Below are 56,820 nucleotides of genomic sequence, written 5' to 3'. Positions count from 1 at the left end.
ACCCTGGAAGGCGAGCGCCTGTCGGCATTGCTCGACGATGCCCCGGTGTTGCGCAGCGAGGGCCGCATGTACCCGGTGGACGTGCGCTGGGGGCGGCCGTGGCAGCCGGGTGAGTTCATCGAGCCAAGAGTGGTCCAGACCTGCCTCGATGCCCTCGATGAACAGGCTGGCAGCCTGCTGGTGTTCCTGCCGGGGCAGGCCGAGATCCGCCGCGTGCATCAGCAGTTGGCCGAAGCCCTGGCAGGCCATGTAAATGTGCTGCTGTGCCCGCTGCATGGCGAGCTGGATCTCAATGCCCAGCGCGCCGCCATCGACCCTGCGCCCGCCGGCAAGCGCAAGGTCGTGCTGGCGACCAACATTGCCGAAACCAGCCTGACCATCGATGGCGTGCGCGTAGTCATCGACGCCGGCCTGGCGAGGGTGCCGCGTTTCGACCCCGGCAGCGGCATGACCCGCCTGGATACCCAGCGCATCTCCCGCGCCAGTGCCACCCAGCGGGCCGGACGAGCAGGGCGCCTGGAGCCGGGCGTGTGTTATCGGTTGTGGTCCGAAGACCAGCACGCCCAGTTGGCGGCCTACGGCAGCCCGGAAATCCTCCAGGCAGACCTCGCCAGCCTGGCCCTGCAACTGTCACGCTGGGGTGTCGAGCCGGCTCAATTGACCTGGCTGGACGAGCCGCCCAGCGCGGCGTATGCGCAGGCGCAGGACCTGTTGCTGCGCCTCGGCGCACGCCTGCCCGACGGCCGTCTCAGCCCTCATGGCCAAGCCATGGCGCAGCTGCCGGCGCACCCGCGCATCGCTCATCTGTTGTTGCGCGGCCATGCCTTGGGCCTCGGCGACATGGCCTGCGATGTCGCAGCATTGTTAGGTGAACGCGACATTTTGCGCGGTGCCGGTGCCGACCTGCACAGCCGCCTCGTGTTGCTGTCCGGCGAGCAGAAGGCCCAGCGCCAGAGCCACGGAGCCGTGCAACGCATACGGCAGTTGTCCCGGCAGTATCGGGGCTACTTGCGTGGCAGGCCGGCGACGCCGGTCGAGGACTCTGCGCACCCGCGCTGGCTGGGCTGCCTGCTGGCCCTGGCCTACCCGGATCGCGTGGCGCAGCAGCGTCGCGAAGGCGGCGCCGAGTACCGCCTTGCCAACGGCCGCGCTGCCTTGTTCGGCGAGGTGGACGGCTTGATGAAACAGGCCTGGCTCGTCATCGCCGACCTGGGCAGTCGTCAAGGGCAGCGTGAGGAACGCATCTACCTGGCTGCCGAGTTCGATCCCGGGTTGTTCGATACGGTGCTGGCCGAACAGGTCAGTCGCGTCGATCACCTGGAATGGGACGAACGTGAAGGTGTGTTGCGCGCCGAACGCCAGCGCAAGGTCGGTGAACTGATCCTCAGCCGCGAACCGCTGCCAGGGTTGGGCGCCGACGCCCGCGCCACCGCGCTGCTCGGGCTGGTGCGGCGCAAGGGCATGGAGCTGCTGCCCTGGACCCCGGAACTGCGCCAATGGCAGGCGCGGGTCGCGCTGCTGCGTGCGTTCGATACCCAGAACCCTTGGCCGGACGTCAGCGACGCGGCGTTGTTGCAGCAGCTGGAAAACTGGCTGCTGCCCTACCTGGGCAAGGTCACACGCCTCAGCCACTTCGGCCAGCTCGACCTGTCCTCCATCCTGCGCAACAGCTTGCCCTGGCCGCTGCCACAGAAACTCGACGAGCTGGCGCCAACCCACATCGCCGTGCCATCGGGGTCGTCGGTGCGCCTGGACTACAGCGAGCAACCGCCGATTCTGGCGGTGCGTTTGCAGGAGCTGTTCGGCCTGGCTGAAACCCCGCGCATCGCCGGTGGACGACAGGCGGTGAAGTTGCATCTGCTGTCACCGGCGCGGCGACCGGTGCAGGTGACCCAGGACCTTGCGAGTTTCTGGGCCAACACCTACGAGGAAGTGAAGAAGGATTTGAAGGGGCGGTATCCAAAGCATTATTGGCCGGATAACCCCCTGGTGGCCGAACCCACGGCCCGCATCAAACCCCGCAAGTAAAACCTCACCTACCACAGCGCAATGTCATACGTCAGATACAGCCGATTGCTGTCGCGCCCGCGCGCGGTGTCGGAGCGATAGACGTAGTTGCGCAGCTTCACCCCCAGGCCCTTCAAGGTGCCGGTCGGTACCACGTAGGCCAGTTCGATGTCGCGCTCCCACTCGTTCACGCCGGCAGGGCCCGACTTGCCGTCCGAGCCGCTGATGTAGCGGGTCATGAAGCTCAGGCCGGGCATCCCAAGCTGCTTGAAGTCGTAGCCGTAACTGGCGAGCCAGGTCTTTTCATCTTCTTCGATGAATTTGCCGATGCCGACGTTGCTGAACGAGTACACGGTAGCGCCGTTGATGTAGGGCAAGCCGCCGTCGCCGTGCAGCTGCTGGTAGCCGGCGGCAACGGTGTGGCCTGCCACCGCGAAGCTCAGCTGACCGCTGAACATGCCGTTGTCGATCTGTCCGGAATAGTGGTTGCCTTCGTCCCGGCTGAGGAAATACCGCAGGTCGCTGGTCAATGTGCCGGGGCCCAGCGGCAGGGTGTGCAGCAGGCCGAAGAAGTCCTGGCTGTAGAAGTCATCGAGCTGGCCGCGAAAGTAGCTGAGTCGCAGCTGCTTGTTCACCGTGTAGTCGGCGCCGGCATAGGTGAAGTCGCCACCTTCTCTGCCGGAATAGCCGTCGGGGATGATCGAACGGCTGTCGGTGGAGTCACGCAGCTTGAACTGATCGAGTTGGCCGGCGGTGAGCAGCCAGCCCTCGAAGTCCTTGCTGACGAGTTGAGTGCCTTGATAGGTCTGCGGCACCAGGCGTGCATCGTTGTAGACCAGTACCGGGGTCTTGGGCAGCAGGGTGCCATGCTTGACCACGGTTTGCGCGACGCGGGCCTTGGCGGTGAGGCCAAGGCTGGTCGACTCGTCGGCGGCGCGGCCATCGCTGTGCACGGGCAGCAGCCCTGTGCCGCTGCGGCCGCGACCGGAGTCGAGCTTGACGCCCAGCAGGCCCAGGGCATCGAAGCCCACGCCGACGGTGCCTGGGGTATAGCCGGATTGGAAGTCCAGCAGCACGCCCTGCGCCCATTCGGTTCGCTCGCTTTTGGCAGTGGCGGCGGCGCGTGCGCTCAGGCCGTTTTCATCGCGAAAGTTTTCGTTGAAGTACACGTTGCGAAGTTGCAGTTTCAAGGTGCTGTCTTCGATAAAACCTTGGGCCAGGGCCGAGCCTTGGAGCAATACGCTCAGGCACGGCAAGGCGAACCCGCCGATCAGGGTTGTACGCATCAGATGGACTCTCTTCTTGTTATGAATAGCGGGGGATCAGGTTCACGCGAACAAGGTGATTGCACCTGTCAGCAGTGCCAGGGCGGTCACTACCAGGGAGGTCAGCACCGCCCATTTGACGGTCGCCTTCTGAAAGTCGCCGATGTCGCGGTCGACCATGCCGACCAGCAATAACGTCGACGCCACCAGCGGGCTCATCAGGTGCACCGGTTGGCCAAGGATGGAAGCTCGGGCGATTTCCACGGGGGAGATGCCATAGGCGGCCGCAGCGTTGGCCAGGATGGGCACTACGCCGAAATAGTAGGCGTCGTTGGACAGCACGAAGGTCAACGGCATGCTGGTGACCGCAACCACCAGCGGAAACAGGTGACCCCAGGACGGCGGAATCATGTCGACCAGCGACTGTGCCAGGGCGTCGACCATCTTGGTGCCGCTGAAGATGCCCGCGAATACGCCCGCCGCGAAGACCAGCAGCACCACCGTCATGGCGTTGCCGGAGTGGGCGAGGATGCGTTCTTTCTGGATGTCGAGTTGCGGGTAGTTGATCATCAGTGCCAGCACGAAGCCGATCAGGAACAGCACCGCCGAGTGCGCCAGGCCCATGACCAGCGCCACCATGACGCCGATCACCAGCAACAGGTTGATCCAGACCAGCTTGGGCCGCTTGTACGGTTGATCGCCAAGGATCGCCTCGATATAGCACTCACCGCCGCCGCTTTGCAGCTGCACGCTGCCGATGCGCTTGCGCTCGGCCCTGCCGAGCAGGTACGCCGTGAACACCACCCAGGCGGCGCCCCCGGCCATGGTCGGCAGCAACGGAATGAAATACTCGCTCGCGTCGATGCCTAGCACGGCGATGGCTCGGGTGGCAGGGCCACCCCAGGGCGACATGCCGCTCATGATGCCCAGCGCCAGCATCGCCACGGTGGCCAGGACCATCGGGTTCATGCCGATGCGCTTGTACAGGGGCAACATGGCCGCGCAGGTGATCATGTAGGTGGTGGTGCCGTCGCCATCCAGCGCAACGGTCAGCGACAACAACGCGGTACCGATGGCGATCTTCACCGGGTCGCCATTGACCTTCTTGAGAATCTTGCGAATCAGCGGGTCGAACAGGCCGGAGTCGATCATCAGGCCGAAGAACAGGATGGCGAACAACAGCAGCGCGGCAGACGGCGCGACCACTTTCAGGCCATCGAGGATCATCTTGCCGGTGGATCCGCCGAACCCGCCAATGACGGCGAACACGATCGGCACCACGGTCAGTGCAACGATGGGCGACAAGCGTTTGGACATGATCAGGTAGGTGAACACGACCACCATGGCTAAGCCTAACAGCGCCAGCATATGAGTTATCTCTTGTAGTTATTTGAGGAGTTGCGCTGATGCAGAAGCAGGTCGATCAGGATGAAGCGGGTACTGCCTCAACCGGCCAGCCGGTGAGCATTGGGAACATGGACACTGCCTGAGAACAGCCTGCGCGCGGTTCTGACCACCGACGCCCGGACGATGCTGGCATTGTGCCCGACGTAGGACAGGCCGACTTCGATGGCGCCACTGGGGTGTTCGAGCTTCACAGTGGTCAGACGCTTCTCATGGCGCTGGCCGAGCATGCGTTCCAGCACCGTGCCGTCGGTGACACAGGCGGTCGCCAAGCCGATCGAACCGGTGATGGCCAGCGCCGTGTGGCAATTGTGCGGCATGAAGTAGCGCACCTGCAGCGTACCGCCGGCCTTGGCCGGGGCAACCAGAACAGGCTTGGGAATGACTTTGTCGGTGACGTCACCCAGCCCCATCAGTTGGCCGGCGCGCAGGCGAAGGGTTTCCAGTTTGTGCAGGAAGTCTTTGTCGGCGTCGAGTTCTGCCGGGCTTTCGCTGCCGGTCTTGCCCAACTGAGCCGCTTCGACCAGCATCATCGGCATGGCCATGTCGATGCAGGTGACGGGCACGTCGCCCAGCCAGTCCACCGTGGCACCGGTGGGAAACAGCTTGCCGGTCTTGCTGCCGGCGGCATCGAGAAAGGTCAGCCCCACCGGGGCGGCCGTACCGGGTACACCGTCGATCGCGGTATCGCCTTCGTAGGTGACCTTGCCGTCGGGCGTGCACACATCGGCGCAGACGAACGTACCGGTATTGAGGTTGCGAATGCGTACCTGGGTCACGCCCGACTGCGCCTGGACCAGGCCTTGGTCGATGGCGAACGGGCCGACTGCGCAGAGCATGTTGCCGCAGTTGGGCGCGGTGTCCACGCGTCGTTGCGAAACCATCACCTGGACGAACAGGTAGTCCACGTCTGCGTCCGGGTGATCGGAGCGCGACACGATGGCCACCTTGCTGGTCTGCGGGCTGCCGCCGCCAATGCCATCAATCTCGAGCTCATGCCCCGAGCCCATCGCGTCCAGCAGCATCTCGTCGCGCTCTTCGGATCTGACCGGTAAATCGGACGCCAGAAACACTGGCCCTTTGGAGGTCCCGCCACGCATCAGTACGCAAGGAATCAGTTGCATAAGTCACGACTCTGGTAATCAATGGACGTCATTGATGTATTGGAGTGAAGATTTACACAGCTTGAATTGCTAGATCCAATGCAAAGATCGTAGCGATTATTCCATCAAACGAAATAAACAAGCGGCTGGAGCGTTCCGGCAGGGGAGAGCGAAATTCATGCAATATGAGCTGGTCGACATTCGATCATTCGTGAAAATCGCCGAAGTGGGCAGCTTTCACGAGGCGGCGGATCAGCTGCACATTTCTCAGCCGGCACTGACCCGGCGTATCAAGAAGCTTGAAGAAGGTCTGGGCACATCACTGCTCGACCGGACCACTCGCCGAGTCAGCCTGACCAGCGTCGGGCGCGACTTCCTGCCCAAGGCACGGCGCCTGCTCGACGATTTCGAAGACTCCATTCTCAACATCAAGGAGTTGGCCGAGCGGCAGGTAGGGCAGGTGACGTTGGCGTGCATTCCCACGGCGGCGTTCTATTTCCTGCCTTCGGTCATTCGTATCTACAACCAGCAATACCCGCAGATTCGCATCAGGCTTCTGGACCTCAGTGCCAACGAGGGGCTGGAGGCCGTTCTGCGTGGCGAGGCGGATTTCGGTATCAACATGATGAGCGGCCAGCATCCGGACATCGAGTTCCATGCCCTGGTCAAGGAGCCGTTCGTGCTGGCTTGCCGGCGCGATCATGAGCTGGCGAGCCGCAAGTCGGTGAAGTGGACCGAACTGGCGGGCCATCAACTGATCGGGGTCGGCAGGCTGAGCGGCAATCGCATGCTGCTCGACAACGCCCTGGCAGGCTTGCCCTGGCGCTTGAAATGGTTCTACGAGGTGCAGCATCTGTCCACGTCGCTGGGCTTGGTGGAGGCCGGCTTGGGTATTTCAGTGATGCCCAGCCTGGCCATGCCGGCCGGGGAGCATCCCACCCTGGTGAGCGTACCGCTGATCGAACCGGTCGTGGACCGAACCCTGGGCCTGGTCACGCGACGGGGCAGCTCGCTGTCGCCCGCCGCCGAGAAGTTCGTCGCGATCTTGCTGGAGCAGTGGCCGCAATAAACACCTCGGCATGGGCAGCCCCGACAGAGCTAGAACTGGTACTTCACCAACAAACTCGCGGTGTCTTGGTCGGTAGTGAAAGAGCCGTCATCCTTGATGCCGTACTTGTCGGACCAATAGTCATATTCGACGCCGACGTACAAGTGCTTAGCTTCATAGCCCAGGCTTTTACCCAAGTCATACTTGATCTGCGGGTTGAAGTGCAGGTTGGCGTGGTAATCCGCCTGGCCATTGCCATGGCCGCTCTTGTTGTTCACCACCCAGTCGATGAAACCGTCGATCAACAGGTTCGAGTTGCCCAGCGGCAGGGTGTAGGACCAGGCCGGAGTGATCTGCCAGGCGCCTGACGGGACGCGGTTGCCATCGGGTTTGCGGTAGTAGAAGTTCAACTGGAAATAGTCGAAGCCGGGAATGGCCAGATCGAAGCCCGGACCTATCAGGTAAGCGTCTACGTCGTCATCGCCGAACTCGTAGGTGGTGGCCAGCAGTATGTCTTTCACCGGCCCGAACGACAGGTCCTGCCCCAGCAGCTTGCCGGCGCTGAAGCGCGGGCTGAACTCGCCATACAAACTGTAATTGCCGTTGCCGGACCGGGCGCCGTTGTACCAGCTGTTGTCGACGAAGGCGAACAGATCGCCCCACGTCCATGCGCTGGCATGTTCCAGTGTAATGGTTTGCTGGATGGCCGGATCGACGTTGTAATTCTTGCCATACAAATACGACACACTTTCGCCATGCCACAACAGTGGTCCTTGCGCATGAACGCTGCCTGCTCCCAGCAGACCCAACATGCACAGTGATGCTCCCCAAGCGTTTTTCATGTTTTACCCATCAATCAATGTTTTATTCAGAGCGCACCGGTATTGGTTGGACGCATGTCCAGGACCGGGCGCCGTATTGGTGGGCAGACCACGCAGTTCGATAGCTGAACCTGCACAACGCGCAGGGGTGTAGCGCAATGGCGTCTTGAAAACCGAAACCGGTTGTACGACGCTTCTTGTTCAATCGCGGTCAATCGCGAACGGTCCCCAGGCCTGGCGCACGGGGACCATTTCCAAGCGGTTGATATTGATGTGGGCGGGCAGTGTGGCGACGTGGAAAATCTGCTCGGCGATATCGTCTGCCGTCAGTGGGGTCGTGCCTTGATACACCTGGCCTGCAGCCTTCTCGTCGCCCTGGGTGCGCACCAGGGTGAACTCGGTTTCGGCGATACCGGGGGCCACGTCGGTGACGCGTACGCCCGTGCTCAGCAAATCGCAGCGCAGGTTATAGGAAAACTGTTTGACGAACGCCTTGCTCGCGCCATACACGTGACTGCCGGGATAGGGGCATGCACCGGCGATCGAGCCAATGTTGATGATGCTGGCGCCGGCGCCGGTTTCCAACAGCGCCGGCAGGACCGCATGGGTGACATTGACCAGGCCGGTGACGTTGGTGTCGATCATGGTGTGCCAGTCGTCGAGGCTGGCCTGCTGCGCCGGCACGGGTGCCAGGGCCAGGCCGGCATTGTTGATCAGCGCCGTCACGCCCTGGAAAGCCTCGGGCAAGCCGGTGACCACGGCGGCGACGGCCGCGGCATCGCGCACATCCATGGCGGCGACATGCACCGGCACGCGCGCACCCAGTTCGTCCTGCAGGGCATGCAAGCGCTCCAGGCGCCGCCCGGCGAGAATCAGCGACCAACCCGCCCGGGCAAAACGACGGGCCGTTGCCCGGCCGAAACCGGACGTTGCGCCGGTGATGAAAACAGTACCGCTCATGTTGAAACCTCGACAGGTGAAAATCGGTCAACGTCGCTCTTCGCGAACATAGGGCTCACCCAGCGCGCCGGGCTGGCTGGCGCCCGCACGCTTGCTGGCGGCAACCCAGACCATGACCGCCAGGGTCACGGCATAGGGCGTCATCAGCATGAAATATTGCGGCAGTTGCACCCCGGCGGCGGCCAGTTGCGGAATCAATGCCTCGATGCTGCCGAACAGCAGGGCACCGGCGAAGGCGCGCCAGGGCGACCAGCGGGCGAAGATCACCAGCGCAATGGCGATCCAGCCACGGCCGCCGGTCATGTCGGCGATCCACATCTTGGTACTGAGCACGGCGATGAACCCACCGGCCAACCCCATCAGCGCACTGCCGGCCAGAATCGCGGCCAGTCGATAGCGCAGCACTGGCAGGCCCGCGGCATCGGCAGCCTGGGGGTTTTCGCCAACGGCCCGCAGCTTCAGCCCCGTGCGCGTTCGATTCAGAAACCAGACCACCGCAACAAAGATCAGCACGGTGAGGAACACCATCGGGTTCTGCTTGAACAGACCGCCGACCACCGGTAGCTCGCTCAATGGCCAGAGCTCCACGGCCTGCAAACCGCTGACCGGGCGATTGGTCCAGCCCAGCAGGGTGCCGAGCAGCCCGGTCAGGCCCTGACAGAAAAACACCAGGGCCAGGCCGGCGATCACTTGGTTGATGCGCAGCACCAGCACCATCAGCGCGAACAGCAGCGAGACCGCACTGGCGGCAAGCATGGCGGCGAGCATCGACAGCCCCGGCAGGCCGAGCGTCAACTGCATGCCGATGCCTGCCAGGGCGCCGACCAGCATCATGCCTTCGGCACCCAGGGCCAGCACGCCGGCGCGCTCGATGATGATCAAGCCCAGCGCCGCGAGGGCGAAGGGCACGGCAAATTCCGGAACGCTGCCCAGCCAGTAAGTCACCAGATCCATCACTGTTCTCCTGCCTGGATGCGCCGCAAACGGTGGCGTATGAAGAAGTCCGACGAGGCCACGCAGATCACCAGGATGGCCTGAATCAGCTGCACCATCGAAAAGGGCACCTGGTAGAACACCTGCAGGTTGCGCCCGGCGACGAACAGCATTGCCACCAGGAGCGCGACCACGGCGGCCGCGAACGGGTTGTTGCGGGCCAGAAACGCGATGAGGATTCCGGAGAAGCCATAGCCCTGATAGAACGACTGGGTCAACCGACCTTCCTGGCCTGCGCTGACGATGAAGCCTGCCACCCCGGCCAGAGCGCCGGAGAGCAACACGGTGCTGAGGATCATTCGCCGCACGGGGACGCCGACCGCGCTGGCAACCTTGGGGTTGGCATCGACGAAGCGCAGGTACAGTCCGGCGCGCGATACGCTGATGAACCACACGGCCAGGGCCATGATGACCAGGGCGATGACGATCGCCACGTTGTAGCCGGCGAACAGGTCCGGCAGGCGTTCGAACGGCTGGAAGGCCGGTGAGTAGGGGAAGTTGTCCCGCGGGTCTTTCCAGCTGCCGTAGAGCAGGTGCAGCAGAAAGTTGGCGGCGATGTAGTTGAGCATCAGGGTCGAAATCACTTCGTTGACCTTCAGGCGCAACTTCAGCAGAACCGGAGCCAGGGTCCAGAGCATCGCGCAGGCGATGGCGGAAGCCATCATCAACGGCAGGCGCAATGCTTCGGGGCCGATCTGGAAGATCGAGACGGCCGCCGCGCCAATGCCACCCCAGATCATCTGGCCTTCCAGGCCCAGGTTCCAGAACCTGGCGCGGAATGCCAGGCAGCCAGCCATGCCGACCAGGATCATCGGCGCCGCCTGGAACAGCACGGCCTTGAAGTTGCCGGCGTCGAGCAGCGTCTGCCCGACGAACTCTTCCAGCAGCTGATCGGCCGGCACGCCCGCTGCCACCAGAATGGCTGTGCTCAAGGCCAGGCCGACGATCACCGCGAGGCCGATCACCAGGGCTTGGCCGCTCCAGCCCATCTGCTGGCGCAGCTCCAGGGTGTAGCGTCTGCCGAGCAGGGGTTGGCGTGGCGCCTTGGCCAGCGGTTGGGAGAGTTCAGTCATGGCTTACCATCGCTTTGCCAATGGCCTGGCGGTCTGCCGGGCAGTCGAATTCGGCGACGATGCGGCCGCCATTCATCACACCGATGCGATCGGCCAAGGCCATGACCTCGTCAAGGTCTTCGCTGATCACCAGCACGGCGGCCCCGGCGTCACGCGCGGCGCGCAGGCGTGCATGCACCGCCTGGCTCGCGCGCACGTCCAGGCCACGGCTGGGGCTATGCACCAGGATCAGCCGCGGATCACGGCTGAACTCGCGTGCGATCACCAGCTTCTGGGCGTTGCCGCCCGAGAGCAGCGCCGCTTTCTGCTGCAGCGAGCGCACACCCTGCACATCGAAATCGGCCACGGCCTGGGCGGCATCCTCCAGCAGGCGTTGGCCGCGCAAGCGCAGGAAGGAGCCGTAGCGCCCATCGTGCAATTGGCCGATGGCGAAGTTTTCCGCTACCGAAAGCGAGCCGGCCAGCGCGGCGCCGTATCGATCGGCAGGGATGGCAGCGATACGCAGGGCCCGACGCTGTGCCGCGCTGGCGTTGCGCAGGTCGCCGAAGGGCTGCAGATGGATATCCCCTTCGGTGGGCTGTTCAAGGCCCATCAGGGCATTGGCCAACTCGCCCTGGCCGTTGCCACCGACGCCGGCAATGCCGTAGATCTGCCCGGCGCAGAGCGTCATGTCGACACCCCGCAGCGCGCCGGTGCCGGCCACGCTGGTGAGGTTCCTGACCCGCAGCAACGGCTCGCCAGGCGTTGCCGGCAACACCGCGCCGTGGGGCGCCGACTCGCCCACCGTCAGGCGCACCAGTTCTTCGATGCTGACGCCCTGCGGGTCCAGGGTCTTTATCGTGCGGCCGCCGCGCATGACCGTGACCCGGTCGGCATAGCGTTTGACATCGGCCATTTTGTGCGTGACCAGCACCACGGCGGCGCCCTGGCGGGCAAAGGACTGCACGGTGCTCAACAAGCGCTCGGCTTCCTGGTCGGTAAGCACGGCGGTCGGCTCATCGAGAATCAGGATGCGCGCCCCGGCCAGCAGCACCTTGAGGATTTCCACGCGCTGCTGCTCGGCCACCGACAGGGTCTCTACCACCTGGCGCGGATCGAGGACGAAGCCCAGTTCCTCGGCCTTGCTGGCAATGGTCTGTTCCAGCGCTGCAAGCCGCTTGCGATAGCTGCCTTCACCCGGTTGCTCGGGCAGGGCCAGCAGGATGTTCTGCGCCACGGTGAAGGGGCGCACCAGTTTGAAGTGCTGGTGAACCATGCCGATGCGGTGCCGGCTGGCATCCTTAGGGCTGTTGAGCCGCACGCTGTTATCGTCGATCAGTACGCTGCCGGTTTCCGGTGCGTACAGGCCTGCGGCAATGTTCATCAGGGACGACTTGCCGGCGCCGTTCTCGCCGAGCAGGGCATGCACCTCGCCCCAGCGTGCGCTGAAGTCGGCTTCGCTGAGCGCCTTGAAACCGTCGAACGATTTGCTGATACCGGTGAGTTGTAGCGCGTTGGCCTGGCTCATTTCTGCGTCTTCACGCCTTCGACGAACCAGTCCATTTTCCACAGGTCCGGATCGCTCATGACCTGGTCGGGAGCAAGCCGCTGCTGGCCATCGCGGTCGGCCATGGGGCCTTTGTAGAGGGTTTTCGTGCCCGCCAGCAGTTCTGCCCGGGCGGCTTCGATCTTCGCCCGATTCTCGGGGCTGATCGCGGCGTCCTTGGTCAGGCTGATATCGGTGCCGCCCTGCTGCATCGACAGCAACGCGCCGTTGGCCTCGGGTACCCAATTGCCCGCCATGATTTTCTTGATTTCAGGCGTAAGGAAGCGATCCCACACCCACATCGACGAGCACACCGTGGCTTTGGGCGCGAACTCGCTCAGATCCCGATGATGACCGGTGCCATGAATACCGCGCTCTTGTGCCACGATCTGCGGAGTAGGGCTGTCGACATGCTGGCCGATCACGTCGATGCCGTTGTCGATCAGCGCCATGGTCGCGGCGCGCTCCTTCACCGGGTCGTTCCACGCACCGGTGTAGATGACGGTGACCGTGGCGGCGGGATTGATTTGCTGAGCGCCCAGTTCGTACGCGTTGATCGTCCAGTTGACCTGGCCGAAGGGGTTGGCAGCAACGAAGCCCAGCTTGCCTGATTTCGACGCTGCCCCAGCCGCCATGCCGCACAGGTACTGGCTTTCGTAGGTGCGGCCGTAGAAGGATTCGAGATTGGCGGCGTTGGTGGTGCCCGAACCATTGAGGAAGGCTACCTCGGGGTATTTCTTCGCCAGCGCCAGGAAGGTGTCGGAGTAGCCGAATGCGGTGCCGATGATGATGTTGGCGCCGCGCGCGATCAGCCGGTCGACCACGGGGGTGACGGCCGCAGCGTTTTCAGGGACGCTTTCGACGTACTGGATTTTCTGATCCAGGCTTTTTTCCAGCTTGAGGCGAGCTTCGTCGAAAGCCTGGGTCCAGCCACCGTCGTTGCGTGGGCTGATGTAGACCATCGCGATCTTGGCCGGGCCCTTGAGGGTCAGGCCCTCGGCGTATGCCGCACTCCCTGTCCCGTAGGCCGAAGCGGCGAGCAGCATTCCTGGCAGCAGTGTCTTGAGCATGAGGCGCCTTCCTGAAATATGAGCGTGGGGCAGCAGGGCGCTGCCAGGGCCAGAAATCTGCCCTTGGCCGCCCGAAGCTCGAAAGCAGCATCCGTGCCATATCAGAAAAACGCTTGTTTAACAGTTGCTTGAGTTATTCATCCAGCTTAATTCAGAGCAGTTGGTCCGAAGTAGAGCACTTGGTTTGTGCGCCCGGCACGATTACGGGGCGCTCAGCTGGCTCGGGGTCGCACGCCATCGAGTATCAACCCGCGCAACCCCACCAGGACCTCTTCGAAGAACACCGGATCGTGCAAGGTCTTGCCGGTCACTGCCTCCACCTGGGTGCGGAAGTCGGCGTAGTGCTGGGTGGTTGCCCACAGCGAAAAGATGAAGTGGTGCGGGTTGACCGGCGCCAGTTGGCCCGTCGCGATCCAGTGCTCGATCACCGCGACCTTGGTGTCGACGGTTTCGCGCAAGGGCTGCTGCAGTTCACTGAGCATCAGCGGGGCGCCCTGCATGATCTCCATGCAGAACAAGCGCGATTCCGCTGCGTGATCCCGGGACAGTTCGAGCTTGGCTTTTATATAGGCACCGATGGCCTCTACCGGGTTCTTGTCGGCAGTGAAGTACTGCAGGGGGCTCAGCCAGACCTCCAGCAACTGCCTGAGCACGCTCAGGTAAAGGTCGTCCTTGCTGGAAAAGTAGTACAGCAGATTGGTCTTGGACACGTCGGCCCGGGTGGCTACCTGATCAAGACTGCTGCCGTGCAGGCCATAGCGCGAGAACACATCCAGTGCGGCGCCCAGTATGGCGGTGCGCTTGCTTTCCATCAGTTGCAGCCGGCGCTTGAGTGCCGCTGCGCTGGGCTCTCGGGTCGCCTTGACCACAGGCTTGGGCTTGACGTTGCGCGCGCGCTTGGCACGGGGCTCGTTGGCGGGTGGCTGTTCTTTCACGCGACTGGAACCTGCAGCTGGATGTAGGCGGCCATGATAACGGGCGAATGTCTGCCGACGATACAGGCAGGGCAGCGGCGTGCATCGTTTTGCACCGGCAGCCGGAAAAGCGCACAAACCAAGTGCTCTACTTCGGACCAATTGGTCCACCAATATGCCTGTTTAATTCATAAGCTTCTGAAAAACATAGCTTAATCAAACCTGGCCCGATCCCTGCTAAGTACCCTTTCATGCGCAACCTGTCCGGTGCGTAACGCTCATTACTCAGAGAGGGACCCACATGGATATCGGTGTTTTCACTCCTATTGGCAACAACGGCTGGCTGATTTCCGAAAACGCGCCGCAGTACCTGCCCACCTTCGAATTGAACAAGCAGATCGTGCAGAAGGCCGAGCACTATGGCTTCGACTTTGCGCTGTCGATGATCAAACTGCGCGGCTTCGGCGGCAAGACCGAGTTCTGGGAACACAACATGGAGTCGTTCACGCTGATGGCTGGCCTGGCCGCCGTGACCAGCAAGATCCAGTTGTTCGCCACCGTTGCCACCTTGACCATTCCGCCGGCCATCACCGCACGCATGGCGGCAACCATCGACTCGATTTCCAATGGCCGCTTCGGCGTCAATCTGGTCACCGGCTGGCAGAAACCGGAGTACGAGCAGATGGGCCTGTGGCCCGGCGACGAGTTCTTCGGTACCCGCTACCAGTACCTGGGCGAATACGCGCAGGTCCTGCGCGACCTCTGGAGTACCGGGCGCAGCGACTTCAAGGGTGAACATTTCACCATGCAGGACTGCCGTGTCAGCCCGCGTCCGCAGGCCGACATGAAGCTGATCTGCGCCGGCCAGAGCGAAGCGGGCATGGCCTTCTCGGCGCAATACGCCGACTACAACTTCTGCTTCGGCAAAGGCGTCAACACCCCGACCGCGTTCGCCCCCACCGCCCAGGCGCTGGTCGAGGCCAACAAGAAGACCGGGCGCCACGTGACCTCCTGCGTGCTGTTCATGATCATCGCCGCCGACAGCGACGAGGCGGCCCGCGCGCGCTGGGAGCACATCAAGGCCGGTGCCGACCAGGAAGCCATTGCCTGGCTGGGCGAGAAGGGCTCGGCAGACAAAAGTGCCAGCTCCAACCTGCGGCAGATGGCCGACCCCACCTCGGCGGTCAACATCAACATGGGCACCCTGGTCGGCTCGTGGGCCAATGTGGCACGCATGCTCGACGAAGTCGCCAGCGTGCCGGGCACCCAGGGCGTGATGCTGACGTTCGACGATTTCGTGCAAGGCATCGAAGACTTCGGGCAAAAGATACAGCCGCTGATGAGCAGCCGTCGCCATGTGCTGCGCACCCTGGAGGCCGTGTGATGAATACGCCCGTGAACGTTTCCGGCGTGTCCCTGCCGCTGGACCCGCACCCTGCCCGTGAACTGCCCGCCCGCCCCGAAGCGCTGCGCATGAAAGCCAGCGAAACCGCGCTGGTGGTGGTCGACATGCAGAACGCCTACGCCACGCTGGGTGGCTACCTGGACCTGGCCGGCTTCGATGTGTCGAGCACGGGGCCGGTGATCGCCGCCATTCAGCGATCCATTTCGGCAGCCCGCGCCGCTGGCATCCCGGTGATTTTCTTCCAGAACGGCTGGGACCCGTCCTACGTCGAGGCCGGCGGGCCCGGCTCGCCCAACTGGCACAAGTCCAATGCGCTGAAAACCATGCGCAAGCGCCCCGAACTGCAAGGCCAGCTGCTGGCCAAGGGCGGTTGGGATTATGCCTTGGTCGACGAGCTCAAGCCCCAGCCGGGCGACATCGTGGTTGCGAAGACCCGCTACAGCGGCTTCTTCAACTCCACCTTCGACAGCACGCTGCGCGCGCGCGGCATCCGCAACCTGGTGTTCACCGGCATTGCCACCAACGTGTGCGTCGAGTCGACCCTGCGCGACGGCTTCCATCTGGAGTACTTCGGCGTGGTGCTGGCCGATGCCACTCATCAGGCGGGCCCCGCATTCGCTCAGCAAGCCGCGTTGTTCAACATCGAAACCTTCTTCGGCTGGGTCTCCAGCGTCGATGACTTCTGCACCACCTTCGCCCCTGTCGGGCAACCCTCCTGAGGACGCACAGATGACCAAGCAATCGATTATCCCTGCAGGCACCGGCAAGCCCCTGGCGCCGTTCGTTCCGGGTTCGCTGGCCGATGGCGTGCTGTACGTCTCGGGCACCCTGCCGTTCGACAAGGACAACAACGTGGTGCACGTCGGTGACGCGGCAGCGCAGACCCGTCACGTGCTGGAGACCATCAAGGGTGTGGTGGAAACGGCCGGCGGTACCCTGGATGACGTGACCTTCAACATGATCATGATCCGCGACTGGGCCGACTACGCCAAGGTCAACGAGGTGTACGCCGAGTACTTCGCCGGCGAGAAGCCTGCGCGCTATTGCATCCAGTGCGGTCTGGTCAAACCTGACGCGCTGATCGAAATCGCCAGCATTGCGCACATCGGCTGACACTCACTGCGGAGGTTTGCATGTACCACGCCATACACGGTCGGCAGGATGCCGACGCACCCACCCTGGTACTGAGTTCGGGGCTCGGCGGTTCGGCCGGGTTCTGGGCCGGTGACCTGGCGCTGCTCGGCGAGCAGTTTCGCGTCGTGACCTATGACCATGCCGGAACCGGGCGCAGCCCTGCGCAATTGCCCGAGGGCTACAGCATCGAGCACATGGCCGAAGAGCTGCTGGGGCTGCTCGACGAACTCAATATCGAGCGATGCCATTTCATGGGCCACGCCCTGGGTGGCCTGGTGGGATTGGCGCTGGCCGCGCTGCAGCCCCAGCGTTTGAGCAGCCTGGTGCTGATCAACGCCTGGAGCAGCCCCAATCCGCACAGCGCCCGTTGTTTTGCGGTACGCAAGAACCTGCTGCGCCACTGCGGCTCGCAGGCTTACGTACAAGCGCAGGCGTTGTTTCTGTATCCCGCCGACTGGATCGCCAGCAACGGCGCGCGTCTGGCCGAAGACGAGGCCCATGCTCTGGCCCACTTTCCCAGCCATGACAACCTGCTGCGGCGGATCAACGCGCTGGAAACCTTCGACATCGAATCGCGGCTGCAAGGCATTCACACGCCCACGCTGCTGATCGCCAACAGGGACGACATGCTGGTGCCGTGGCAGCGTTCCCGGCACCTGGCTAATCGGTTGCCCAATGCCACGCTGGTGGTACTCGAATACGGCGGGCACGCGTCAAGCGTCAGCGACCCGCAACCCTTCCATCGTGCTGTGCTGGACTACTTTCAAGGACTTTCACTATGACCGTGCCTCATTCGCTTCCCGTCGAGCGTCAAGCCTTCCGTGACGCCATGGCCGGCCTGGCCGCCGCCGTGAACGTCATCACCACCGACGGCCCCCATGGGCGCGCGGGTTTCACTGCCACGGCGGTGTGCAGCGTGACCGACCAGCCGCCGACGCTGCTGGTGTGCATCAATCGCACTGCATCGGTGTACGAGTCGTTCACGGGCAACGGCACGGTGTGCGTCAACACCCTGGGTAATGGCCAGCAAGCCTTGTCCAACGCTTTTGGCGGCAAGACGCCCCAGGCGCAGCGCTTCGAGGGCGGCTGCTGGAGCCAGGGGGTCACCGGTGCGCCGATACTGGAAGGTGCCAAGCTGTCTTTCGACTGCAAGATCACCAGCAGCACCAGCGTCGGTACCCACGACATTCTGGTGTGCGAAGTACTGGATATCCGCCAGCAGGACGAAGCCGATGTGCTGGTCTACTTCGCTCGCCGCTACCACGAGCTGGCCGGCACCCAGGCCAGCGCCTGAACGCAGTGGTCAGTCAGGCTTGCTCATCAACATGAACAGGCGAAACAACACCACGCTGGGCAGCAGCTGCAGGAAGCTGTTGACGCTGTCCACCAGCAGCCGCACCAGCGTGGGCCGGGTGTCGGTCCAGGCCATGGCGCTCAGGCCGTCGAGCAGCCACAGCGGGATCATGATCGCCAGCAGGGTGAACAGGATCGGCCAGAACTTGCCCTTGGTCATGTCGAAGCTTTCGCGCATGGCCTGCAAGGGGGTGATGTTGCGCAGCACCAGCAGGTATTCCGAGAACGACAGCTTGATCATCAGGTACAGGCCCGGCAGCACGAACAGCCACATGCCGAACATGATCAGCAGTGTGCTGAGGGCAGCCATCAGGGCGAAGCGTGGCCACAGGTGCAAGGCCTTGCCCAGCAGGTGCCGACCCTGCGGCTCGTAGCCGTCGGTGCGGGCGTCGAGAAACAGGATCAGTGCGGCGGTGTACAGCGGGTAGAACAGCAAGCCCACCGCCACGTCGTACATGACAGTGGCGTCGGGGCCACTGGCGCGCGCCACCAGTTCGCGCGCCAGGGCCTCGCAGACCACCAGCGGCAGGCACAGGCGTAGAATCGCCCACAGGTTGATGCGGAAGAAATAGAACGAGTCGCGCAATACGATCAGCGGGTTCATGGGGCCGGGTCACAGGTCAAAAAGCAGGTCGACACTTTAGCCGATGGTGGCGCTTTTCAACACCCGGCCCGCAGGCTGCGAACGGCGGCAACGGGGGAGGGTGAACAAAGTTTAATCGCGGCCGGTCATTGAAAGGCGGGGCGCCAGCCCCATCATTGAAGCAGAACCGACGCACTGTGCGCCGGCTGTACCCATTTTGTGGGCAATCGAGCGAGGTCGCCATGAACACTGATGAGCAAAGCTTGATCGACGGTCTGTTCACCCGCCTTCAGCAGGCAGAAAAGGAAGGCAGTGCGCGCGATGCGCAGGCTGACGAACGCATCAAGGGGCATGTGGCCGCCCAGCCGGCCGCGCCTTATTACATGGCGCAGGCGATCCTGGTCCAGGAAGCGGCGATCAAGCGCCTGAGCGAGCAGAACCAGCAGCTGCAGACCGAGTTGCAACAGGCGCGCAGCCAATCGGCAGCACCGGCGCAGCAGGGCGGTGGTGGATTCCTGTCGAGCATTTTCGGCGGCGGCACTCGCGAAGCACAGCAGCCTGCGCGGGCAGTGCAGCCGCAGGGCAATGGCTGGCGCGAGCCGGCTCGCCAGGCGCCGGCGTACCAGCCACCGCCACAGCAGAACTACGCCGCCCCAGGTGCTCAGGCGCCGGCCGCAGGTGGCGGTTTCATGCGCGGCGCCCTGCAGACGGCCGCGGGTGTGGCCGGTGGTGTGATGCTGGCGCAGGGCATCAGCAGTCTGTTTCATCACGACAATCCGCAGGAGGTCGTCGAGGTCATCAAGGAAGAGCCCGCCCAGGCCAGCGACGGCGGTGGCTGGAACGAAAGCGGCGATGCCCAACAGGTCAGCAATGACAGCTGGAATGAACAGGGTGGTTTGGCGGATGCCGGTTATGACAGCGGCGATGACGGCGGCTTCATGTCCGAGGATGATGATTTCGTGTAAAGGCCGAGGGCCTCTTCGCGAGCCCTATGCCCGCGAAGAGGCCGGCACAGTCACCCCCATCCTTGCCCCAACACTGGCATACTGGCTATCCAGAAGCTCAGGCGCCCAGCGCGACGAGGAAGTGCGGTGAAGAAGATCGCGGTGTTCGCCGATGTACAGAACCTTTACTACACCGTGCGCCAGGCCTACGGCTGCCATTTCAACTATGCCGCGCTGTGGGCCGACATCGGCCAGCGTGGGCAGATCGTCGAAGCCTATGCCTACGCCATCGACCGTGGCGACAGCAAGCAGCAGCAGTTTCAGCAGATCCTGCGCAACCTCGGCTTCACGGTCAAACTCAAGCCCTATATCCAGCGCAGCGATGGCTCGGCCAAGGGCGACTGGGACGTGGGCATCACCATTGATATCATGGACGCCGCCGATCACGTCGACGAAATCGTGCTTGCTTCGGGCGACGGCGACTTCGACCTGCTGCTCGACCGCATTATCGGCAAGCACGGGGTCGAGGCCGTGGCCTATGGGGTTCCGGGCCTGACCGCCAACTCACTGATCCGCGCCGCCACCCGCTACGTGCCCATCGAAGGCGCGTTGCTGCTGAAGAACTGAGGTTTCACCGCTTTGGAACGCATTGCTGTCATCGACTTCGAAACCACTGGCATCTCGCCGAACATGGGCTGTCGCGCCACGGAAATCGCCGTGGTCATGCTCGAGCGCGGCGAAATCGTCGGGCGCTACCAGAGCCTGATGAACGCCGGCCTGCCCGTGCCTGGCTTCGTTGCCAGCCTCACCGGCATCACCACGGCCATGGTGCGCAAGGCACCACCGGCCGCCGAGGTCATGGCCGAAGTGGCCGAGTTCGTCGGCAGCACGCCGTTGCTTGCGCACAATGCTTCCTTCGACCAGAAGTTCTGGGACCACGAGCTGAGCCTGCTGCGACGGGCACGGGTGCAGAGTTTCGCCTGCTCGATGTTGATGGCCCGCCGCCTGTTCCCTGGCGCGCCGAATCACAAGCTGGGCACCTTGACCCAGTGGGCGAAACTGCCACACACCGGCCAGGCTCACCGGGCCATGGCCGACGCCGAGATGGCCGCCAACCTGACCCAGCACCTGGCGCTGGAACTGCGCGAGCGCCACGGGCTGGCCGAGGTGTCCCATGGGTTGTTCTGCACGCTGCAGAAAGTGCCGATGGCGAAGATGCGCGAGGTTTTGCAGAAGCATCGGATGGGGTAGGGCTGGAGGGCCTCTTCGCGGGTAGAAGGGAGTGCCGCCCGCGCCGTTCCCATCAGGAAAGAATAAAAACACACCATGGATGACCTTTGAAATGCCTGCCAAGTCCCGCTTCCCCCTGCTGCTTATCGGCGCTTTTCTGGCCCTGTACTTCGTCTGGGGCTCGACGTACCTGTTCATCCGTATCGGCGTCGAGTCCTGGCCACCGTTGCTGATGGCCGGAGTGCGCTTTCTCATCGCTGGAACCCTGCTGTACAGCTTCCTGCGCCTGCGCGGGGCGCCCAACCCCAGCTGGCCGCAATGGCGCGCAGCCGGGTGCGTGGGCATCCTGCTGCTCAGTTGCGGCAATGGTGGGGTCACGGTCGCCGAGCACGCCGGGGTGTCCTCCGGCGTAGCGGCGCTGGCCGTGGCCACCGTGCCGCTGTTCACCCTGTTCTTCGGCCTGTTTCGCGGCCAGCGCAATACTCGTCTGGAGTGGGCCGGCATCGTCCTCGGGCTGATCGGCATTGGTCTGCTCAACCTGGGCTCCAACCTGCAGGCCAGCCCGCTGGGCGCCGCCTTGCTGATTTTCGCAGCGGCCGCCTGGGCCTTTGGCTCGGTATGGAGCCGCAGCCTGCCATTGCCCCAGGGCGCCATGGCAGCAGCGGCGGAAATGCTCATCGGCGGCGCGGTGCTGCTGCTCGGCAGCCTGATTTCCGGCGAGCGCCTGCAGCAATGGCCGACCGCCGCCGGCTGGGGCGCGCTGGCCTACCTGGTGTTCTTCGGTTCGATCGTGGCCTTCAGTGCCTATATGTACCTGCTCAAGCACGTGCGCCCGGCAGCTGCCACCAGTTATGCCTACGTCAACCCGGCAGTGGCCGTGCTGCTGGGCATTCTCTTCGCCGGCGAGCACATCGGCGTCGAGGAGTGCGTGGCGATGGCGGTGATCATCGGTGCGGTGGTGTTGATCGGGGTGCCGCAATGGCGCAAGGCGAAAGCGCTGCCGACAGGGTAAACTGCCGGCCATTGCGAAACATCTTCTGACGGTAGACCCATGACATTCGCCACCCTTGGCCTGATCGAACCCCTGCAGCGCGCCCTTGAAACGCTTGGCTACCAGACGCCGACCCCGGTGCAGACCCAAGCCATTCCGGCAGTGCTGGCCGGCCGCGACCTGATGGCTGCGGCCCAGACCGGTACCGGCAAGACCGCCGGTTTCGCCCTGCCATTGCTGCAGTTGCTGGCCATGGAAGGGCCCAAGGTGGCGAGCAATTCGGTGCGCGCGCTGGTGCTGTGCCCCACGCGCGAGCTGGCCGAGCAGGTCCACGCCAATATCGTCGAGTACGGCGAGCACCTGCCGTTGAGCACTTATGCCGTGTACGGCGGGGTCAGCATCAATCCGCAGATGATGAAGCTGCGCAAGGGCGTCGACCTGCTGGTGGCGACGCCTGGGCGTCTGCTCGATCTGTATCGGCAGAACGCGGTCAAGTTTTCCCAGCTGCAGACCCTGGTGCTGGATGAAGCGGATCGCATGCTCGACCTGGGCTTTTCCGAGGAGCTGCGCGACATCTATGCGGCCTTGCCGAAGAAGCGTCAGACCTTGCTGTTCTCGGCGACCTTTTCCGATGCCATTCGCTTGCTCGCCGGGCAGATGCTCAACGACCCGCTGAGCATCGAAGTCAGCCCGCGCAACGTGGCGGCCAGCTCGGTGCAGCAGTGGATCGTGCCGGTGGACAAGAAGCGCAAGGCCGAGCTGTTCTGCCATCTGTTGAAGAAGCAGCGCTGGAAACAGGTGCTGGTGTTCGCCAAGACCCGTAACGGCGTCGACGCGTTGGTCGAGAAGCTGCAAGGTCTGGGTGTCAACGCTGATGGCATCCACGGCGACAAGCCCCAGGCCACGCGCCAGCGCGCGCTGGATCGCTTCAAGGCCTCGGAGGTGCAGATCCTGGTGGCCACCGATGTTGCCGCGCGCGGCCTGGACATCGAAGACCTGCCGTTGGTGGTCAACTTCGACCTGCCCATCGTCGCCGAAGACTACATTCACCGCATCGGTCGCACCGGTCGCGCCGGGGCCACCGGTGAGGCTATCTCGCTGGTCTGCGCCGACGAAGTGCAGTTGCTGTCGGCCATCGAAACGCTCACCCGGCAGACGCTGAAGCGCGTCGACGAGCCAGACTTCGTGCCCGACCATCGCGTGCCGGACACCGATGCCAGCGGCCAGGTGGTGAAGAAACCGAAAAAACCGAAGAAGCCCAAGGTCAGTGGCAGCAAGAAGAACCTGGGCAAGTGGGTCGACAGCGGTGACTCACCGGTGGATGCGGTGCCGGTGGTCAAGCCAGTGCGCAAGGTCCCGGTGTTCAATACCGGGCCGCGCAAGCGCAAGCCTTGAGGTGTGTGGGGGCCTCTAGGCCCTCTGCCCGCGAAGAGGCCCTCGAGGCAAACATCACCCCCGCGCCAGCCACTCCAGCACGCCATCCGCCGCGCGCCGCCCGCTGGCGAAACAGGCTGTCAGCAGATAGCCGCCGGTAGGCGCTTCCCAGTCCAGCATTTCACCCGCGCAGAAGGTGCCTGGCACGGCGTTGAGCATCAGGTGCCGATCCAACCCTTGCAAGTCCACACCGCCCGCCGTGCTGATGGCCTCGTCGAGCGGCCGCACGCGCACCAGCGTCAGCGGCAGGGCCTTGATCGCCAAGGTCAGCGCATCGAGGTCGGCGAAGGCTTGCGCATCGGTCAACTCCCGCAGGAGGCCGGCCTTCACCCCTTCCAGGCCCAGTTGCCCCTGCAGGTGCCGGGCCATGCTTTTAGACCCCCGCGGCTTGTGCAACGCGGCCCGAACCTTATCCACAGGACGATCCGGCAGCAGGTCCAGATGCAGGGTCGCTTTGCCAGTGCGGTTGATCGCCTCGCGAATCCCGGCTGACAGTGCATACACCAAACTGCCTTCCACCCCTGTTTCGGTCAGCACGAATTCACCCCTGCGCAAGGGCTCGCCAGCCAGCCCGAGGGCAACGTTCTTCAGCGGTGCGCCGGCGAACTTCTCCCGCAGCAGCGCGCTCCAGCCCGGCACTTCGAAGCCGCAGTTGGAGGGTTGCAGCGGCTTGATCGGTACACCGCGATCATGCAACCACGGCACCCAGGCGCCGTCGGAACCCAGCCGCGCCCAACTGGCGCCACCCAATGCCAACACCGTGGCATCTGCACGTACGGCCAACTCGCCTTGTGGATTGGCAATGCGCAAGCTGCCGTCGGCGTTCCAGCCCAGCCAGCGGTGGCGGGTGTGGATAACCACGCCGGACTCGCGCAGGCGCTTGAGCCAGGCCCGCAGCAACGGTGCGGCCTTCATGTCGGCGGGGAACACCCGCCCGGAGGTGCCGACGAAGGTGTCGATACCCAGGCCATGAATCCATTCGCGCAGCCGTGACCCATCGAATGGGTCCAGCCATGCTCGAACGTCCTGCGCACGTTCCGCATACCGTGAAACGAAAGCCGGGTAGGGCTCGGAATGGGTGATGTTCATGCCGCCGACGCCTGCCAGGAGGAATTTGCGGCCCACCGAAGGCATGCCGTCGTAGACGTCGACGGCCACGCCGGCAAGGCTCAGCACTTCGGCGGCCATCAGGCCCGCCGGGCCGCCGCCGATCACGGCGACGCGAGGGGAAGAAGAGTGCATGTAAGCGGATCGACAGGGAAAGAACGAGAATTCTACACGGCTCGTTCCGCTCCTGTATCCACAGGCGATGTTGATCAATTTTTGATCAGCTTCTTGAAAGCCCCACAGCGCAAGGCCTGCAGCCTGTTTTGCGCAGGTTATCCACGTGCGGTTGCACAGCGGATGTGGGTAACTCGCGCTTGCGCGTGCAAAACCGCTCGACATCACTGATCAAAAAATGACCGCTTCGCCCATACCCCCGCCTGTACGGCACGCCAGGCGCTTATGCGCAGATTATCCACAGGCAGTTGCACAGCGATTGTGCGTAACTTATCCACCGCTGCGCTGGTGTGCATAACTCATACGGTCAGGAAGAACACCATCAACAAGGGCCCGACCACCGTCAGCAGAAAACCGCTGACCAGGGCCACCGGGAGCAATTCGGGCGGACACTTCTGCTTGATGATCGGCAAGGTCGAATCCAGGGAAGTGGCACCGCCTGCAGCGATGCATTGCAGCGGACGCCGCGCGCCCAGGCTGTAGAGCAGACCGATGGCGAGGATCTCGCGGAACAGATCGGTCAGCAGGGCCATGGCGCCGAAGGCTTCACCGGCATGGTGGCCCACCAGCACGCCGGACAAGGTGAACCAGCCAAAGCCACTGGACAGCGCCATGGAAATGGCCAGCGGCTGGCCGGTGGCCCAGGCCGCGAGCAGGCCGCCCAGCAGCGAGCCGATCACCACCATCGCGGGAATCTTCAGCGTGCGCAGCGAGTACCACGACGGGTCGGGCCGGACTCCGTAGAGGTCCAGCCCAACCAGCACGATCAGTACATAGAGGAAGTAGCTGGTCGAAGGCCAGGCGAAACCCGAGCCGTCGGCCGCGCCCCACAGGTGATACATGCCGACGCCCAGCGCCAGGGCGAGCAGCGCGATCAGACACTCCTTGAGCGGTGGGACAATGCCCGCCAGCCCCTGGCGCGCCGACGCTGGGTGGGCCACTGCAGCAGCGGTGCCCCACGACAGCATCAACCAGGGCACGGCGGTGGTGAGCAGGGCGAAGACCAGCGCGGTGAGCGCCGATTCGCGTGCCGAGTTCAAGGCGCCCAAGACATTGCCGAATTCGTAGCCGATCGAAAACAGCAGCAGCCAGATGAATGGGGTGATCAGCTTCACCAGCCGCTGGCGCAGTGCGGGGCTGATGAAAATTGCCAGCAGCCAGCCGCCGGCCAGCGCCAGCAGAATGGGCAGGAGTGAAGCGACGATCGAAAGCATTGTTGCAGGCCTTGTGCAAAATCCATTGGAGTGGTGCGGGTGACGAAGGCCGGCATTATTCCAGATGCGCAGCGCGTTCGGCTGGGCTTTTTCCAGGTAACGGCACCTGGGCCATGACCCGGTGCCGCCTGCTGCCATGGGTCAGTCGTCGGCCTGGATACGACCGATCACGGCGCCTGCCTCGAAGTAGTCACCGGCCTGCTGGCCGATGCTTACGCGGCCTGCACACGGGGCCAGTACCGAGCTTTCCATCTTCATCGCTTCGACCACTGCCACTACCTGGCCGCTGGACACCGTCGCGCCGTCTTCCACTACCCAGGTGTGCAGGTTACCCGCCACCGGGGTGAGCAAGGCCTGGGGATCCACGTCTGCAGCGGCCGTTGCATGCGGTGGGGCCGCGGCCGGCGCATTCAGGCTCATGCCACGCAACAGCGCGCTTGGCAGGCCGAGGGCGTGGCGCTTGCCATCGATCTCGACGAAGGTGCGCAGAATGTCCGTGTCGGCCACGGGTGCGGCCCGCGGCGCAAGGCTGATGGTCTCGGCGAAGTCGGTTTCGATCCAGCGCGTGTGCACGGCAAAACCGTCGCTGCCGGTGAAGTCCGGGTGATCCATCACGGCGCGGTGGAACGGCAGCACCGAGGCGATCCCCTCGATACGGAACTCGGCCAGGGCGCGCCGGGCGCGGGAAATCGCCTGCTCACGGGTGGCGCCGGTGACGATCAGCTTGGCCATCATCGAATCGAAGTGGCTGGGCACGCTCGACCCGCTGCTCACACCGCTGTCCAGGCGCACGCCTGGGCCGAACGGCGGCATGAACTCGTCGATCTGGCCGGGAGTGGGCAGAAAGCCCTTGCCCGGATCCTCGGCATTGATGCGAAATTCGAAACTGTGACCGCGCGGCGCCGGGGTTTCATCGAACGACAGCGGCAAGCCGTCGGCGATGCGCAGTTGCTCGATCACCAGGTCCACGCCGGTGGTCTCTTCGGTGACCGGGTGTTCGACCTGCAGGCGCGTGTTGACCTCCAGGAACGACAGGGTGCCATCCTGGCTGAGCAGGAATTCGACCGTGCCGGCGCCGACATAACCGGCCTTGACGCAGATGTCGCGGGCCGATTGATGAATACGCTCGCGCTGCTGTTCGGTGATGAACGGCGCGGGCGCTTCTTCCACCAGCTTCTGGTTGCGGCGCTGCAGGGAGCAGTCGCGCGTGCCCACCACCACCACCTGGCCATGCTTGTCGGCCAGTATCTGCGCTTCGATGTGCCGGGGCCGGTCGAGAAACTGTTCCACGTAGCATTCGCCACGGCCGAAGGCGGCCTCTGCCTCGCGCACCGCCGAGGCGAACAGCTCAGCCACCTCGTCCAGGCGCCAGGCGACCTTCATGCCGCGCCCACCACCCCCGAATGCGGCCTTGATGGCGATGGGCAGGCCGTGCTGTTCGGCAAAGGCCAGCACTTCGTCGGCGCTTGCCACCGGCCCCGGCGTACCGGCAACCAGAGGCGCGCCCACGGCCTGGGCGATCTTGCGCGCTTCTACCTTGTCGCCGAGCACATCGATGGTTTCGGGATTGGGGCCGACCCAGATCAGCCCCGCGTCGATGACCGCGCGGGCGAAATCGGCTCGCTCCGAGAGAAAGCCATAGCCGGGATGCACGGCGTCTGCGCCACTGCGCCGGGCCACCTCCAGGAGTTTCCCGATGTTCAGGTAGGTTTCGGCAGGCCGCTGGCCATCGAGCCCGTAGGCTTCATCGGCGTGCCGAACATGCAGGGCGTCGATATCGGCATCGGCGTACACCGCCACGCATTGCACGCCATGGTCGCGGCAGGCACGGGCGATGCGCACGGCGATCTCGCCGCGGTTGGCAATCAGGAGTTTTTTCATGGAAGTCTTTCCACATCGGCAGGGGAAGAAGGGGCTGGCGCGGTGGGCTGGATGTCTTCGAAGGCGGCCACCGGGTTGAAGCGGATCCGTGCATTGACCGGTATCTGCCCTGCCAGGTCGAGGTGGTAGCTGGCGACCACGGCGATGACCGGGTAGCCGCCGGTCAGCGGGTGGTCGGCCAGGAACAATACGGGCTGGCCGCTGGCCGGCACCTGGATCGCGCCCACGGCGGTGCCTTCGCTGGGCAGCTCCTGCGGGTTGCTGCGCGTAAGCGGCGTTTCACCGGCCAGGCGGATGCCGACGCGGTTGGATTGCGGGGTGACCTGCCAGTGCTGGCTGCTCAAGCGCTCGATGGCATCGGCGGTGAACCAGTCGCTGCGTGGCCCCATCAGCACATCCAGGGTGACGATGTCGGCCGTCTTGGGCAGGGCGAACGCCGGGGCTTCGCTCAGCGACACGCTGGTGCCGCCCGTAGGCGGGGTGAACCCCAACTGGTCTCCCGCAGCCAGGGCGGGCGGGCCGACCTGGGCCAGGGTGTCGGTCGACAGGCTGCCGAGCACCGGCGCCACGTCGAAGCCGCCGCGGATCGCCAGGTAGCTGCGCAGCCCGGCGCTGGGCGTACCCAGGGTGACCGTGTCACCCGATACCAGTTCGAGGGGTCGATAGTTGTCCACAGGCCATTGCAGGCCACTGGCGCTGGTCAGGGTAACCGGGGTTTGCGCGCCGGTGACGGCGATCACGGCGTGGCCGTGGCAGACGAAGCGCAGGCCGCCGAGCACGGTTTCCACGCAGGCCATGTCCGAGCGGTTGCCGACGGCGCGGTTGGCGGCCCGCAACGCGCCCAGGTCCAGCGCACCGGAGCGGGACACGCCCTGGCCGGTCTGGCCAATGCGGCCGGTGTCCTGCAGCACACTGTGCAGGCCGGGGCTGAGAATCTGCAGGTACGCGCCGCTCGGTGGCAGGGCCGCAGCGGGCTGGCTGGGCACGGGCAAGCCACCTACAGGCAGCGGCCCGGCATCGATGAAACGTACCTTGTAGCCGGGGCGCAACAGAGCCGGTTCAGTGCGCTCCAGGTCCCACATCTGCAAGGGCGTGACGCCGATGATCTGCCAGCCACCGGGGCTGGCCTTGGGGTAGATACCACTGAATTCGCCGGCCAGCGCCACGGCACCGGCCGGAATGCGCGTGCGCGGCGTCTGCCGGCGCGGCACCTGGAACCCGGCGCCGCCGGTCAGGTAGCCGAAGCCTGGCGCAAAGCCGCAGAACGCCACGCTGTAGTCCTCGGCGGTATGGCGGCGGATCACTTCGTCGCGGCTGATCTGCAGCAGCGCGGCGACCTCGTCGAGGTCTTCGCCGTTGTAGTGCACGGGAATTTCCACCCGGCGCTGCTCGGCGGCCCGGCGTTGGCCCAGGTCCTGACGGGCGACGTGGTCGACCAGCGCCTGGCGGGTAATGGCGCTGGGGCGGAACTGGATCAGCAGCGTCCGCGCGGCCGGGATGATCTCTTCCACCCCCGCCAGCGGCTCGGCGCTCAAGGCGTCGAACAGGGCCAGGGTCTGCTCCAGGTCGCTCAGCTCGACCAGCAGGGTGTCCAGGTTGACCGGTAGAAAACGCACGGCAATCTCCTAGACGTGGTACGTGCTGTCAGGCACGTCGGTGATGAACATATGGCCCGGCGAATGGGTGATGGCGAACGGCACGCCCGACGCCATGACCGCCGCCTGGGGCGTGACGCCACAGGCCCAGAACACCGGCACTTCGCCCGGTTCGATGCGCACGGCTTCGCCGAAGTCGGGATGGGCCAGGTCGGCGATGCCCAGCAGCGCCGGGTCGCCCACGTGCACCGGCGCGCCATGCACCGAGGGATAGCGGGCGGTGATGGTGCAGGCTTCGGCCACGCGGTCGGCGCGGATAGGGCGCATGGACACCACCATGTCACCGCGCAGCCGCCCGGCCGGGCGGCAGGCACGGTTGCTCAGGTACATCGGCACATTGCTGCCGTCGGCGATGTGCCGGACTTCGATACCGGCTTCCTGCAGCGCGGTTTCGAAGGTAAAGCTGCAGCCAATGAGAAAGGTCACCATGTCGTCGTGCTCGGCCCAGGCGGGGCGGGCGTCGCTGATCTCTTCGGCCAACTGGCCGTTGCGCCAGACCCGGTACAGCGGCAGATCGGTGCGCAGGTCGGCGCCTTCTGCCAGTACGGTGTGCGGGCTGCCCGCATCGGTGACGTCGAGGATGGGGCAGGCTTTCGGATTGCGCTGCGCGTACAGCAGGAAGTCATAGGCCCAGTCGCGGGGCAGGGCGATCAGGTTGGCCTGGGTCATGCCCGGCGCGATCCCGGCAGAAGGTGCAACCAGACCACCACGGTAGCCCGCGCGCGCTGCGCGGGCGGCGTCGACAGCGCGCCGGGCGGCGAGCTTCAGGGCGCTCACGGTCGGTCTCCGGCAAACGCTTGCAGGCGCATGTTCGCCTGCTCCATTACCCGGCGCAGCTCACGGGCCATGGCCACGGCGGCCGGGCTGTCGCCGTGCACGCAGATCGAGTCGGCCTGGATGCGCGTGATGCTGCCGTCGATCGCTTCCAGGGTGCCGTCTTCGACCAGGCGCAGCATGCGCTGGGCGATGAGTTGCGGATCGTGCAGCACCGCGCCCGGCTCGCGCCGTGAAACCAGCGTGCCCTCTGGGGTGTAGGCGCGGTCGGCGAAGGCCTCGGCAATGCAGGTCAGGCCTTGCTCACGTGCCAGTTCGATCAGGCTCGAGCCGGCCAGAGCCACCAGCACCAGGCGCGAGTCGACGGCGCGGATCGCGGCGATCACCGCCAGCGCCTGACGGCGGTCGTGGGCGATGGTGTTGTACAAAGCGCCATGGGGCTTCACGTAGCTGACGCGGGTGCCGGCGGCCTGGGCCAGGCCCTGCAGGGCACCGATCTGGTAGATCACGTCGGCGGTCAGCTCGTCGCTGGCCACATCCATGTTGCGGCGGCCGAAGCCGACCTTGTCCGGGTAGGACACATGGGCGCCAATGCTGACCTGCCGGGCCGCGGCAGCCTTGAGAGTGCGCAGGATGCCGGCCGGATCGCCGGCGTGGAAGCCGCAGGCAACGTTGGCGCTGGTGACGATGTCGAGCATGGCATCGTCGTCGCCCATGCTCCAGGCGCCGAAGCTTTCACCCAGGTCGCTGTTGATATCGATGCTTGGCATTGCAGAGATTCCTTGTAATTGTTCTGGCTCATACGACCTTGAGGAAGGCAAAGATCGGCCCGACCGATTTGATCGCCATGTACCAGGTCAGCAGGCACGTCAGCAGGCCCAGCACCAGCAGCCAGCGAGGGTAATGGTAGCCGCCCATCAGGTCGGACCGGCGCCAGCCCACGTAGATGAAGATGCTCAAACCGATGGGCAGGATCAAGCCATTGAAACCACCCGCGAAGAGCAGCAGCGCGGCAGGCGCCGTGCCCATCAGGACATAGATCAGCAGCGACACGGCAATGAACACGGTGGTGGCACGGTTGCGTGCCTTTTCGCTGATAGTGGGCGAAAAAACAGTGATGAACGAGATGGAGGTATAGGCCGCACCGATCACACTGGTAATGGCGGCCGCCCAGAGAATCAGGCCGAAGATGCGCAGGCCGAACTCGCCTGCGGTGGCCTGGAAGGCCTGCGCCGCTGGATTTGCGCCCTGACCCGAAATGTCGATGACCACGCCACTGGCTACCACGCCAAGAATGGCGAGGAAGAGGATGTAGCGCATGAGGCCGGTGACCAGGATGCCGCTCAAAGCCGCCTTGTTCACCGCCTGTAGATTCTCGATCCCGGTGGTGCCGCGATCGAGCAGGCGATGGGCGCCGGCGTAGGTGATGTATCCCCCCACCGTGCCACCGACGATGGTGGTGATGATGGCGAAATCCACGGTTTCCGGCAGGATGGTTTGGTACAACGCCTGACCCAGCGGCGGGTTGGAAGCGAAGGCGACGAACAGCGTCATGCCAATCATCACCAGGCCCAGCACCACAATCATTCTGTCCACGGCCAGGCCTGCACGGCGAGACAGGAAAATTCCGATGGCCATCAGCGCACTCAAGGCGCCCCCCCATTTCGGATCCAGCCCCATCAGTGCATTCAGGCCCAGGCCTGCACCGGCAATGTTGCCGACGTTGAACACCACACCGCCGAAGATGACCAGTACGGCCAGCAAGTAGCCGCTGCCTGGAATCGCCTTGTTGGCGATGTCGGCCGCCCGCATGCGGGTCAGCGTGACGATGCGCCAGATGTTCAACTGGACCACGAAGTCGATGAGAATCGACGCCAGGATGCCGAACGCGAACGCCGCGCCCATTTTTGCCGTGAACGTGGCGGTCTGAGTGATGAAGCCCGGGCCGATGGCCGAGGTCGCCATCATGAAGATCGCGGCGATCAGGGAAGAGCGACGCGCCTTGGTGAAATCCTTGGCGGTCTGTGTCGCGGCTGTCTGTGTCACGGCATCGTTCCTGCGATGGGAGATGACAGGGACAGAGCAATGAACATGCCAGAGCCTGTCGATCCGGCGGAAGGTGTTGATCTGTATGCTTTGGATTGTTCAACAATACGTTTTGAAGTAACCCACAATGTGCACCAGTTTGTAACGCTTGCAAGGAGCGCTGTTACTTAATGATGCACAGAAGTGCCATTCGCCTTGCCTGAGATCTGGCAGTGGGTGAACATCGAATCGACTTTTCCGACCCTGGACCGTACATGAACGACCTCTCACTTTCTGCGCCTCGTTCCCTGGGTGAATCCATTACCCAGGAGATTCGCCGGATGCTGGTGGAAGGTGAACTGGTCCCTGGCCAGCGCCTTTCCGAGGCTGCCCTGGCGGAAACCCTGCAGATCTCGCGCAACACCCTGCGCGAGGCCTTCAGGGGCCTGACCCGTGAAGGCTTGCTCAAACACGAGCCAAACCGCGGCGTGACCGTGGCGGTGCCCGACATGGCGTCGATCATCGACATCTACCGGGTACGCCGCTTCATCGAGTGCCAGGCCCTTGCCCAAGGCTATCCGCTGCACCCAGGCACCGTGCGCATGCGCGAAGCGGTTGCCATGGGCAAGCAGGCGGGCGAGGCCAAGGACTGGAAGGCCGTGGGTACGGCCAACATGATGTTCCACCAGGCGGTCGTCGAATTGGCCGACAGCCCGCGCCTGGAGGCGTTCTATGCGCAGATATCGGCGCAATTGCGGCTGGCCTTCGGCTTGCTCGACGATCCGCGCTTCCTGCACATGCCCTACCTGGACATGAACGGTTGCATTCTGCATTGCCTGGAAGAGGGGCGTGCGCAAGAGGCCACGCAGTTGCTCGAGGCCTATCTGGTGCGTTCGGAGCGTACGGTGCTGGCCGCCTGGGAGCGCAGTACCCGGCGCTAGCCCGCCAGGCCGAGCGAAACGCGTCCGGTCGAAATGGCTGCTCGACATGCCTGCATGCGCCGTTGGTCTTGCCGTGAAAACTCCCTTGCCACCTCGCGTTCGAAATGAGCGGGAAGGTGCTTGCCAGGCCGAATCGGGTCGGGGCGGGCGGGTATCGACAAGGAATCAGCAATGAGCGGGATCCTCCAACTTGAAAGTGCGCGACTGATCTTGCGTCAGTGGCGTGACAGCGATCTGCCCGCGTTTGCCGACATGTGCGCCGATCCGCGGGTCATGCGTTATTTTCCCGAAACCTTGGGACGGCTGCAGAGCGCAGCGGTCATCGGTCGTGTGCGCGGTCACTTTGCCGAATTGGGCTATGGCCTGTGGGCGCTGGAGCGCAAGGACAGTGGGCAGTTCATCGGCTTCGCCGGGCTGGGCCAGGTAGGTTTCGATGCGCCTTTTGCCCCGGCTACCGAGATTGGCTGGCGTCTGGCCTATGAGCATTGGGGGTTGGGTTTCGCCAGTGAAGCGGCCTGGACCTGCCTGGCTTGCGCCTTCGATCGCTTGGGGCTGGATGAGGTGGTGGCGTTCACGGCGGTGGCCAATGTGTCGTCGGAAAAGGTGATGCAATCGATCGGCATGTTGCGCGACCACGAGGGCGACTTCGACCACCCGAACCTGCCCGGGCATGAATTGCAGCGGCACATGCTGTACCGCATCACCCAGGATCAGTGGCAGCACACCCGCTAGCGCTCCCACAGGTGTCCGCAGTACAAGTGTCCGCTATCATTGCGCCCATTTGGTTCTGCCTATGTGGGTGTTGCCTATGCCGAGGAGTTTTGAATGAGCCATGTGTTGGACGATCTGGTCGAGCTGCTGAGCCTGGAACCCATAGAAGAAAACCTGTTCCGCGGCCGCAGCCAGGACCTGGGCTTTCGCCAGCTGTTCGGTGGCCAGGTGCTGGGCCAGTCGTTGTCGGCCGCCAGCCAGACGGTGGAGCCCGATCGCCACGTGCATTCGCTGCATGGCTACTTCCTGCGCCCCGGCGACGCCCAGCTGCCGGTGGTGTACATGGTCGACCGAGTGCGTGACGGCGGCAGTTTCAGCACGCGCCGGGTGACCGCCGTGCAGAAGGGCCAGCCGATCTTTACCGGCACCACCTCGTTCCAGTACGACGAAGAAGGCTTTGCCCACCAGAGTGTGATGCCCGAGGTGGTCGGCCCGGAAAACCTGCCCACCGAGCTTGAGCTGATGCAGCAGGTGGCCCATCTGATCCCTGCGCACATGCGCGACAAACTGCTGTGCGGCAAACCCATCGAGATGCGCCCGGTGGCCGAGCGCGACCCGTACAACCCCACGCCGACCGACCCGATCAAATACATCTGGTTTCGCGCCGACGGCGCACTCGCCCAGACCCCGGCCTTGCACAAGTACGTCATGGCCTATGCCTCGGACTTCAACCTGCTGACCACCTCGCTGCTGCCTCACGGCAAGTCGGTGTGGCACCGTGACATGCAGATCGCCAGCCTCGATCACTCGCTGTGGTTCCACGGCAACCTGGTCGCCGACGACTGGCTGTTGTATGCCCTGGACAGCCCCTGGGCGGGCAACGCACGTGGTTTCGCCCGCGGCAGCGTGTACAACCGCGCCGGCCAGTTGGTGGCCTCTTCGGCCCAGGAAGGTCTGATCCGCCATCGGCAGGACTGGTCTTGAGCCTGGCGCGGGTTCGCCATTGGGTGTTCGACCTGGACGGCACGCTGACGGTGGCCGTGCACGACTTCGCCGCCATCCGCCGTCATCTGGAAATTCCGCAGGAGGCCGACATCCTTGACCACCTGGCCACCTTGCCGGCCGAAGAATCACATGCCAAGCATGCCTGGTTGCTGGAACACGAGCGTGCATTGGCCGTAGCGTCGACGGCAGCACCGGGCGCGGTGGAACTGGTCCGCGAACTGGCCGAGCGTGGCCATCGCCTGGGCATCCTCACGCGCAACGCGCGCGAACTGGCACACATCAGCCTGCAGGCGATCGGCATCGCCGACTGCTTTCAGGCCGACGATGTGCTGGGCCGCGACGAAGCTGTGCACAAGCCCGACCCGGCCGGGCTATTGCACCTGGCCGACGCCTGGGGCGTACGCCAGCCGGAGATGGTCATGGTGGGGGATCATCGAATGGACCTGCTGGCAGGTCGGGCGGCGGGCACCGCCACGGTGCTGGTGAATCAGCCAGAAAACCTCTGGCCGGAGCTGGCGGACTGGCATGCGCTGGACTGCAAACACCTGCGCGAACTGATCTGAACCCGCCACCACCTGCTGGGCAGGTGGTGGTGGGCAAACCATTCAGAGGCTCTTGGCCGCAAACGTATCGCACTGGGCAATCTGGCCTTGGGCGAAGCCGGCCTTGAACCAGCGTACGCGCTGTGCCGAAGTGCCGTGAGTGAACGAATCGGGCACTACACGGCCCTGGCCCTGCTGCTGCAGACGATCGTCGCCGATGGCATTGGCGGCGTTCAAGGCTTCTTCGATGTCACCCGGCTCCAGCCAGTTCAAGCGCTTCTGCCCATTGAACGCCCAGACCCCGGCGAAGCAATCGGCCTGCAGTTCCTGACGCACCAGCAAGCCATTGGCACCTTCCATGCGCTGGCCACCCTGACGCGCTTTCTGCACCTGATCCGACACACCCAGCAAGGTCTGCACGTGGTGACCCACCTCGTGAGCGATCACGTAGGCCTGGGCGAAATCACCGGCGGCGCCGAAACGCTGGGACATTTCGCGGAAGAACGCCATGTCCAGATACACCTGCTGGTCGGCCGGGCAATAGAACGGTCCGCTGGCTGCCGTCGCGTGGCCACAGGCCGACTGCACCTGGCCGCTGAACAGCACCAGCTTGGGTTCCTTGTAGGTCTGGCCGCCTTGCTGGAAGATCTGCTTCCAGGTGTCCTCGGTATCGCCCAGTACCGTGCTGACGAATTCGGCCTGCTCGTCGTTGGCCGGTGGCGCCTTGCGCTGGCTGGTGTCGACCGGCGCGGCCTGCTGACCCTGGCCGGTCAGTTCGCCGAGAATCTGCATGGGGTCCTGCCCGGTCAGCAGGCCGAAGCCGACGATCAGCACCACGGCGGTCAGGCTCAGGCCCTTGCCGCCCATGCGCATCCCGCCGCCGCCACTGCCGCCACCATCACCGCGGGCATCCACGACGTTATCGCTGCGTCGGCCTTTCTTCCATAACATGGCAAATCCTCACTCGATTCATGCATAACCATTCGGGTATGCCTGTGACCGTGTTTTTCAATATTCGTTGTCGGCCATTTCCTTGAGACTAGTACGAAGCCTGAAAACAGGTCCTCTATAAATCGAATAACAGGAGAACGGCATGTCTTCCCAAGACAGCAGTCGCTTCATCATCCGTGATCGCAACTGGCACCCCAAGGCGCTGACGCCGGACTACAAGACCTCGACCATGCGCTCGCCGCGCCAGGCCTTGGTGAGCATTCCGCAGTCGGCCAGTGAAAGCACCGGCCCTAATTTCGCCCACCTCAAGTTCGGCGAGTTCGACAATGACCTGCTGCTCAACTACAACCATGGTGGCTTGCCGATCGGTGAGCGGATCATTCTGGCCGGGCGCGTCTGCGACCAATTCGGCAAACCGATTGCCAATACTTTGGTGGAAATGTGGCAGGCCAACGCCGGTGGCCGCTACCGGCACAAGAACGACCGCTACCTGGCGCCGCTGGACCCCAACTTCGGCGGCGTCGGTCGCACGTTGACCGACAGCGAGGGCTACTACAGTTTCCGTACCATCAAGCCGGGCCCGTACCCATGGCGCAATGGGCCGAACGACTGGCGCCCGGCCCACGTGCATTTCTCGGTGAGCGGCCCGTCGATCGCCACCAAGTTGATCACCCAGCTGTATTTCGAAGGCGACCCGCTGATCCCGATGTGCCCCATCGTCAAGTCGATAAACGACCCCGAGGCGGTGCAGAGCCTGATCGCCAGGCTGGACATGGCCAACGCCAATCCCATGGATTGCCTGGCCTACCGTTTCGACATCGTGCTGCGCGGTCAGCGCAAGACTCACTTCGAAAACCGTTGAGGGGAATCGACATGCCTATCGAACTGCTTAAAGAAACCCCGTCACAAACGGCTGGCCCCTACGTTCACATCGGCCTGGCCCTGGCGGCCGCCGGCATCGAGCCGCGCGAGCATGAAATCTGGAACCAGATGGCCAAGCCCGAGGCGCCGGGTGAGCACATCCTGCTGCTGGGCAATGTCTACGACGGCAATGGCCATCTGGTGCGCGACTCGTTCCTGGAACTGTGGCAGGCCGATGATCAGGGCCACTACCACATCGATTTCGACCAGGAACAACCCTTCAACAGCTTTGGCCGTACTGCCACTACGTTCGATGCCGGCGAATGGACCGTGCAGACGATCAAGCCGGGCATGGTGAACAACGCCGCTGGCGTACCCATGGCGCCGCACATCAACATCAGTCTGTTCGCCCGCGGGGTAAACATTCACCTGCACACGCGGCTGTATTTCAGCGATGAGGCCGAGGCCAATGGCAAGGATCCGGTGCTGAATCTGATCGAACAACCCGCGCGCCGGGAAACCCTGATTGCAACGCGCTGCGAGGTGGACGGCAAGCTGGCCTACCGCTTCGACATGCGTATCCAAGGGGAAGGGGAGACGGTGTTTTTCGATTTCTGATCAGATATTGCGGTGCCTTGATTCGCGGGCAGAGCCCGCTCCCACAGGTCTCCCATGTGACCACTGGGCAATCTGTGGGAGCGGGCTCTGCCCGCGAATGGGAGCACCGCGATTCAAAGCCCTGCCTCAATCCCACTTCGGCGCAAAATCCGGGCTGACCAACCGCTGATCCTTGGGCAACGCCGCAATGATCCGACGATCTTCATCGTCCAACTGCACCTTCAACGCATCCAGGTTGCTTTGCTGGTTGGCCTTGCTGGCCGCTTTCGGGATCGCGGCGACATTGTCCTGATCCAGCAGCCACTTGAGTGCCACCTGAGTCGGTAGCACGCCATGCTTTTCGGCAATCGCCTGCAGCTCGGGAATCTGCGACACCTGGTTGCGCACCAACGGGCTGTAGGCGGTCAGCGCCATGTCATGTTTGCGGGCGTAGTCGAGCAGGGCGTTCTGGCCCAGGGTCACATGGTATTCAACCTGGATCGCCGCCAACGGTGCGTTCAAATCCTCCATGACATGGCGCAGCAGCGGCAGGGGAAAGTTCGCCACGCCGATGTTCAGCGCACGGCCGTCCTGCTTGAACGACACCAGGGTGTCGATGGCCGCTTTCACATCCCAGCCCTCCTGGCCAGGCCAGTGGATCAGGAACAGGTCGATGTAGTCGCTTTGCAGGGCGTTCAGGGTGTTCTGGAACGATTCGCGCATGGCGTCGGGCGCCAGCTTGTCCCACCAGACCTTGCTGGTGACATGAATGTCGCCGCGTGGCACGCCGGACTCGGTCAAGGCACGGCCCACCGCGGCCTCGTTGTTGTAGCCAGCAGCCGTGTCGATATGGCGGTAACCCAGGTCCAGGGCTTGAATCACGGCTGTGGTGCATTCGTCGCCGAGCATTGGCCACGTGCCAAGGCCCAGTTTCGGCATCTTCAGGTGCTGCGCGTTGGTGATGAGTTGCATGTCGGTCTCCTGTTCCGCTGGCGGTCATTCGTGATGGGTGGCCCCGGCCATGTGCCGGGCGGCGATATAGCCGAAGGTGGCGGCAGGGCCCAGGTTGATGCCCCCGGCCGGGTAGTGGCCGCCCATGATGCTGGCCATGTCGCTGCCCGCGGCGTACAGCCCGGCAATCGGCAGGCCTTGCTTGTCGAGCACCTGCGCCTGTGCGTTGGTCTTGAGCCCGGCGAAGGTGCCGAAGCTGCCCGCTTCAACCTTGACCGCATAGAAAGGCCCCTGTTCGATCGGCGCCACGCACGGGTTGGGCCGGTGCAGGGCATCGCCCTGCTTGCGATTGTAGGCGCTGCCGCCGCGGCCGAACTGCGGATCTCGGCCTAGGTGCGCGTGCTCGTTGAAGTGGTCTACGGTAGATCGCAGCCCGTTCGGGTCGATGCCGCATAGAGCGGCCAGCGCCTCCAGCGTGTCGCCTACCTTGAGATAGCCGCTGTCGATGTGCGGCTTGAGCGGTAGCGGAAACGGCCGTGAGATGCCCAGCCCGTAGCGGCGCTGGAAGGTGTGACTGCAGATCAGCCATGAGGCAACTTCCTCGCCGGGGGCATGGGCTACCATGGCTTTCACGTAGTCATAGTAGCCGTCGGCTTCGTTGACGAAACGCTTGCCGTTGGCCAGCACGGCAATGATGCCCGGCTTCGCGCGCTCGATGATGTGCGGGAAGTGGCCGATGCTGCCGTCGGCGTAGGGCACTCGGGACACCGGGCACCAGGCTGCGGCCGAGGCCAATCCGGTGGCCACCTCGCCACCGGCGGTCTCGCCCAGGCGCAGGCCATCGCCGTTTACGCCCAGCGGCGGCAGAGCCAGGTGTTCGTGGCCGCTGGGCGTTCGCGGGAACAGTGCCCGGCGTCGGTCGATATCATGAGCGAAGCCACCGGTGGCCAGCATCACGGCCTTGCGCGCCTTGATCACCACTTCGCCCTCGGCAGTCTCGATCACGGCGCCGCAGACGCGTGAGCCTTCCTTCGACAGGCGCCGGACAGGCGCGGACTCCCACAGCAGCACGCCCAGGTCATCGGCCGATTTGGCCAGGCGAGCGACCAGTGCCACCCCGTTGCACAGCTGCATGGCGCGGCCGTGTCGGGCCAGGTCCAGCATATGTCGAGCCACGCGCCGGCTCACGTGCAGCAGCGAGCGCCACGAGCGGGTCAGGGTCAGAAAGGCGGTCAGGTCGGCGCCGGCCATGATCGGCATGCCCAGGAAGGAGGTTTCGCGCATCGTTCTGCGCAGTCGCTTGAGCAGCTTCTTGTCGAGCTGGCGTGCGTCATAGGGGGCCGCGATCACCGAACGGCCACCGGTGCCGGCACCCGGTGTATCGCCGTGGATATCGGCGATGGCATTGCCATCGGCGAACTGCAGGCTGGTGTGTTTCTCGAAAAACGCCACCATGTGCGGGGCCGCCTCGAGAAAGGCATCGATGCGTGCCGGATCGAAGTGCTCACCCAACTCATGTTGCAGGTAGGTGCGCGGCAACGCCGGATCTTCGTCAATGCCGGCGCGGCGCGCCAGCGGATTGCGTGGTACCCACATCCAGCCGCCGGACCAGGCAGTTGCGCCGCCAAAGGTGCTGTCCTTTTCGACCACGATCACACGCAGCCCGTGGTAGGCGGCGGTCACTGCGGTGGCCAGGCCAGCAGCGCCGGAGCCGATGACCAGCACGTCGCAGTCCACGCTCTTCGTTTCGCTGTCAGGCCCCTGCATTGGATGAATCTCCGAGGTATACACGTCCGATGAATTGTAATTTTATGGAATCGAGTTCCACATTCTATGGATTGCCGCCCGAATCGCCAAGTGTAGAATCAGCGGAATTTTTCATCGCGTTCCAACTTCACGAGAGCCTCACCATGGCCGGCAGTCAGATCGAACGGGCGTTCAGCGTGCTTGAAAGCCTTGCCAACGAACCACGCGGCCAAGCCTTGCAAGCCCTTGCCGAACAGCTGGGAATGCCCAAAAGCGCAGCTCACCGCATGCTCACCGAGTTGGCCCGACTGGGCTATGTACGGCAGAGCGCGGAAACCCTGCGCTATCACTTGTCGACCAAGTTGGTGGCGCTGGGTTTTCAATACCTGTCCGGCAGTGGCGCCGATATCGTCCAGCCGATTCTCGATCGCCTGGCCCAGGCAACCGGTGAGCTGGTCCGGCTGGGCGTGGTCGAGGGCGACCGTCAGACGTGGATCGCCAAATCCCAGGGCGCTCGTTCCGGCCTGCGCTACGACCCGGAAATGGGGCGTGATGCGCCTTTGTTCTACACCGCTTCAGGGCATGCCTGGCTGGCTTCGCTCAGTGATGCCAAGGCACTGGCGTTGGTGGAGCAGCAGGGGATTACCGCTGGTGAAGACTTCGGGCCCAATGCGCCGCGTTCCAATGCCGATCTGCTGGAACGTCTGCGCCTGGCCCGCGAGGCCGGCTATGCCTGGGTCGTCGAGAGTTCGGCATTGGGCACCTCGGCGCTGGCGGCGGTGATACGGCATCCGCGGGACGGCCATGTGGTGGGCGTACTGAGTGTGGCCGGGCCCAGCGCGCGACTGTCCGAGACACGCATGCACGAATTGGCCAATGGGCTGTTGGCTGCGGCACAGGAGCTGTCTCAGGTCAGCCTGGCGTCGGAGCTGTTCAGCTGAGCGCTGGAACCAGCGGTGTGGTCTTGGTCCACCGATTCCTCGCCAATCCGTTATCCATGACTTGAAATATTCCGGAACTCGGTTCTAAATAAGCGCAGAGAATAAAAACAAAGGATTTCATCGTGACCGTCCCTCTGCGAATTGCCCTGATCGGTGCCGGCACCATGGGCCGACAGCATTACCAGCACCTGCGAGAAATAGACTCAGCACAACTTTGCGCCATCGCCGACCCCGGCCCTCACGCTGAGGCCTTTGCCGCGCAATGTGCGGTGCCGCATTTCACCGATCATCGACAGATGCTGGCGCAGGTAGCGCCTGCAGCTGTCATCGTTGCCAACCCGAATGCTCAGCATGTGCGCACGGCACTCGATTGCCTGGCAGCCGGTGTGCCCGTGCTGCTGGAAAAACCGGTGGGGGTCGATCTGGACGAAGTGGCCGCGCTGGTGGCTGCCAGCGCCGCCAGCGGCGTACCGGTCCTGGTCGGTCATCACCGGCGGCACAACCCGATGATCAGCCGGGCCCGGCAAGTCGTGCAAAGCGGCGTGCTCGGCCGCCTGACCACGGTGACGGCGTTGTGGCAGCTGCAGAAACCCGACAGTTATTTCGACATTGCCTGGCGCCGCGAACCAGGGGCCGGAATGCTGCTGACCAACCTGATTCATGACCTCGATCTGCTGCGCTACCTGTGCGGCGAAGTCCGCCAGGTGCAGGCCTTCGGCAGCAATGGCATTCGCGGCTTCGGCAACCACGACAGTCTGGCGGTGTTGCTGCAGTTCGAAAACGGCGCGCTGGGCACCTTGACCGGTTCCGACGGTGTGGCTGCGCCCTGGAGCTGGGAGCTCGGCTCGGGCGAGAACCCGGTCTATCCACGCCAGGCCGATCAGCCGTGCTACCTGCTGGCTGGCACTGCCGGTGCGCTGAGCGTGCCGCAACTCAGGCGCTGGCATTACGCTGAACCGGGTGCGGGTTGGCATGAGCCGTTGCTGCAGGTGCAGGAAACCTTTGATTCCGCAGAGGCGCTGCGCGTGCAGCTGGAGCATTTCGTCGAGGTCGCGCATGGGCGCGCCGAGCCACTGGTGAGCGCAGCGGATGCCGCGCGCACCCTGGCGTTGGTCGACGCCATCGGCGAAGCGATGCGTAGCGGATGCGCCTGTGCGCCACGCGCCTTGGGCTAGCCCGGTTGCTTGGCTGACATCCTCGTGCCCTGGCCACCGTCATCCCTTTCACGCCCCAAGGAGCCGCCCATGACTCACCGCATCCTGTCCCTGGCCGCATTGACGGTGCTCGAGCTGTCGCCCCCCGAGATGGTCGAAGTCGCTGCCCGCGCCGGCTACAGCCATGTCGGCCTGCGTACCGAGCCGGCTACCGCCGAAGAGCACCATTATCCTTTGCTGCGCGACAAGGCATTGCAACGCCAGACTGCCGCACGGTTGCGTGATACCGGCATCAAGGTGCTGGACATCGAAATCCTGCGGCTCAAGCCGTTTACCCGCGTGGCGGAGTTCGAAGCTCACCTGGCCTTGGGCGCCGAGTTCGGCGCGAGCGAATTGCTGGTGGCGGGTAATGATCCAGACGTGCAAAGAGCCAGCGACAACTTGGCCCAGCTGTGTGACCTGGCGCGGCCCTATGGCATCCATCCGCACCTGGAATTCATGCCTTGGACCGACTGCCCGGACCTGGCCAGCGCGATGGTCATGCTCGACAAGGCCGGTCGCGACAATGCCTGCATCCTGGTCGATGCCTTTCATTTCGACCGCTCCAACTCGCGACTCGAAGACCTGCGCAGCCTGCCAGCGCACCGCTTGCGTTATGCCCAGCTGTGCGACGTGGCGGGCCCGCGTCCCGATGACATGGCGGAGATACTGCGCCAGGCGCGCCAGGAACGACGTTTTCCCGGAGACGGTGATTGCGACCTGGTCGGCCTGCTGCGGGCACTGCCTGACGATGTGCCATTGAGCCTGGAGATACCCACGGCGCGCTTGCTGGAACAGGGTGTGAGCGCTTATGAAAGAGCGCGGACGGCCCTCGAGAAAACCCAGGTGTTATTGGCTGGGATCTAGGGTGGGGTCACCGGCCTCTGTGGGAGCGGGCTCTGCCCGCGAAGAGCTCCACCGCAAATCCGCGCCTGGCTCAACCCCCCTGCGGCACCTTGCGCGGTGCCATCAGGTACAGCCACACCAGGGCAATGAAATACATCGCCGGAATGATCGTGAACAACACCGTGTAGTTGTTGTTGGTCACCGTCAGGATGTAGCCCACCACCTGGGTCATGAACATCCCGCCCACCGCCGCGCACATGCCGCCGAAGCCGAACACCGTGCTCATCATGTGCTTGGGCGTGTAGTCCATCACCACGCTCCAGATGTTGGCCGTCCACGCCTGGTGCGCGGCAATGGCCAGCGAAATCGCCGCCACCGCCACCCACAGGTTGGCCGCGCCAGCGGCGAACACCACGCTGATGATCGCTAGAGCAAACACCAGCATCGACAAGAGCCGCGCTTTCACCGGCTGCATGCCGCGGCCGATCAGGAACGACGACAGCACGCCGCCGCCCACGCTGCCGACGTCGGCACTCAGGTAGATGATGATCAGCGGAATGCCCATCTGGGTGACGTTGATGCCCAACTGGTATTGCTGATTGAGGAACGGCGGCAGCCAGTACAGGTAGAACCAGAACACCGGGGCCGTCATCATGAACGCCCCGGCGAAGGCCCAGGTGCCGCGCATGGTCATGATCTTCCAGAACGGCACGCCCGCTTGTTCGGGCGCTTCCTGATCCTGGATGTATTCCAGTTCGCTGGCCTTGACCCGGGGGTGCTGGTCCGGGTCGAAGTACTTCAGGCCCCAGAACACCGCCCAGGCCAGACCCAGCAGGGCGATGGTGAGAAACGCCGCCTGCCAGCCCCAGACGCTGAGGATCAGCGGCAGCATCATCGGCGTCAGCAGGGCGCCCACGTTGGTGCCGGCATTGAAGATGCCCGTGGCCACCGCGCGCTCCCTGGCCGGGAACCACAGCCGGGTGGTCTTCACGCAGGCCGGATAGTTGGCCGCCTCGGTGAGCCCGAGAACGAACCGGCAGACCATGAAGCCCACCGCCGAAGTCGCCAGGCCATGGGCGCCGGTGGCCAGGCTCCAGAGCAGCACCGCGCAGAAGAACACGCGCTTGACGCCGATCCTGTCGATCAACCGGCCCTGCAGCAGGAAGCCGATGGCGTAGCCCACCTGAAACCAGAAATTGATGTTGGCGTAGTCCATCGCCGTCCAGTTCATTTCCTTGGCCAGGATCGGCTGCATCACGCCCAGCGCGGCGCGGTCGATGTAGTTCAGGGTGGTCGCGAAGAACACCAGGGCGAGCATGCCCCAGCGAGTCTTGCCGACCGCGGCGCCGGCTTTGACCATGTCCCGGAAACCGACTTTGGCATCGGGCGCCTGTTGGGCGCGGGGCAGGGCGGAGCTGTGGGGTTGTGTCATGGTTAGGGCCTTCCGTACAGGCGCGGTGGGCAGGAGCCACCGCCGAACTTCGACTGAGCGCGGCGCAGTCCGATACAGCGGCGTGCACGGTATCAGAGACGTCGCCGTCAGGGGTGCGCTCGGTGGGGTCAGACAGGTGCGTCCTGGTAGTCTTCGACGCAACCGGGGGCGGGTACGGACACGGCGCAGGAGCAGATAGGGGTGTGCATGAGCGATTACCTGGGTTCTTGAAATTCTTATGGGGTGTTGACCGGCGGTGCTGACGGTCCGCGCTCGGTCGATTGGCAAAATGTGCATCGACCAGCTTCACTGTCGGGAACGATGGTGGGCACACGGCCCCGGCGAATCAATCGACCCATGCGGTAATTGGTCGATAATCGCACGCAAAACTAACTGGTTGGTACGTGCTCGGGTAGAGTAGCAGGCTGATACAACCACTTCTTTCATCACGGTTTTGCCTGCTTGCAAGGGCACGGCAGAACTGCAGAAAAAGGCTCGTTTCGAGGCCTCCCCGTAAGCCCTCGAGCAGTCATTGGAGCGTGCCATGCAGCGTTCGATCGCCACTGTGTCCCTGAGCGGTACCCTGCCGGAAAAACTCGAAGCCATTGCCGCCGCCGGTTTCGATGGTGTGGAAATCTTCGAAAACGACCTGCTGTACTACGACGGCAGCCCCCGGGAAGTTCGGCAGATGTGCGCCGACCTGGGCATCGCCATCACCCTGTTCCAGCCGTTCCGTGACTTCGAAGGTGGCAACCGTTCGCGCATGGCGCGCAACTTCGACCGCGCCGAGCACAAGTTCGACTTGATGCAGGAACTGGGTACCGACCTGGTGCTGGTATGCAGCAATACCGCTGCCGACTCCCTAGGCGAACAGCAGATTCTCGTCGACGACCTGCGCCAATTGGCCGAACGCGCCGACAAGCGTGGCCTGCGCATCGGCTACGAAGCCCTGGCCTGGGGCCGCCACGTCAACACCTACCAGCAGGTCTGGGACATCGTTCGCCAGGCCGACCACAAGGCACTGGGCGTGTTGCTCGACAGCTTTCACACGCTGTCGCTCAAGGGCGATCCGCGAGCGATCGCCGACATTCCCGGTGACAAGATCTTCTTCGTGCAGATGGCCGATGCGCCCATTCTGGCCATGGACGTGCTGGAGTGGAGCCGACATTTCCGCTGCTTCCCCGGGCAGGGCGAGTTCGACCTGCCGGGCTTTCTCGCGCCGATCATCAAGACCGGCTACACCGGGCCGTTGTCCCTGGAAATCTTCAACGACGGTTTCCGTGCCGCACCGCCTCGGGCCAACGCGGCCGACGGTTTGCGCTCGCTGCTGTACCTCGAGGAAAAGACCCGCAAGCTGCTGGAACAGGAGGCTACGCCGGTGCCCAACCTGGATATTCTCTTCGCGCCCCCGGCTGCGGATGAATACCAGGGCATCGAGTTTCTCGAGTTCGCCGTGGACGAAAGCCTGGGCGCCAAGCTCAGCCACTGGCTGCAGCAACTGGGCTTCGCCAAGGCCGGTCAACACCGTTCCAAGAACGTCAGCCTGCTGCGCCAAGGCGATATCAACCTGATCCTCAACGCCGAACCGTACTCCTTCGCCCACAACTTCTTCGAATCCCACGGCCCCTCACTGTGTGCCACGGCGTTGCGGGTCAAGGACAGCGCCAAGGCGCTGGAGCGCGCCGTGGCCTACAAGGCCCAGCCTTTCCGCGGTCTGGTCGGCCCCAACGAGCGCCAGCTGGCCGCCGTGCGGGCCCTGGATGGCAGCCTGATCTACCTGGTGGACGACGCCAGCGACGGGCCGACCATCTACGAGTCCGATTTCAGCCTCAGTGCACCCGCGGCGACACCCGGCATGCTCAAGTCCATCGACCACATGGCCATGGCCATACCGCCGGACACCCTCGACAGCTGGGTGCTGTTCTACAAGACCGTGCTGGACTTCAAGGCCGACGACGAGGTGGTGCTGCCCGACCCCTACGGCCTGGTGAAAAGCCGTGCGGTGCGCAGCCAGTGCAGCTCGATCCGCCTGCCGCTGAACATCTCGGAGAACCGCAACACGGCGATCTCCCATGCGCTGTCGACTTATCGCGGCTCGGGCGTGCATCACATCGCCTTCGATTGCGACGACATATTCGCGGCCGTGAGCAAGGCCAAGGAGGCGGGGGTGGCACTGCTGGACATCCCGCTCAACTATTACGACGATCTGGGCGCGCGGTTCGATTTCGACGACGAATTCCTCAGCGAGCTGGCGTACTACAACGTGCTGTACGACCGTGACGCCAACGGTGGCGAGCTGTTCCACGTGTACACGGAGCCGTTCGAGGAGCGTTTCTTCTTCGAGGTGCTGCAGCGTCGTGGTGGTTATGCCGGCTATGGCGCGGCCAACGTCGCCGTGCGGCTGTCGGCCATGGCCAAGGCGCGCGCCGGTGGCATCCGTCACGCCAAGCTGTGAAGGCCTGCCCGCAGCGCAGGTGTGCTGCGGGCTTTCCATGGGCGCGCGGCGCGCCGCATAATGGCCCCTGACCAACGACGGCCGTGAGCCCAGCATGACTACGATCTCAGAGGCGGACGCGCAATCGACCGACGTTCCTCGCAAGCCCCGCAAGAACAACCCCGAGAAGACCCGCGAGAACATCCTGCAGGCCGCTATCACCGAATTCGTCGAGCAGGGCCTGGCGGGCGCGCGCGTGGATGCCATCGCCGAGCGTACGCACACCTCCAAGCGCATGATCTATTACTATTTCAGCAGCAAGGAGCAGCTGTATCTGGAGGTGCTGGAAAAGCTCTACGGCGATATTCGCGGTACCGAAGCCAAGCTGCATCTGGACGAGCTGACGCCGGTGGAAGGCATCCGGCGGTTGGTGGAGTTCAGCTTCGATCACCATGATCGCAACGAGGATTTCGTGCGTATCGTGTGCAACGAAAACATGCATAAGGGCGAGTACGTCAAGAAGTCCACGAGCATTCGCGAGTTGAACAAGACCGTGCTGCTGGCGTTGGCCGACCTGCTGCGGCGCGGTACCGAGCAGGGCGTGTTTCGTCCGGGCCTGGATGCCATGGACGTGCATTTGCTGATCAGCTCGTTCTGCTTCTACCGAGTGTCCAACAAGCACACCTTCGGCGAGTTGTTCCAGGTCGATTTCAACGAAGCCACGTTGAAGCTGCACCACCGCGAAATGCTCTGCGAATCGCTCCTGCGCTTCATCCAGGCCCCGTAGCCGCATTCCGCCTGACACACCACCTTGGCCGCCGACACGGGTCGTGATCGGGGTCCTGGCTTATCCGTTCATTTCGGCGAAATGCGCCATCATGCGTTCGGCATCGGCTTGCCGGCCGCTGAACAGCTCGAAGGCCTTCACTGCCTGGAACACCGCCATGGTGCCACCGTCCAGCGTACGGCAACCCAGGGCGCGAGCTTCACGCAGCAGTTCGCTCTCAAGCGGAAAATAGACGATTTCGGCCACCCACAACCCCGGGTGCAAGGCCGCCTTGGGCACAGGCATTCCCGGCAGCTTGGCCATGCCCATCGGCGTGGTATTGACCAGGCCGTCGGCCTCGGACAAGGCCGCCAGCAGGTCACTGCCCACGCGCGCCGGCTGCCCCGGAAAATGCTGATTGAGGTTGTCCGCCAAAGCCTGCGCCCGTGCCGACTCGACATCGAAAATGCTCAGTTGCCCCACACCCTCGAGCAGCAACGCATGGGCCACTGCCGCACCGGCGCCACCGGCGCCCATCTGCACCACACGGTCGCGCTTGGCACCCTGCATGCCGCGGCGAAAACCTTCGGCGAAACCCAGGCAGTCGGTGTTGTGGCCCACCCGTTTGCCATCCTTGAGCACCACGGTATTCACCGCGCCGATCCCGGCCGCTTCCGGCGACAGCTCATCGAGCAGCGGAATGATCGCCTGCTTGGCAGGGAAGGTGATGTTCAAGCCGGTAAAGCTCATGCGCTGAGCGGCAGTGAGCAGTTCTTCGAGGGCGCCGTTGTCGAGCTTCAGCGCATCCAGATCGATCAATCGGTAGACATAACCCAAGCCCTGCGCGGCGCCTTCGCGCTCGTGCATGGCCGGGGTACGGGACTGCTGGATACCGGCGCCGATCAGGCCTGCCAGGACGTTATTGCCGCTCATCGAATGACTCCATTGTTATTGTTTGTTTAATGGAGATAAATTGTACGAACTAGTTACTTACGTCAAATGGTTTTCGCCGATGGCGCACGGCGCGCCTCAACGGCGCACCAGCAGGACCCCCGATTCCATATGGTGGGTATACGGAAACTGGTCGAACAGCGCGCACTTGGCCACTTTGTGGGTGTCATGCAGCTGCTGGATGTTGGCCGCCAGGGTTTCCGGATTGCAGGAGATGTACAGGATGTTGTCGAAGCGCCGGGTCAGCTCGCAGGTGTCTGCATCCATGCCGGCCCGTGGTGGGTCGACGAATACGCTGCCGAAGTCATAGGCCTTGAGATCGATGCCCTGCAAGCGGCGGAACGGCCGCACCTCGTTCAGCGCCTCGGTCAGCTCTTCGGCCGACAGACGCACCAGCGTCACGTTATCGACCCCGTTGTCGTCGAGGTTGTGCAGGGCAGCGGCAACCGACGTCTTGCTGATCTCCGTGGCCAGGACCTTGCGTACTCGTGTGGCCAGCGGCAGGGTGAAATTGCCATTGCCGCAATACAGCTCCAGCAGATCATCGTCACGCGAGCCCAACGCCTCGTACGCCCAGTTGAGCATCTTCTGGTTGACCGTGCCGTTGGGCTGGGTGAACGCGCCCTCGGGCTGGCGATAGCGGAAGGTACGGCCAGCGACTTCGAGCGCCTCGACTGCATAGTCGCGGCCGATGACCACACGCTTGCCCTTGGAACGACCGATGAGGCTCACGCCCAGATCGCTCGCCAACTGCTCGGCCGCGCGCTGCCAGTGCTCGTCCAGCGGGCGGTGGTAACACAGGGTGACCATGGCGTCGCCGTCCAGGGTGGTCAGGAACTCCACCTGGAACAGCTTGTAGCTCAGCGCTGCATCGTTCTGCCAGGCAGCTTTGAGGCGCGGCATCAGCTCGTTGATGCGGATGCTGGCAATCGGGAAGCTGTCGATCAGGATCGGTACATGCTTCTCGCCGGGAGCGAACATCGCATAGTGCCGCTGGCCATCCTCGCGCCACAGGCGAAATTCCGCACGCAGCCGGTAGTGCTCGCGCGGCGAATCGAAGACAGCCGGTTCCGGGGCGTCGAATGGCGCCAGCAGCGCGCGCAGGCGCGCCACTTTGTCATCCAGCTGCTGGGTGTAGGAGGAGGGGTCGAGAACAGCACTCATGGATACCAGCCCAGTTTCACAACGAACAGAATGGAAAGAATCACCAGGGCCGAATTCAAGTCGCGGGTACGGCCCGCCAGCAGCTTGATCAAGGTCCAGGCGATGAAGCCGAAGGCGATGCCATTGGCGATTGAATAGGTCAGTGGCATGGCCAAAGCGGTGACCACCACCGGTGCGGCTTCGGTGATGTCGTCCCAGTCGATTTCAGCCAGCCCCGAGGCCATCAATACCGCCACGAAGAACAGCGCCGGTGCCGTTGCATAGGCCGGTACGCTGCCGGCCAGCGGAGCGAAGAACAGCGCCAGCAAAAACAGCACCGCAACCACGATGGCGGTCAGCCCGGTGCGTCCACCGGCACTCACACCTGCGGCCGACTCGATGTAGCTGGTCGTGGTGGAGGTGCCCAGCAGCGAGCCGGCCATGGCCGCCGTGCTGTCGGCGATCAACGCGCGGCCCATCTTCGGCATGTGGCCGTCCTTGCCCATCAGGCCGGCGCGCTTGGCGACGCCGATCAAGGTCCCGGAGTTGTCGAACAGGTCCACGAAAAGGAAGGCGAAGATCACGCTCAGCAGGCCGATGTCCAGGGCCCCGGCGATGTCCAGCTGCATGAACGTCGGTGCCAGCGAAGGCGGCATCGACACCAGCCCGTTGAACGGGCTGAAGCCCAGCAGAATAGAGGCGGTGGTCACCACCAGAATGCCGATCAGCACCGCCCCGCGAACCTTGCGCGCCTCCAGGGCGACGATCAGGAAGAAGCCCAGGATCGCCAGCACCGCGCCGGGCTTGGTCAGGTCGCCCATGCCCACCACCGTGGCCGGATTGCCGACCACGATGCCAGCGCCCTGCAGGGCGATCAGCGCCAGGAACAGGCCAATGCCGGCGGCGATGGCCGAGCGCAGCGGCAGGGGAATGCTGTTGACGATCCATTCGCGGATGCGAAAGATCGACAGCAGGAAAAAGCACACGGCCGAGATGAACACCGCACCCAGCGCCACTTGCCAGGTGTGGCCCATGTGCAGGACCACGGTGTAGGTGAAGAAGGCGTTCAGACCCATGCCGGGCGCCAGGGCGATCGGGTAGTTGGCGATCAGGCCCATGATCGTCGAGCCAATGGCTGCAGCCAGGCAGGTCGCGACGAAGACCGCGCCCTTGTCCATGCCGGTTTCGCCCAGGATGCTGGGGTTGACGAACAGGATGTAGGCCATCGCCAGGAAGGTCGTCACCCCGGCGAGTATTTCCGTGCGCACGTTGGTGTTGTGCGCCTTGAGTTGAAACAGCCTTTCCAGCATGCCTGCTCCCTGTGGCGCTTTTTGCGCCGTTGCCGTTGTTGTCGAGTGTTAGTGTCGACCCTGATAGCAAAGCACATCCGGGCGGTAAAAAAAGCCGCGCATCATACCAGCAGCACCGCATGGAAACACTCATCAGCTCGTCTGAACGAATGGCGACCGCTCAAAGTCGTACCTGCAAACGACGCGACAAGAAAAATGTCGCGCAGCAAGCTGAATTACCGTGAGGTCGACCCGATGAACACGCTTTCTACAAGCGCTGGTGCGCAGCCGTACGCCAGCCACAGCATTTCCCTGCAACTCAATGGCCAATCACGTCAACTCGACGTGCTGCCCTGGACCACGCTGCTGGACCTGTTGCGCGAACAACTCGACCTGGTCGGCAGCAAGAAAGGCTGCGACCACGGCCAGTGCGGTGCCTGCACCGTGCTGCTCAATGGCAAACGCGTCAATGCCTGCCTGACCCTGGCCGTGATGTGCGATGGCGCCGAACTGACCACCATCGAAGGGCTGGCGCAGGGTGACCAACTGCATCCGGTCCAGGCGGCGTTCATCAAGCACGACGCTTTCCAGTGCGGTTACTGCACGCCTGGGCAGATCTGTTCCGCCGTCGGCCTGATCAACGAGGGTCGCGCCGAATCCAGAGCCGACATCAAGGAATTGATGAGCGGCAACCTGTGCCGTTGCGGTGCCTACAGCAATATTCGCGCGGCCATCGAAGAAGTGGTCGAAGTGCAGGGGGGTGAGCGCTCATGAATCCGTTTACCTACGCCAAGCCTGCAGGCGTCGATGAAGCCGTACGCCTGGCCGGCCCGCACTCGCGCTTCATCGCCGGCGGCACCAACCTGCTCGACCTGATGAAAGAAAACGTCCTGCAGCCCGAGCAGCTCATCGACATCACCGGTCTGCCTCTGCGCGAAGTCGAGGAGACCGCCGACGGCGGCGTGCGCATCGGCGCATTGGTGAGCAATGCCGACCTGGCCTGGCATCCGTTGATCGAACAGCGTTACCCATTGCTCAGCCAGGCGATTCTGGCGGGCGCATCGCCGCAGCTGCGCAACATGGCCAGCACCGGTGGCAACCTGCTGCAACGCACGCGTTGCTACTACTTCTATGATTCGAAGATGCCGTGCAACAAGCGCGAGCCTGGCACCGGCTGCCCGGCCAAGGACGGCCTGAATCGCATTCACGCCATTCTTGGCGCCAGCGAGCAATGCGTGGCCACCCATCCTTCGGATATGTGTGTGGCCTTGGCGGCCCTGGCTGCCGTGGTTCATGTGCAAGGCCCGAACGGCGCACGCACCATCGAGTTCGCCGACTTTCACCGCCTGCCTGCCGACGCCCCCGAGCGCGACAACCAATTGGCCGATGACGAGCTGATCACCGCAGTGGAATTGCCTGCCGCCGGCTTCACCGCCCACAGCCAGTACCTGAAGATTCGCGATCGGGCGTCCTATGCCTTCGCACTGGTCTCGGTTGCGGCCGCTCTGGAACTCGACGGCGAGACCATCCGCGACGCCCGCCTGGCGCTGGGCGGGGTGGCTCACAAGCCATGGCGCGATGAGGCGGTGGAACGCCTGCTGATCGGCCAGCCCGCCACTGCCGAAACCTTCGGCAAAGCCGCCGACCTGTTGTTGCAGGACGCTCGCGGCCTGCAACACAACACCTTCAAGATCAAGCTGGCCCGCCGCGCGATAGTCCGTGCCCTGAGCGATGCCGCAAAAGGGGAGATGCAGCCATGAGCACACTCGGCCAACCCATGGACCGCGTCGACGGTCTGGTCAAAGTGACGGGTCAAGCGCGCTACGCCGGCGAGTTCCCGGAAGACGGCCTGCTGTTCGGCAGCGTTGTCTCCAGCACCATCGCCAATGGTCGAGTGGTTTCCATCGACGCTTCCAGGGCGCTGGCGCTGCCCGGTGTGGTGGCCGTGATCGACCACAGCAACCGGCCGAAGCTGGCCAGCTACGACGAAAAATACGAAGACGACGACTCCGCCGATGGCTCGCCGTTTCGCCCGCTGTACAACGACAATGTGTTGTACAGCGGCCAGCCACTGGCCCTGGTCGTCGCTGATAACCTGGAGCTTGCCCGCCATGCAGGCTCGCTGGTGCAGATCGAGTACGCCCAGGAATCCCACCAGACCGACCTGCGCGCCCAGCTGTCCGCCGCCAAGCCGGCACCCGCCGAGCTGCCCGAGCCACGTGGCGATTTCGCCGGGCAATTCGCAGCTGCGCCGATCACCGTCGACGCGACCTACGACACACCGGTCGAGCACCACAACCCGATGGAGCCGCACGCCAGCACGGCGCTCTACCAGGCCGATGGCAGCCTGGTCATCCACGACAAGACCCAGAGCACGCAGAACTGTCAGACCTACCTGTCCAACGTGTTCGGCCTGGACAAGAAAAAGATCCGCGTCATGGCCGCCTTCGTCGGCGGCGCCTTTGGTTCCGGCCTGCGTCCGCAGTATCAGCTGCCCTTGGCCGTAATGGCGGCCCTGCACCTCAAGCGTTCGGTGCGCGTGACCCTGACCCGCCAGCAGATGTTCACCTTCGGTTACCGCCCACGCACCGTGCAGCAACTGCAGCTGGCCTGTAGCGCCGACGGCAAGCTGCAGGCGGTCGGTCACACTGCGACCGGGCAGACCTCACGCTTCGAAGACTTCTCGGAGCACGTCGTGGAATGGAGCGGCATGCTCTACCACTGTGACAACGTCAAGTTGACCTACAACCTGGTGCCGTTGGACGTGTTCACGCCGCTGGACATGCGGGCACCGGGTGCAGCCCTGGGCATGATCGGCCTGGAGTGCGCGATGGACGAGCTGGCAGTGGCGGCCAGGATCGACCCGGTCCAGCTGCGCCAGGTCAACTTCTCCGACACCAACCAGAACGAAGGCAAGCCGTATTCCAGCAAAGAGCTCAAGGCCTGCTATCAGCAGGGTGCCGAACGCTTCGGCTGGAGCCAGCGCAAGGTCGAGCCGCGCAGCATGCGCCGCGATAACCAACTGGTAGGCATGGGCATGGCCGGTGGGGTCTGGGAAGCCATGCAGATGCCGGCCAGCGCCAAGGCCAGGCTGGACAAGCAAGGCAAGCTGGTGGTGAGCAGTGCGACCACTGACATCGGCACTGGTACCTATACCGTGATGACCCAGATTGCCGCTGCGGCGGCCGGCGTCGCCGCGCAGGACGTGGAGTTCAAGCTGGGCGACTCGTCGCTGCCTACGGCGCCGCTGCAGGGCGGCTCGTTCACCGTGTCTTCGGTGGGTACGGCCGTGCAGCAGGCCTGCGAAGCGCTCAAGGCCAAGCTCATCCATGCCGCCAGCCAGGTGCAGCCGGCGTTTGCCGACGCCGATCCTGCGCAGGTGTTCGTCGAGGGCGGCGAACTGCGTTGCCCTGGCCACCATTTGTCGCTGGCAAACCTGGCCAGCATCGACGGCTCGGACACTTTCGAAGCGCAGGTCGACGCCAAGCCGGACAAGAAGCGCGAAGGCTATGCCACGGCCACCCATTCGGCGGTGTTCGTTGAAGTGGAGGTCGACGAAGACCTGGGCACCATTCGCGTGACCCGTGTGGTCAGCGCCGTGGCCGCTGGGCGCGTGGTCAATCCGAAGATGGCCCGCAGCCAGATTCTCGGTGGCGTGGTCTGGGGCCTGGGCATGGCGCTGCAGGAAGAAACCCAGACCGACCATAACCTGGGCCGGTTCATGAACCACAGCCTGGCCGAGTATCACATTCCAGTGAACGCGGACATCAACGATATCGAGGTGATCTTCGTCGACGAGCCCGACGACATCGTCAACGCCCTGGGTTCCAAAGGCGTCGGCGAAATCGGTATCGTCGGGGTTGCCGCTGCAGTGGCCAACGCCATCTACCACGCTACCGGCAAGCGTGTTCGCGAGTTTCCGATCACGCTGGACAAGGTGATGTAACGCATCTGGTGTCTTGGTAGGACAGTGCACTCCTCAAGAGCCGTTTAGGTTTTTTGGGGAGTGTTCTTGCAGGTGCAAGCCAAGTACGCAAACCAGAAGAATCTTTCGATCGCGACTGCGTATCCGCGTTGATCAGTGCAGGCTCCGTCGCCCGCCTACCCATAATCATGGGCATCAGCTATCTGAGCAAACCCGCAGGAAGAAGGAATATTTCACTATCTCTCCAGCGGATTTTGCGCGCTAAGTATGTATCGACGCGGTTTTTTTCAGAATGTTCTTACAGCTTGTTGCGAATAGTCTTTGGTTGGGCTGCTATCTTGCAATGTTTTTTAACTTTCCAGATTATGGCGCGCCTTGACGTCGGTAGGGTTAAGTCGACTACAGTACCGTCGCGCTGCAGTCAGGCGCATCATTGTTAACGCTCAATTTCTGCAAGATGCGCAACGGACATTACTTGCCAGGAGGCAACCGATGAATGTATCGAAAGTCGATTTTACTCGAGTTGTAAATCCGTTGGTTAAAGAGTCAAAGCCAGCATCGGACACAACGGAAAGTTTCAAGCAGATACTGAACCTATCATCGGAAACGCCACCTTCTCGGCACGATAACGTAACGCTTTCTCCAGCTGCCGTGAGTCTGGCTGACAAAGAACGGGAAATCGAGCGAGTGCGGGCGCAGGGGCGGGAATTGAGTGAGTGCGGGGTGAGTCGCGCAGAGTTGGCGATATGCCAAGTGCCGAGTTGGATGATTGGCTTTGCCAATTCCATTGTTGAAGTCGTGGGTTCACAAACTATCGAAACCCGTCTGACCCACAACGTTTCAGACGGTCAGATGCAAGAGTTCCGCGAGCGCCTGCAGGCCGTACAGCAAACGGTGTCGGAGGGTCATGGTTTGTGGGGGGTCGATGATTTGGAACATTACGTGATCATGAATACCACGCCGGGCATTGAAGCTACCCTGCATCGAGAGATGAACGAGGCAATCCGTTCGGACGCCCGACTTGTGGCACTTATCGCTGAAATAGGCTTTTACATGACGGACATTGAATCGCCTGACGTATAAGTCCCGATTTTTTAATAAAGGAGTACAGAAATTTGTCCATGCAATGGAAAGCCCTTTCGATAGGCGTAATGTTGGTCGCGGCGTCAGTGGGCAGTTATGCTGCGGTTCCCATGGTTGAAGCACTGCGCGGCGCGGGTATGGAAGTGCGCACACTTGACGATGGACAAATGGCGCTAATAAAAGGTACGGCCCGCATCACTGGATACGCCCGACCCAGTGTCACCCAAGGTATCAAAACTCATCAGGTCACATGGAAAAAGCGCGGTAGTCAGTCTGATTATCGAGCCTATCAATATCAAGGATTCGCTTATAGCCCGCATGAATATAAGTGGTATCGAGATGGCGGGACGCTGGAGCTTGTTGCAGGCGATGTCTGGCTGGCCGATTCAACTAGCCGTATGAACGCCTGGAATCGTGCCAATGCC

Annotated in this window: 53 protein-coding genes (2 of these 53 cut by a window edge); 28 read left to right on the top strand and 25 right to left on the bottom strand. The window is 63.6% G+C overall.

Annotation, left to right across the window (positions count from 1 at the left end):
* Positions 1 to 2,028, top strand: partial view of an ATP-dependent helicase HrpB gene (gene hrpB / locus IFT75_RS11220; protein ID WP_192054827.1) — the 3' portion only. The gene continues 480 nt to the left of window position 1, outside the view; only the last 2,028 of its 2,508 coding nucleotides appear in the window; the start codon falls outside the window, past its left edge; it ends in the stop codon at positions 2,026 to 2,028.
* Positions 2,029 to 2,036: 8 nt separating this feature from the next.
* Here the strand turns inward: hrpB and IFT75_RS11215 are convergent, their stop codons facing one another.
* From IFT75_RS11215 to IFT75_RS11205, 3 genes are all read right to left on the bottom strand, one after another.
* Entirely contained in the window at positions 2,037 to 3,293 is a 1,257-nt protein-coding gene (locus IFT75_RS11215; protein WP_192054826.1) for an OprD family porin, read from the bottom strand.
* A 42-nt stretch (positions 3,294 to 3,335) separates the two neighbouring features.
* Positions 3,336 to 4,640: a CitMHS family transporter gene (locus tag IFT75_RS11210; protein WP_192054825.1), complete on the bottom strand. Its 1,305-nt coding sequence runs from the start codon at positions 4,638 to 4,640 to the stop codon at positions 3,336 to 3,338.
* A 77-nt stretch (positions 4,641 to 4,717) separates the two neighbouring features.
* Positions 4,718 to 5,800: a 4-oxalomesaconate tautomerase gene (locus tag IFT75_RS11205; protein ID WP_192054824.1), complete on the bottom strand. Its 1,083-nt coding sequence runs from the start codon at positions 5,798 to 5,800 to the stop codon at positions 4,718 to 4,720.
* Between the two features lie 157 nt (positions 5,801 to 5,957).
* Here IFT75_RS11205 and IFT75_RS11200 point away from each other — a divergent pair, with 157 nt between their 5' ends.
* The gene (locus IFT75_RS11200) at positions 5,958 to 6,848 is read left to right on the top strand and encodes a LysR family transcriptional regulator (protein ID WP_043192710.1); all 891 of its coding nucleotides are present in this window, start codon (positions 5,958 to 5,960) and stop codon (positions 6,846 to 6,848) included.
* Between the two features lie 29 nt (positions 6,849 to 6,877).
* On the opposite strand, the gene IFT75_RS11195 is transcribed toward IFT75_RS11200, so the two are convergent.
* From IFT75_RS11195 to rutR, 7 genes are all read right to left on the bottom strand, one after another.
* Entirely contained in the window at positions 6,878 to 7,669 is a 792-nt protein-coding gene (locus IFT75_RS11195; RefSeq protein WP_199864093.1) for an outer membrane protein OmpK, read from the bottom strand.
* A gap of 180 nt (positions 7,670 to 7,849) precedes the next feature.
* Positions 7,850 to 8,608 (bottom strand): SDR family NAD(P)-dependent oxidoreductase, encoded by a 759-nt coding sequence (locus IFT75_RS11190; protein WP_192054822.1) that lies wholly within the window; start codon positions 8,606 to 8,608, stop codon positions 7,850 to 7,852.
* Positions 8,609 to 8,635: 27 nt separating this feature from the next.
* Positions 8,636 to 9,562, bottom strand: a complete 927-nt coding sequence (locus tag IFT75_RS11185; protein ID WP_192054821.1) for an ABC transporter permease — start codon at positions 9,560 to 9,562, stop codon at positions 8,636 to 8,638.
* Positions 9,562 to 10,674, bottom strand: a complete 1,113-nt coding sequence (locus IFT75_RS11180) for an ABC transporter permease (protein WP_192054820.1) — start codon at positions 10,672 to 10,674, stop codon at positions 9,562 to 9,564. Before IFT75_RS11180 ends, IFT75_RS11185 begins: the two co-directional genes overlap by 1 nt.
* Complete coding sequence (locus IFT75_RS11175) at positions 10,667 to 12,181, bottom strand: ABC transporter ATP-binding protein (RefSeq protein WP_192054819.1); 1,515 nt, start codon at positions 12,179 to 12,181, stop codon at positions 10,667 to 10,669. The genes IFT75_RS11180 and IFT75_RS11175 overlap by 8 nt, the downstream gene beginning before the upstream one ends.
* A complete protein-coding gene (locus IFT75_RS11170) occupies positions 12,178 to 13,269 on the bottom strand; it encodes a BMP family ABC transporter substrate-binding protein (RefSeq protein ID WP_185795164.1) in 1,092 nt (363 codons plus the stop codon). The genes IFT75_RS11175 and IFT75_RS11170 overlap by 4 nt, the downstream gene beginning before the upstream one ends.
* Before the next feature lie 212 nt (positions 13,270 to 13,481).
* A complete protein-coding gene (rutR, locus tag IFT75_RS11165) occupies positions 13,482 to 14,204 on the bottom strand; it encodes an HTH-type transcriptional regulator RutR (protein ID WP_192054818.1) in 723 nt (240 codons plus the stop codon).
* Positions 14,205 to 14,484: 280 nt separating this feature from the next.
* Here rutR and rutA point away from each other — a divergent pair, with 280 nt between their 5' ends.
* Genes rutA through rutF form a run of 5 tightly spaced genes read left to right on the top strand, consistent with a single transcriptional unit; the run spans position 14,485 to position 18,016 of the window.
* The gene (gene rutA, locus IFT75_RS11160) at positions 14,485 to 15,567 is read left to right on the top strand and encodes a pyrimidine utilization protein A (RefSeq protein ID WP_122475453.1); all 1,083 of its coding nucleotides are present in this window, start codon (positions 14,485 to 14,487) and stop codon (positions 15,565 to 15,567) included.
* The gene (gene rutB / locus IFT75_RS11155; RefSeq protein ID WP_192054816.1) at positions 15,567 to 16,307 is read left to right on the top strand and encodes a pyrimidine utilization protein B; all 741 of its coding nucleotides are present in this window, start codon (positions 15,567 to 15,569) and stop codon (positions 16,305 to 16,307) included. Before rutA ends, rutB begins: the two co-directional genes overlap by 1 nt.
* A 10-nt stretch (positions 16,308 to 16,317) precedes the next feature.
* Positions 16,318 to 16,701, top strand: a complete 384-nt coding sequence (gene rutC / locus IFT75_RS11150; protein ID WP_192054815.1) for a pyrimidine utilization protein C — start codon at positions 16,318 to 16,320, stop codon at positions 16,699 to 16,701.
* 20 nt (positions 16,702 to 16,721) lie between these two features.
* The gene (gene rutD / locus IFT75_RS11145) at positions 16,722 to 17,504 is read left to right on the top strand and encodes a pyrimidine utilization protein D (RefSeq protein ID WP_192054813.1); all 783 of its coding nucleotides are present in this window, start codon (positions 16,722 to 16,724) and stop codon (positions 17,502 to 17,504) included.
* A complete protein-coding gene (gene rutF / locus IFT75_RS11140; RefSeq protein ID WP_192054811.1) occupies positions 17,501 to 18,016 on the top strand; it encodes an NADH-dependent FMN reductase RutF in 516 nt (171 codons plus the stop codon). Before rutD ends, rutF begins: the two co-directional genes overlap by 4 nt.
* 9 nt (positions 18,017 to 18,025) lie before the next feature.
* On the opposite strand, the gene IFT75_RS11135 is transcribed toward rutF, so the two are convergent.
* Positions 18,026 to 18,679, bottom strand: a complete 654-nt coding sequence (locus tag IFT75_RS11135; protein ID WP_192054809.1) for a YciC family protein — start codon at positions 18,677 to 18,679, stop codon at positions 18,026 to 18,028.
* A 221-nt stretch (positions 18,680 to 18,900) separates the two neighbouring features.
* Between IFT75_RS11135 and IFT75_RS11130 the strand changes: the two genes are divergently transcribed.
* The 5 genes from IFT75_RS11130 to IFT75_RS11110 all read left to right on the top strand — a co-directional run bounded on the left by IFT75_RS11130 (position 18,901) and on the right by IFT75_RS11110 (position 23,218).
* Positions 18,901 to 19,623, top strand: a complete 723-nt coding sequence (locus IFT75_RS11130) for a DUF2076 domain-containing protein (protein WP_192054808.1) — start codon at positions 18,901 to 18,903, stop codon at positions 19,621 to 19,623.
* 126 nt (positions 19,624 to 19,749) lie between these two features.
* Positions 19,750 to 20,229 (top strand): LabA-like NYN domain-containing protein, encoded by a 480-nt coding sequence (locus IFT75_RS11125; RefSeq protein ID WP_043192734.1) that lies wholly within the window; start codon positions 19,750 to 19,752, stop codon positions 20,227 to 20,229.
* 12 nt (positions 20,230 to 20,241) lie between these two features.
* Positions 20,242 to 20,853: a 3'-5' exonuclease gene (locus IFT75_RS11120; RefSeq protein WP_192054806.1), complete on the top strand. Its 612-nt coding sequence runs from the start codon at positions 20,242 to 20,244 to the stop codon at positions 20,851 to 20,853.
* Positions 20,854 to 20,944: 91 nt separating this feature from the next.
* Positions 20,945 to 21,844 (top strand): drug/metabolite exporter YedA, encoded by a 900-nt coding sequence (yedA, locus tag IFT75_RS11115; RefSeq protein WP_192054804.1) that lies wholly within the window; start codon positions 20,945 to 20,947, stop codon positions 21,842 to 21,844.
* 39 nt (positions 21,845 to 21,883) lie between these two features.
* Positions 21,884 to 23,218 carry a DEAD/DEAH box helicase gene (locus IFT75_RS11110; protein ID WP_185795171.1) on the top strand — a complete coding sequence of 445 codons (1,335 nt, stop codon included), beginning with the start codon at positions 21,884 to 21,886 and terminating at the stop codon, positions 23,216 to 23,218.
* A gap of 54 nt (positions 23,219 to 23,272) precedes the next feature.
* Here the strand turns inward: IFT75_RS11110 and IFT75_RS11105 are convergent, their stop codons facing one another.
* From IFT75_RS11105 to IFT75_RS11075, 7 genes are all read right to left on the bottom strand, one after another.
* On the bottom strand, positions 23,273 to 24,499 hold the full coding sequence (locus IFT75_RS11105; protein ID WP_192054802.1) for a TIGR03862 family flavoprotein: 1,227 nt from the start codon (positions 24,497 to 24,499) through the stop codon (positions 23,273 to 23,275).
* Between the two features lie 338 nt (positions 24,500 to 24,837).
* Positions 24,838 to 25,752 (bottom strand): lysine exporter LysO family protein, encoded by a 915-nt coding sequence (locus IFT75_RS11100; RefSeq protein WP_192054800.1) that lies wholly within the window; start codon positions 25,750 to 25,752, stop codon positions 24,838 to 24,840.
* Positions 25,753 to 25,893: 141 nt separating this feature from the next.
* Positions 25,894 to 27,633, bottom strand: coding sequence for an acetyl/propionyl/methylcrotonyl-CoA carboxylase subunit alpha (locus tag IFT75_RS11095; RefSeq protein ID WP_192054798.1), 1,740 nt, complete (start codon positions 27,631 to 27,633; stop codon positions 25,894 to 25,896).
* Positions 27,630 to 29,249 (bottom strand): 5-oxoprolinase/urea amidolyase family protein, encoded by a 1,620-nt coding sequence (locus IFT75_RS11090; protein ID WP_192054797.1) that lies wholly within the window; start codon positions 29,247 to 29,249, stop codon positions 27,630 to 27,632. The genes IFT75_RS11095 and IFT75_RS11090 overlap by 4 nt, the downstream gene beginning before the upstream one ends.
* A gap of 9 nt (positions 29,250 to 29,258) precedes the next feature.
* Positions 29,259 to 30,056, bottom strand: a complete 798-nt coding sequence (locus IFT75_RS11085) for a putative hydro-lyase (protein ID WP_197975864.1) — start codon at positions 30,054 to 30,056, stop codon at positions 29,259 to 29,261.
* Positions 30,057 to 30,061: 5 nt separating this feature from the next.
* Positions 30,062 to 30,832, bottom strand: coding sequence for a LamB/YcsF family protein (locus IFT75_RS11080; RefSeq protein ID WP_185795176.1), 771 nt, complete (start codon positions 30,830 to 30,832; stop codon positions 30,062 to 30,064).
* 28 nt (positions 30,833 to 30,860) lie between these two features.
* The gene (locus IFT75_RS11075) at positions 30,861 to 32,108 is read right to left on the bottom strand and encodes an NRAMP family divalent metal transporter (protein ID WP_185795177.1); all 1,248 of its coding nucleotides are present in this window, start codon (positions 32,106 to 32,108) and stop codon (positions 30,861 to 30,863) included.
* A gap of 254 nt (positions 32,109 to 32,362) precedes the next feature.
* Between IFT75_RS11075 and IFT75_RS11070 the strand changes: the two genes are divergently transcribed.
* The 4 genes from IFT75_RS11070 to IFT75_RS11055 all read left to right on the top strand — a co-directional run bounded on the left by IFT75_RS11070 (position 32,363) and on the right by IFT75_RS11055 (position 35,307).
* Positions 32,363 to 33,028 (top strand): GntR family transcriptional regulator, encoded by a 666-nt coding sequence (locus tag IFT75_RS11070; protein ID WP_185795178.1) that lies wholly within the window; start codon positions 32,363 to 32,365, stop codon positions 33,026 to 33,028.
* Between the two features lie 171 nt (positions 33,029 to 33,199).
* A complete protein-coding gene (locus IFT75_RS11065; RefSeq protein ID WP_185795179.1) occupies positions 33,200 to 33,760 on the top strand; it encodes a GNAT family N-acetyltransferase in 561 nt (186 codons plus the stop codon).
* Positions 33,761 to 33,853: 93 nt separating this feature from the next.
* On the top strand, positions 33,854 to 34,723 hold the full coding sequence (gene tesB / locus IFT75_RS11060) for an acyl-CoA thioesterase II (RefSeq protein WP_122475415.1): 870 nt from the start codon (positions 33,854 to 33,856) through the stop codon (positions 34,721 to 34,723).
* Positions 34,720 to 35,307 (top strand): HAD family hydrolase, encoded by a 588-nt coding sequence (locus IFT75_RS11055; RefSeq protein ID WP_122475414.1) that lies wholly within the window; start codon positions 34,720 to 34,722, stop codon positions 35,305 to 35,307. Before tesB ends, IFT75_RS11055 begins: the two co-directional genes overlap by 4 nt.
* A 42-nt stretch (positions 35,308 to 35,349) precedes the next feature.
* On the opposite strand, the gene ypfJ is transcribed toward IFT75_RS11055, so the two are convergent.
* Positions 35,350 to 36,237 carry a KPN_02809 family neutral zinc metallopeptidase gene (ypfJ, locus tag IFT75_RS11050; RefSeq protein ID WP_122475412.1) on the bottom strand — a complete coding sequence of 296 codons (888 nt, stop codon included), beginning with the start codon at positions 36,235 to 36,237 and terminating at the stop codon, positions 35,350 to 35,352.
* 142 nt (positions 36,238 to 36,379) lie between these two features.
* On the opposite strand from ypfJ, the gene pcaH reads away from it, so the two are divergent.
* Together pcaH and pcaG are read left to right on the top strand one after the other, a co-directional pair.
* Positions 36,380 to 37,099, top strand: coding sequence for a protocatechuate 3,4-dioxygenase subunit beta (gene pcaH, locus IFT75_RS11045; RefSeq protein ID WP_122475410.1), 720 nt, complete (start codon positions 36,380 to 36,382; stop codon positions 37,097 to 37,099).
* An 11-nt stretch (positions 37,100 to 37,110) separates the two neighbouring features.
* A complete protein-coding gene (pcaG, locus tag IFT75_RS11040) occupies positions 37,111 to 37,716 on the top strand; it encodes a protocatechuate 3,4-dioxygenase subunit alpha (protein ID WP_192054795.1) in 606 nt (201 codons plus the stop codon).
* Between the two features lie 126 nt (positions 37,717 to 37,842).
* Here the strand turns inward: pcaG and IFT75_RS11035 are convergent, their stop codons facing one another.
* Both IFT75_RS11035 and IFT75_RS11030 read right to left on the bottom strand, forming a co-directional pair.
* Positions 37,843 to 38,667, bottom strand: a complete 825-nt coding sequence (locus tag IFT75_RS11035) for an aldo/keto reductase (RefSeq protein WP_185795183.1) — start codon at positions 38,665 to 38,667, stop codon at positions 37,843 to 37,845.
* 24 nt (positions 38,668 to 38,691) lie between these two features.
* Positions 38,692 to 40,413 (bottom strand): FAD-dependent oxidoreductase, encoded by a 1,722-nt coding sequence (locus IFT75_RS11030; protein WP_192054793.1) that lies wholly within the window; start codon positions 40,411 to 40,413, stop codon positions 38,692 to 38,694.
* Between the two features lie 143 nt (positions 40,414 to 40,556).
* On the opposite strand from IFT75_RS11030, the gene IFT75_RS11025 reads away from it, so the two are divergent.
* From IFT75_RS11025 to IFT75_RS11015, 3 genes are all read left to right on the top strand, one after another.
* A complete protein-coding gene (locus IFT75_RS11025; RefSeq protein WP_192054791.1) occupies positions 40,557 to 41,333 on the top strand; it encodes an IclR family transcriptional regulator in 777 nt (258 codons plus the stop codon).
* Positions 41,334 to 41,455: 122 nt separating this feature from the next.
* Entirely contained in the window at positions 41,456 to 42,508 is a 1,053-nt protein-coding gene (locus IFT75_RS11020; RefSeq protein ID WP_185795186.1) for a Gfo/Idh/MocA family oxidoreductase, read from the top strand.
* Positions 42,509 to 42,577: 69 nt separating this feature from the next.
* Entirely contained in the window at positions 42,578 to 43,393 is an 816-nt protein-coding gene (locus IFT75_RS11015) for a sugar phosphate isomerase/epimerase family protein (RefSeq protein ID WP_185795187.1), read from the top strand.
* A gap of 70 nt (positions 43,394 to 43,463) precedes the next feature.
* Here the strand turns inward: IFT75_RS11015 and IFT75_RS11010 are convergent, their stop codons facing one another.
* Positions 43,464 to 44,804: an MFS transporter gene (locus tag IFT75_RS11010; protein ID WP_185795188.1), complete on the bottom strand. Its 1,341-nt coding sequence runs from the start codon at positions 44,802 to 44,804 to the stop codon at positions 43,464 to 43,466.
* A gap of 544 nt (positions 44,805 to 45,348) precedes the next feature.
* On the opposite strand from IFT75_RS11010, the gene quiC reads away from it, so the two are divergent.
* Both quiC and IFT75_RS11000 read left to right on the top strand, forming a co-directional pair.
* Complete coding sequence (gene quiC, locus IFT75_RS11005) at positions 45,349 to 47,259, top strand: 3-dehydroshikimate dehydratase QuiC (RefSeq protein ID WP_185795189.1); 1,911 nt, start codon at positions 45,349 to 45,351, stop codon at positions 47,257 to 47,259.
* Positions 47,260 to 47,353: 94 nt separating this feature from the next.
* Positions 47,354 to 48,025, top strand: coding sequence for a TetR/AcrR family transcriptional regulator (locus tag IFT75_RS11000; protein ID WP_122475393.1), 672 nt, complete (start codon positions 47,354 to 47,356; stop codon positions 48,023 to 48,025).
* Positions 48,026 to 48,085: 60 nt separating this feature from the next.
* On the opposite strand, the gene IFT75_RS10995 is transcribed toward IFT75_RS11000, so the two are convergent.
* The 3 genes from IFT75_RS10995 to IFT75_RS10985 all read right to left on the bottom strand — a co-directional run bounded on the left by IFT75_RS10995 (position 48,086) and on the right by IFT75_RS10985 (position 51,408).
* Complete coding sequence (locus IFT75_RS10995; protein WP_192054789.1) at positions 48,086 to 48,937, bottom strand: shikimate dehydrogenase; 852 nt, start codon at positions 48,935 to 48,937, stop codon at positions 48,086 to 48,088.
* Positions 48,938 to 49,033: 96 nt separating this feature from the next.
* Positions 49,034 to 50,119, bottom strand: a complete 1,086-nt coding sequence (gene trmA, locus IFT75_RS10990; RefSeq protein WP_192054787.1) for a tRNA (uridine(54)-C5)-methyltransferase TrmA — start codon at positions 50,117 to 50,119, stop codon at positions 49,034 to 49,036.
* Positions 50,116 to 51,408, bottom strand: a complete 1,293-nt coding sequence (locus IFT75_RS10985) for an NCS2 family permease (RefSeq protein ID WP_122475388.1) — start codon at positions 51,406 to 51,408, stop codon at positions 50,116 to 50,118. Before IFT75_RS10985 ends, trmA begins: the two co-directional genes overlap by 4 nt.
* 234 nt (positions 51,409 to 51,642) lie before the next feature.
* Here IFT75_RS10985 and IFT75_RS10980 point away from each other — a divergent pair, with 234 nt between their 5' ends.
* The 5 genes from IFT75_RS10980 to IFT75_RS10960 form a co-directional block, all read left to right on the top strand.
* A complete protein-coding gene (locus tag IFT75_RS10980) occupies positions 51,643 to 52,161 on the top strand; it encodes a (2Fe-2S)-binding protein (protein ID WP_192054942.1) in 519 nt (172 codons plus the stop codon).
* A complete protein-coding gene (locus IFT75_RS10975; protein ID WP_122800663.1) occupies positions 52,158 to 53,147 on the top strand; it encodes an FAD binding domain-containing protein in 990 nt (329 codons plus the stop codon). Before IFT75_RS10980 ends, IFT75_RS10975 begins: the two co-directional genes overlap by 4 nt.
* Positions 53,144 to 55,333, top strand: coding sequence for a xanthine dehydrogenase family protein molybdopterin-binding subunit (locus IFT75_RS10970; protein ID WP_192054786.1), 2,190 nt, complete (start codon positions 53,144 to 53,146; stop codon positions 55,331 to 55,333). Before IFT75_RS10975 ends, IFT75_RS10970 begins: the two co-directional genes overlap by 4 nt.
* A gap of 471 nt (positions 55,334 to 55,804) precedes the next feature.
* A complete protein-coding gene (locus IFT75_RS10965) occupies positions 55,805 to 56,395 on the top strand; it encodes a hypothetical protein (RefSeq protein WP_122475383.1) in 591 nt (196 codons plus the stop codon).
* A 38-nt stretch (positions 56,396 to 56,433) separates the two neighbouring features.
* Positions 56,434 to 56,820 carry the 5' portion of a hypothetical protein gene (locus IFT75_RS10960; protein ID WP_185795194.1) on the top strand. Its footprint extends 111 nt past the window's final position, so only the first 387 of its 498 coding nucleotides appear in the window; the start codon lies at positions 56,434 to 56,436; the stop codon falls past the right edge of the window.

The organism is Pseudomonas sp. CFBP 8758, from assembly GCF_014841725.1.
Classification (GTDB): domain Bacteria; phylum Pseudomonadota; class Gammaproteobacteria; order Pseudomonadales; family Pseudomonadaceae; genus Aquipseudomonas; species Aquipseudomonas baltica.
Note: the sequence above shows the minus strand (reverse complement) of the source record. Positions and strands in the feature narration are given on the sequence as shown.

Coding starts and splice junctions, on each gene's coding strand:
- IFT75_RS11215 (WP_192054826.1), bottom strand. CDS start 3,293: ATGCGTACAACCCTGATCGGCGGGTTCGCCTTGCCGTGCCTGAGCGTA.
- IFT75_RS11210 (WP_192054825.1), bottom strand. CDS start 4,640: ATGCTGGCGCTGTTAGGCTTAGCCATGGTGGTCGTGTTCACCTACCTG.
- IFT75_RS11205 (WP_192054824.1), bottom strand. CDS start 5,800: ATGCAACTGATTCCTTGCGTACTGATGCGTGGCGGGACCTCCAAAGGG.
- IFT75_RS11200 (WP_043192710.1), top strand. CDS start 5,958: ATGCAATATGAGCTGGTCGACATTCGATCATTCGTGAAAATCGCCGAA.
- IFT75_RS11195 (WP_199864093.1), bottom strand. CDS start 7,669: ATGAAAAACGCTTGGGGAGCATCACTGTGCATGTTGGGTCTGCTGGGA.
- IFT75_RS11190 (WP_192054822.1), bottom strand. CDS start 8,608: ATGAGCGGTACTGTTTTCATCACCGGCGCAACGTCCGGTTTCGGCCGG.
- IFT75_RS11185 (WP_192054821.1), bottom strand. CDS start 9,562: ATGGATCTGGTGACTTACTGGCTGGGCAGCGTTCCGGAATTTGCCGTG.
- IFT75_RS11180 (WP_192054820.1), bottom strand. CDS start 10,674: ATGACTGAACTCTCCCAACCGCTGGCCAAGGCGCCACGCCAACCCCTG.
- IFT75_RS11175 (WP_192054819.1), bottom strand. CDS start 12,181: ATGAGCCAGGCCAACGCGCTACAACTCACCGGTATCAGCAAATCGTTC.
- IFT75_RS11170 (WP_185795164.1), bottom strand. CDS start 13,269: ATGCTCAAGACACTGCTGCCAGGAATGCTGCTCGCCGCTTCGGCCTAC.
- rutA (WP_122475453.1), top strand. CDS start 14,485: ATGGATATCGGTGTTTTCACTCCTATTGGCAACAACGGCTGGCTGATT.
- rutB (WP_192054816.1), top strand. CDS start 15,567: ATGAATACGCCCGTGAACGTTTCCGGCGTGTCCCTGCCGCTGGACCCG.
- rutC (WP_192054815.1), top strand. CDS start 16,318: ATGACCAAGCAATCGATTATCCCTGCAGGCACCGGCAAGCCCCTGGCG.
- rutD (WP_192054813.1), top strand. CDS start 16,722: ATGTACCACGCCATACACGGTCGGCAGGATGCCGACGCACCCACCCTG.
- rutF (WP_192054811.1), top strand. CDS start 17,501: ATGACCGTGCCTCATTCGCTTCCCGTCGAGCGTCAAGCCTTCCGTGAC.
- IFT75_RS11135 (WP_192054809.1), bottom strand. CDS start 18,679: ATGAACCCGCTGATCGTATTGCGCGACTCGTTCTATTTCTTCCGCATC.
- IFT75_RS11130 (WP_192054808.1), top strand. CDS start 18,901: ATGAACACTGATGAGCAAAGCTTGATCGACGGTCTGTTCACCCGCCTT.
- yedA (WP_192054804.1), top strand. CDS start 20,945: ATGCCTGCCAAGTCCCGCTTCCCCCTGCTGCTTATCGGCGCTTTTCTG.
- IFT75_RS11110 (WP_185795171.1), top strand. CDS start 21,884: ATGACATTCGCCACCCTTGGCCTGATCGAACCCCTGCAGCGCGCCCTT.
- IFT75_RS11105 (WP_192054802.1), bottom strand. CDS start 24,499: ATGCACTCTTCTTCCCCTCGCGTCGCCGTGATCGGCGGCGGCCCGGCG.
- IFT75_RS11100 (WP_192054800.1), bottom strand. CDS start 25,752: ATGCTTTCGATCGTCGCTTCACTCCTGCCCATTCTGCTGGCGCTGGCC.
- IFT75_RS11095 (WP_192054798.1), bottom strand. CDS start 27,633: ATGAAAAAACTCCTGATTGCCAACCGCGGCGAGATCGCCGTGCGCATC.
- IFT75_RS11080 (WP_185795176.1), bottom strand. CDS start 30,832: ATGCCAAGCATCGATATCAACAGCGACCTGGGTGAAAGCTTCGGCGCC.
- IFT75_RS11070 (WP_185795178.1), top strand. CDS start 32,363: ATGAACGACCTCTCACTTTCTGCGCCTCGTTCCCTGGGTGAATCCATT.
- IFT75_RS11065 (WP_185795179.1), top strand. CDS start 33,200: ATGAGCGGGATCCTCCAACTTGAAAGTGCGCGACTGATCTTGCGTCAG.
- tesB (WP_122475415.1), top strand. CDS start 33,854: ATGAGCCATGTGTTGGACGATCTGGTCGAGCTGCTGAGCCTGGAACCC.
- ypfJ (WP_122475412.1), bottom strand. CDS start 36,237: ATGTTATGGAAGAAAGGCCGACGCAGCGATAACGTCGTGGATGCCCGC.
- pcaH (WP_122475410.1), top strand. CDS start 36,380: ATGTCTTCCCAAGACAGCAGTCGCTTCATCATCCGTGATCGCAACTGG.
- pcaG (WP_192054795.1), top strand. CDS start 37,111: ATGCCTATCGAACTGCTTAAAGAAACCCCGTCACAAACGGCTGGCCCC.
- IFT75_RS11035 (WP_185795183.1), bottom strand. CDS start 38,667: ATGCAACTCATCACCAACGCGCAGCACCTGAAGATGCCGAAACTGGGC.
- IFT75_RS11030 (WP_192054793.1), bottom strand. CDS start 40,413: ATGCAGGGGCCTGACAGCGAAACGAAGAGCGTGGACTGCGACGTGCTG.
- IFT75_RS11025 (WP_192054791.1), top strand. CDS start 40,557: ATGGCCGGCAGTCAGATCGAACGGGCGTTCAGCGTGCTTGAAAGCCTT.
- IFT75_RS11015 (WP_185795187.1), top strand. CDS start 42,578: ATGACTCACCGCATCCTGTCCCTGGCCGCATTGACGGTGCTCGAGCTG.
- IFT75_RS11010 (WP_185795188.1), bottom strand. CDS start 44,804: ATGACACAACCCCACAGCTCCGCCCTGCCCCGCGCCCAACAGGCGCCC.
- quiC (WP_185795189.1), top strand. CDS start 45,349: ATGCAGCGTTCGATCGCCACTGTGTCCCTGAGCGGTACCCTGCCGGAA.
- IFT75_RS11000 (WP_122475393.1), top strand. CDS start 47,354: ATGACTACGATCTCAGAGGCGGACGCGCAATCGACCGACGTTCCTCGC.
- IFT75_RS10995 (WP_192054789.1), bottom strand. CDS start 48,937: ATGAGCGGCAATAACGTCCTGGCAGGCCTGATCGGCGCCGGTATCCAG.
- trmA (WP_192054787.1), bottom strand. CDS start 50,119: ATGAGTGCTGTTCTCGACCCCTCCTCCTACACCCAGCAGCTGGATGAC.
- IFT75_RS10985 (WP_122475388.1), bottom strand. CDS start 51,408: ATGCTGGAAAGGCTGTTTCAACTCAAGGCGCACAACACCAACGTGCGC.
- IFT75_RS10980 (WP_192054942.1), top strand. CDS start 51,643: ATGAACACGCTTTCTACAAGCGCTGGTGCGCAGCCGTACGCCAGCCAC.
- IFT75_RS10975 (WP_122800663.1), top strand. CDS start 52,158: ATGAATCCGTTTACCTACGCCAAGCCTGCAGGCGTCGATGAAGCCGTA.
- IFT75_RS10970 (WP_192054786.1), top strand. CDS start 53,144: ATGAGCACACTCGGCCAACCCATGGACCGCGTCGACGGTCTGGTCAAA.
- IFT75_RS10965 (WP_122475383.1), top strand. CDS start 55,805: ATGAATGTATCGAAAGTCGATTTTACTCGAGTTGTAAATCCGTTGGTT.